The 57671-nt window shown below is 61.5% G+C and carries 51 protein-coding genes (2 of these 51 running past the window's edge); 37 read left to right on the forward strand and 14 right to left on the reverse strand.

Features of this window, described 5'->3' with window-relative positions:
• The 4 genes in view from atzD to AC245Y_RS35835 are tightly spaced (at most 1 nt apart) and all read left to right on the forward strand, a layout consistent with a single transcriptional unit that may run on beyond the window.
• On the forward strand, positions 1–408 hold the end of the coding sequence (atzD, locus tag AC245Y_RS35820) for a cyanuric acid amidohydrolase (protein WP_017997630.1). It extends 648 nt beyond the left edge of the window; the window shows 408 of its 1056 coding nt (coding positions 649–1056); the start codon falls outside the window, past its left edge; the stop codon is at positions 406–408.
• Position 409: 1 nt separating this feature from the next.
• The gene (locus AC245Y_RS35825) at positions 410–1960 is read left to right on the forward strand and encodes an ABC transporter ATP-binding protein (protein ID WP_017997629.1); all 1551 of its coding nucleotides are present in this window, start codon (positions 410–412) and stop codon (positions 1958–1960) included.
• Positions 1960–2628, forward strand: a complete 669-nt coding sequence (locus AC245Y_RS35830) for a cysteine hydrolase family protein (RefSeq protein ID WP_012760695.1) — start codon at positions 1960–1962, stop codon at positions 2626–2628. Before AC245Y_RS35825 ends, AC245Y_RS35830 begins: the two co-directional genes overlap by 1 nt.
• Positions 2621–2974, forward strand: coding sequence for a cupin domain-containing protein (locus tag AC245Y_RS35835; RefSeq protein WP_012760694.1), 354 nt, complete (start codon positions 2621–2623; stop codon positions 2972–2974). Before AC245Y_RS35830 ends, AC245Y_RS35835 begins: the two co-directional genes overlap by 8 nt.
• Before the next feature lie 51 nt (positions 2975–3025).
• Here AC245Y_RS35835 and AC245Y_RS35840 read toward each other — a convergent pair whose 3' ends face one another.
• The 4 genes from AC245Y_RS35840 to AC245Y_RS35855 form a co-directional block, all read right to left on the reverse strand.
• Positions 3026–3817, reverse strand: coding sequence for an amino acid ABC transporter ATP-binding protein (locus AC245Y_RS35840; RefSeq protein ID WP_012760693.1), 792 nt, complete (start codon positions 3815–3817; stop codon positions 3026–3028).
• Positions 3814–4482, reverse strand: coding sequence for an amino acid ABC transporter permease (locus tag AC245Y_RS35845; protein WP_012760692.1), 669 nt, complete (start codon positions 4480–4482; stop codon positions 3814–3816). Before AC245Y_RS35845 ends, AC245Y_RS35840 begins: the two co-directional genes overlap by 4 nt.
• On the reverse strand, positions 4479–5120 hold the full coding sequence (locus tag AC245Y_RS35850) for an amino acid ABC transporter permease (RefSeq protein ID WP_003555545.1): 642 nt from the start codon (positions 5118–5120) through the stop codon (positions 4479–4481). Before AC245Y_RS35850 ends, AC245Y_RS35845 begins: the two co-directional genes overlap by 4 nt.
• A gap of 98 nt (positions 5121–5218) precedes the next feature.
• Positions 5219–6046 (reverse strand): transporter substrate-binding domain-containing protein, encoded by an 828-nt coding sequence (locus AC245Y_RS35855; protein WP_003555544.1) that lies wholly within the window; start codon positions 6044–6046, stop codon positions 5219–5221.
• A 228-nt stretch (positions 6047–6274) separates the two neighbouring features.
• Between AC245Y_RS35855 and hutC the strand changes: the two genes are divergently transcribed.
• The 4 genes from hutC to AC245Y_RS35875 all read left to right on the forward strand — a co-directional run bounded on the left by hutC (position 6275) and on the right by AC245Y_RS35875 (position 9956).
• Entirely contained in the window at positions 6275–6982 is a 708-nt protein-coding gene (hutC, locus tag AC245Y_RS35860; protein WP_017997626.1) for a histidine utilization transcriptional repressor HutC, read from the forward strand.
• 30 nt (positions 6983–7012) lie between these two features.
• The gene (locus AC245Y_RS35865; RefSeq protein ID WP_003555542.1) at positions 7013–7951 is read left to right on the forward strand and encodes a LysR family transcriptional regulator; all 939 of its coding nucleotides are present in this window, start codon (positions 7013–7015) and stop codon (positions 7949–7951) included.
• A gap of 113 nt (positions 7952–8064) precedes the next feature.
• Complete coding sequence (locus AC245Y_RS35870) at positions 8065–9420, forward strand: LLM class flavin-dependent oxidoreductase (RefSeq protein WP_017997625.1); 1356 nt, start codon at positions 8065–8067, stop codon at positions 9418–9420.
• Complete coding sequence (locus tag AC245Y_RS35875; RefSeq protein WP_012760690.1) at positions 9417–9956, forward strand: flavin reductase family protein; 540 nt, start codon at positions 9417–9419, stop codon at positions 9954–9956. The genes AC245Y_RS35870 and AC245Y_RS35875 overlap by 4 nt, the downstream gene beginning before the upstream one ends.
• Here the strand turns inward: AC245Y_RS35875 and AC245Y_RS35880 are convergent.
• A complete protein-coding gene (locus tag AC245Y_RS35880; RefSeq protein WP_017997624.1) occupies positions 9933–11096 on the reverse strand; it encodes an aminotransferase in 1164 nt (387 codons plus the stop codon). The genes AC245Y_RS35875 and AC245Y_RS35880 overlap by 24 nt on opposite strands.
• Before the next feature lie 96 nt (positions 11097–11192).
• Between AC245Y_RS35880 and speB the strand changes: the two genes are divergently transcribed.
• On the forward strand, positions 11193–12248 hold the full coding sequence (gene speB, locus AC245Y_RS35885; RefSeq protein ID WP_017997623.1) for an agmatinase: 1056 nt from the start codon (positions 11193–11195) through the stop codon (positions 12246–12248).
• A gap of 190 nt (positions 12249–12438) precedes the next feature.
• On the opposite strand, the gene AC245Y_RS35890 is transcribed toward speB, so the two are convergent.
• Together AC245Y_RS35890 and AC245Y_RS35895 are read right to left on the reverse strand one after the other, a co-directional pair.
• Entirely contained in the window at positions 12439–13023 is a 585-nt protein-coding gene (locus AC245Y_RS35890) for a cysteine hydrolase family protein (protein WP_020487190.1), read from the reverse strand.
• An 80-nt stretch (positions 13024–13103) separates the two neighbouring features.
• Complete coding sequence (locus tag AC245Y_RS35895; RefSeq protein WP_017997621.1) at positions 13104–15491, reverse strand: putative bifunctional diguanylate cyclase/phosphodiesterase; 2388 nt, start codon at positions 15489–15491, stop codon at positions 13104–13106.
• A 105-nt stretch (positions 15492–15596) separates the two neighbouring features.
• Here AC245Y_RS35895 and AC245Y_RS35900 point away from each other — a divergent pair, with 105 nt between their 5' ends.
• Positions 15597–16403 (forward strand): ABC transporter substrate-binding protein, encoded by an 807-nt coding sequence (locus tag AC245Y_RS35900; protein ID WP_003555533.1) that lies wholly within the window; start codon positions 15597–15599, stop codon positions 16401–16403.
• 75 nt (positions 16404–16478) lie between these two features.
• On the opposite strand, the gene fdhA is transcribed toward AC245Y_RS35900, so the two are convergent.
• Entirely contained in the window at positions 16479–17669 is a 1191-nt protein-coding gene (gene fdhA / locus AC245Y_RS35905) for a formaldehyde dehydrogenase, glutathione-independent (RefSeq protein ID WP_003555532.1), read from the reverse strand.
• A gap of 585 nt (positions 17670–18254) precedes the next feature.
• On the reverse strand, positions 18255–19160 hold the full coding sequence (locus AC245Y_RS35910) for a DMT family transporter (protein WP_017997619.1): 906 nt from the start codon (positions 19158–19160) through the stop codon (positions 18255–18257).
• A 111-nt stretch (positions 19161–19271) separates the two neighbouring features.
• Here AC245Y_RS35910 and AC245Y_RS35915 point away from each other — a divergent pair, with 111 nt between their 5' ends.
• Positions 19272–20147, forward strand: coding sequence for a LysR substrate-binding domain-containing protein (locus AC245Y_RS35915; RefSeq protein WP_003555529.1), 876 nt, complete (start codon positions 19272–19274; stop codon positions 20145–20147).
• Here AC245Y_RS35915 and AC245Y_RS35920 read toward each other — a convergent pair.
• A complete protein-coding gene (locus AC245Y_RS35920) occupies positions 20122–21180 on the reverse strand; it encodes a GlxA family transcriptional regulator (RefSeq protein WP_080635514.1) in 1059 nt (352 codons plus the stop codon). The two genes, AC245Y_RS35915 and AC245Y_RS35920, sit on opposite strands and share 26 nt — an antisense overlap.
• A gap of 40 nt (positions 21181–21220) precedes the next feature.
• Between AC245Y_RS35920 and bcoG the strand changes: the two genes are divergently transcribed.
• The 10 genes from bcoG (at position 21221) to AC245Y_RS35970 (ending at position 34953) form a co-directional block, all read left to right on the forward strand.
• A complete protein-coding gene (bcoG, locus tag AC245Y_RS35925) occupies positions 21221–22123 on the forward strand; it encodes a 3-dehydrocarnitine:acetyl-CoA trimethylamine transferase BcoG (RefSeq protein ID WP_017997617.1) in 903 nt (300 codons plus the stop codon).
• A gap of 7 nt (positions 22124–22130) precedes the next feature.
• Positions 22131–23621, forward strand: a complete 1491-nt coding sequence (locus AC245Y_RS35930) for a carnitine 3-dehydrogenase (RefSeq protein WP_017997616.1) — start codon at positions 22131–22133, stop codon at positions 23619–23621.
• Between the two features lie 10 nt (positions 23622–23631).
• Positions 23632–24792: an acyl-CoA dehydrogenase family protein gene (locus AC245Y_RS35935; RefSeq protein ID WP_003555525.1), complete on the forward strand. Its 1161-nt coding sequence runs from the start codon at positions 23632–23634 to the stop codon at positions 24790–24792.
• A 4-nt stretch (positions 24793–24796) separates the two neighbouring features.
• On the forward strand, positions 24797–26851 hold the full coding sequence (locus AC245Y_RS35940; protein WP_017997615.1) for an acetate--CoA ligase family protein: 2055 nt from the start codon (positions 24797–24799) through the stop codon (positions 26849–26851).
• Positions 26852–26857: 6 nt separating this feature from the next.
• Positions 26858–27640, forward strand: a complete 783-nt coding sequence (locus AC245Y_RS35945; RefSeq protein ID WP_003555522.1) for a carnitinyl-CoA dehydratase — start codon at positions 26858–26860, stop codon at positions 27638–27640.
• Between the two features lie 118 nt (positions 27641–27758).
• A complete protein-coding gene (locus tag AC245Y_RS35950; protein WP_003555521.1) occupies positions 27759–29348 on the forward strand; it encodes an ABC transporter substrate-binding protein in 1590 nt (529 codons plus the stop codon).
• A 97-nt stretch (positions 29349–29445) separates the two neighbouring features.
• A complete protein-coding gene (locus AC245Y_RS35955; protein ID WP_003555520.1) occupies positions 29446–30450 on the forward strand; it encodes an ABC transporter permease in 1005 nt (334 codons plus the stop codon).
• A complete protein-coding gene (locus tag AC245Y_RS35960) occupies positions 30447–31274 on the forward strand; it encodes an ABC transporter permease (RefSeq protein ID WP_003555519.1) in 828 nt (275 codons plus the stop codon). The genes AC245Y_RS35955 and AC245Y_RS35960 overlap by 4 nt, the downstream gene beginning before the upstream one ends.
• Positions 31267–32898, forward strand: a complete 1632-nt coding sequence (locus AC245Y_RS35965) for an ABC transporter ATP-binding protein (protein WP_017997614.1) — start codon at positions 31267–31269, stop codon at positions 32896–32898. The genes AC245Y_RS35960 and AC245Y_RS35965 overlap by 8 nt, the downstream gene beginning before the upstream one ends.
• A 51-nt stretch (positions 32899–32949) precedes the next feature.
• On the forward strand, positions 32950–34953 hold the full coding sequence (locus AC245Y_RS35970; RefSeq protein ID WP_020487189.1) for a CocE/NonD family hydrolase: 2004 nt from the start codon (positions 32950–32952) through the stop codon (positions 34951–34953).
• Between the two features lie 3 nt (positions 34954–34956).
• Here AC245Y_RS35970 and AC245Y_RS35975 read toward each other — a convergent pair whose 3' ends face one another.
• Positions 34957–35868: an alpha/beta hydrolase gene (locus AC245Y_RS35975; protein WP_003555516.1), complete on the reverse strand. Its 912-nt coding sequence runs from the start codon at positions 35866–35868 to the stop codon at positions 34957–34959.
• 224 nt (positions 35869–36092) lie between these two features.
• On the opposite strand from AC245Y_RS35975, the gene AC245Y_RS35980 reads away from it, so the two are divergent.
• Together AC245Y_RS35980 and AC245Y_RS35985 are read left to right on the forward strand one after the other, a co-directional pair.
• Positions 36093–36617: an RNA polymerase sigma factor gene (locus AC245Y_RS35980; RefSeq protein ID WP_017997611.1), complete on the forward strand. Its 525-nt coding sequence runs from the start codon at positions 36093–36095 to the stop codon at positions 36615–36617.
• Positions 36614–38734 (forward strand): VWA domain-containing protein, encoded by a 2121-nt coding sequence (locus AC245Y_RS35985; RefSeq protein ID WP_017997610.1) that lies wholly within the window; start codon positions 36614–36616, stop codon positions 38732–38734. The genes AC245Y_RS35980 and AC245Y_RS35985 overlap by 4 nt, the downstream gene beginning before the upstream one ends.
• Before the next feature lie 64 nt (positions 38735–38798).
• Here the strand turns inward: AC245Y_RS35985 and AC245Y_RS35990 are convergent, their stop codons facing one another.
• A complete protein-coding gene (locus AC245Y_RS35990) occupies positions 38799–39725 on the reverse strand; it encodes an SMP-30/gluconolactonase/LRE family protein (protein ID WP_012760676.1) in 927 nt (308 codons plus the stop codon).
• 226 nt (positions 39726–39951) lie between these two features.
• Here AC245Y_RS35990 and AC245Y_RS35995 point away from each other — a divergent pair, with 226 nt between their 5' ends.
• On the forward strand, positions 39952–41028 hold the full coding sequence (locus AC245Y_RS35995; RefSeq protein WP_017997609.1) for a LacI family DNA-binding transcriptional regulator: 1077 nt from the start codon (positions 39952–39954) through the stop codon (positions 41026–41028).
• A gap of 76 nt (positions 41029–41104) precedes the next feature.
• On the opposite strand, the gene AC245Y_RS36000 is transcribed toward AC245Y_RS35995, so the two are convergent.
• Positions 41105–42136, reverse strand: a complete 1032-nt coding sequence (locus AC245Y_RS36000) for an L-idonate 5-dehydrogenase (protein ID WP_017997608.1) — start codon at positions 42134–42136, stop codon at positions 41105–41107.
• A gap of 10 nt (positions 42137–42146) precedes the next feature.
• Entirely contained in the window at positions 42147–43088 is a 942-nt protein-coding gene (locus tag AC245Y_RS36005; RefSeq protein WP_017997607.1) for a 2-hydroxyacid dehydrogenase, read from the reverse strand.
• A 135-nt stretch (positions 43089–43223) separates the two neighbouring features.
• On the opposite strand from AC245Y_RS36005, the gene AC245Y_RS36010 reads away from it, so the two are divergent.
• The 13 genes from AC245Y_RS36010 to AC245Y_RS36070 form a co-directional block, all read left to right on the forward strand.
• Positions 43224–43988 (forward strand): SDR family oxidoreductase, encoded by a 765-nt coding sequence (locus AC245Y_RS36010; protein WP_003555509.1) that lies wholly within the window; start codon positions 43224–43226, stop codon positions 43986–43988.
• Positions 43989–44001: 13 nt separating this feature from the next.
• Positions 44002–44559 (forward strand): gluconokinase, encoded by a 558-nt coding sequence (locus tag AC245Y_RS36015; RefSeq protein ID WP_017997606.1) that lies wholly within the window; start codon positions 44002–44004, stop codon positions 44557–44559.
• Positions 44549–45442 (forward strand): NAD(P)-dependent oxidoreductase, encoded by an 894-nt coding sequence (locus AC245Y_RS36020; protein ID WP_017997605.1) that lies wholly within the window; start codon positions 44549–44551, stop codon positions 45440–45442. Before AC245Y_RS36015 ends, AC245Y_RS36020 begins: the two co-directional genes overlap by 11 nt.
• A 106-nt stretch (positions 45443–45548) precedes the next feature.
• Positions 45549–47045, forward strand: coding sequence for a sugar ABC transporter ATP-binding protein (locus tag AC245Y_RS36025; protein ID WP_012760670.1), 1497 nt, complete (start codon positions 45549–45551; stop codon positions 47043–47045).
• 18 nt (positions 47046–47063) lie between these two features.
• Positions 47064–48104 (forward strand): ABC transporter permease, encoded by a 1041-nt coding sequence (locus AC245Y_RS36030; protein ID WP_003555504.1) that lies wholly within the window; start codon positions 47064–47066, stop codon positions 48102–48104.
• A gap of 51 nt (positions 48105–48155) precedes the next feature.
• Positions 48156–49253: an ABC transporter substrate-binding protein gene (locus tag AC245Y_RS36035; protein ID WP_003555503.1), complete on the forward strand. Its 1098-nt coding sequence runs from the start codon at positions 48156–48158 to the stop codon at positions 49251–49253.
• 95 nt (positions 49254–49348) lie between these two features.
• A complete protein-coding gene (locus tag AC245Y_RS36040) occupies positions 49349–49687 on the forward strand; it encodes a hypothetical protein (RefSeq protein ID WP_003555502.1) in 339 nt (112 codons plus the stop codon).
• Between the two features lie 324 nt (positions 49688–50011).
• Positions 50012–51037 carry an ABC transporter substrate-binding protein gene (locus tag AC245Y_RS36045; RefSeq protein ID WP_017997604.1) on the forward strand — a complete coding sequence of 342 codons (1026 nt, stop codon included), beginning with the start codon at positions 50012–50014 and terminating at the stop codon, positions 51035–51037.
• A 34-nt stretch (positions 51038–51071) separates the two neighbouring features.
• On the forward strand, positions 51072–51962 hold the full coding sequence (locus tag AC245Y_RS36050) for an ABC transporter permease (RefSeq protein ID WP_003555500.1): 891 nt from the start codon (positions 51072–51074) through the stop codon (positions 51960–51962).
• A complete protein-coding gene (locus AC245Y_RS36055) occupies positions 51938–52687 on the forward strand; it encodes an ABC transporter ATP-binding protein (protein ID WP_003555499.1) in 750 nt (249 codons plus the stop codon). The genes AC245Y_RS36050 and AC245Y_RS36055 overlap by 25 nt, the downstream gene beginning before the upstream one ends.
• A 35-nt stretch (positions 52688–52722) precedes the next feature.
• A complete protein-coding gene (locus AC245Y_RS36060; protein ID WP_012760666.1) occupies positions 52723–54096 on the forward strand; it encodes an LLM class flavin-dependent oxidoreductase in 1374 nt (457 codons plus the stop codon).
• Between the two features lie 62 nt (positions 54097–54158).
• Positions 54159–55229, forward strand: a complete 1071-nt coding sequence (locus AC245Y_RS36065; RefSeq protein WP_017997603.1) for an LLM class flavin-dependent oxidoreductase — start codon at positions 54159–54161, stop codon at positions 55227–55229.
• A 525-nt stretch (positions 55230–55754) separates the two neighbouring features.
• A protein-coding gene (locus tag AC245Y_RS36070; RefSeq protein ID WP_017997602.1) for a HAMP domain-containing methyl-accepting chemotaxis protein crosses the window boundary here: on the forward strand, positions 55755–57671 show its 5' portion. Its footprint extends 45 nt past the window's final position; 1917 of the gene's 1962 nt are visible here — the first part of the coding sequence; the start codon lies at positions 55755–55757; the stop codon falls past the right edge of the window.

The raw sequence follows: 57671 nt of genomic DNA on the forward strand, positions 1-57671 counted from the left end.
TCCCGCTGCGCCTCAACCTCGTCCGGGGGCGAACTCACCGATCACGAAATCATCGTCCTCGGCATGAGCGCAAAATGGTCCGGTCCGCTGTCGATCGACCGCGCGGTCATGCTGGATGCGATCGACGCGCATTCCGTCAGGAAAGCCCGCGAACGCCTGCCGGAAAACAGCCGGCTGGCGGCGGTTCTCGCCAAGGCCGAGCCGGACCCGTCCGGCAGGATCGACGGCAGGCGCCACACGATGCTCGATGACTCGGATATTGCAGGCACCCGCCATGCCCGTGCCTTCGTCGGCGGCGTTCTCGCCGGCATCTTCGGCATTACCGATCTCTATGTGTCCGGCGGCGCCGAACACCAGGGTCCGCCCGGCGGCGGTCCCGTCGCCATCATCGTCGAAAAGGAGCAATGAAGTGAGCACAGTCCGCCACACGCCCCTTCCGCAAGCCGGCAAGGCCGTCGGCATCGAGACGCTCGATATGACCATGCGTTTCGGCAGCTTCACCGCGCTCGACAACGTCTCGATCGCCGTTCCGGCCGGCTCTTTTCACGCGCTTCTCGGCGAAAACGGCGCCGGCAAGTCGACGCTCGTCAAATGCATCATGGGCTTCTATCACGCCACGTCAGGCTCGTTGTCGGTCGACGGCCGCGAGGTGGCGGTCGCCTCACCCAAGGATGCCGCGACCTATGGGCTCGGCATGGTCTACCAGCATTTCACACTGGTTCCCTCTCTGACCGGTGCGGAAAACCTGGTCATCAGCCGCACCGAAGTGCCCGCGGTGATCAACTGGCCCAGGGAGCGCAAGGATCTGGCGGCTTTCATGGAGCGCATGCCGTTCACGATCCCGCTCGACAGGCCGGTGAGCGAGCTTGCCGCCGGCGAAAAACAGAAGCTCGAAATCGTCAAGCAGCTCTATCTCGGCCGTTCCTTCCTCGTCCTCGACGAGCCGACCTCGGTGCTGACGCCGGCCGAAGCCGATGAGATGCTCGGCATCGTCCGCGGGATGACCGAGCGCGGCGAGCTCACCGTGCTGATGATCTCCCACAAGTTCCACGAGGTGACGAAGTTCGCTGATGCCGTCTCGATCCTGCGGCGCGGCAAGCTGGTCGGCACCGGCAAGGTCGGCGAGCTCTCCACCGCCGAGATGGCGGCGATGATGATCGGCGACGTCAAGCTCGCCGAGCTCGACAGCCGTCTGCCGGTGGCGGAAGCGGCCAAATCCGTGCTCACTGTGACCCAGGTGAAAGCTCCGGATCGCTCCGGCCTGAAGACGATCGAGATCGACGCGCTGACGGTCCGCTCCGGTGAGATCGTCGGCATCGCCGGCATATCCGGCAACGGCCAGAAGGAGCTGACGGAAATTCTGGCCGGCCAGCGCCCGACCGATAGCGGCCAGGTCATGGTCAATGGCGAGACTTACGGCGCCACCCGTGAGGAGACCCGCAAGAACAGGGTGCGTTTCATCCCCGAAGAGCCGTTGCAGAATGCCTGTGCGCCCAAGATGACCGTGAGCGAGAACCTTGCGTTCCGCACCTTCGATTTGAAGCTGGACGGCAAGGACGCGATCTGGCTGAACAAGGGCAGCATGAAGAAGCGTGCCTCGGCGCTGATCTCCGACTTCAAGGTCAAGACGGCCTCTTCCTCCTCGCCGATCGCAGCGCTCTCGGGCGGCAACGTGCAGCGGGCGGTGCTCGCCCGCGAACTGACCGGCGATGTCGATCTGCTGATAGTCTCCAACCCCTGTTTCGGCCTCGATTTCTCGGCCGTTGCCGAAATCCGCGCCCGGATCATGAAGGCCCGCAATTTGGGAGCCGCCGTGCTGCTGCTTTCGGAAGACCTCGACGAACTGCTCGAGATGTCCGACCGCATCATGGTCATTTCGGAAGGCAAGCTGGTTTACGAGACACCGGCGCGTTCGGCCGATATCGGCGTGATCGGCGCCCACATGGCGGGGCATCATTGATGATGGGGATCAAGGCAGAACCCTTCGCCTTTCCGGTGAAACACGATGAGCTCGCCCTCATCGTCATCGACATGCAGCGCGATTTCGCCGAGCCGGGCGGATTCGGCGCCAGCCTCGGCAACGATGTCAGCCGCATCACCAGGATCGTGCCCGATGTCAAACGCCTCATCCAGGGCTTCCGCAATGCCGGCCTGCCTGTGATCCATACGATGGAGTGCCACCGGCCTGATCTCTCCGACCTGCCACCGGCCAAACGCGACCGCGGCAATCCTGCGCTCAGGATCGGCGACGAAGGCCCGATGGGCCGCATCCTGATCTCGGGCGAACCCGGCACGGCAATTCTTCCGGAGCTCGCTCCGGTGAAGGGCGAAGTCGTCATCGAAAAACCCGGCAAGGGCGCCTTCTACGCGACCGACCTCGGCACCGTGTTGCAGCAGAAGGGCATACGTCAGCTCGTCTTTGCCGGTGTCACCACCGAAGTCTGCGTGCAGACGACGATGCGCGAAGCAAACGACCGCGGCTATGAATGCCTGCTCGCCGAGGAGGCCACGGAAAGCTATTTCCCCGAATTCAAAGCCGCCGCCATCGCCATGATCCGCGCCCAGGGCGCGATCGTCGGCTGGACCGCCCATATCGACGACATTCTGGAAAGCATCGCCCATGCCTGAAACGACCCGCGAACGCCTGACCTCAGGCGGCTGGAAGGAGTTGGAATTCGGCCCTTTCCGCGATGCTGTCACCATTCACTGGATCCGCCCCTTCGAGGGCGATCAGCCGGGCGTGGCGCTGCTGAAATATGAGCCCGGCGCTTCGGTTCCCCGCCATCGCCACGAGGGGCTCGAGACCATCCTGGTGCTCGATGGCGTTCAATCCGACGAGACGGGCGATTACATCAGCGGCAGTTATATCGTCAATGCACCGGGCAGCGAACATTCGGTCTGGAGCGAGACCGGCTGTGTCGTGCTCATCCAGTGGGACCGGCCCGTCAAAATATTCGAAGACGACACTGCCTGAACCCGACGCCGGCCTTGAAGGTCTGCCCGACGATCCGAAAGGACATGAACGTCACAGCAGCATCGAGGCGCCGCGATCGATATAGGTATCCAGAAATTGCTCGAGGCGGGGATTTCTCGGCCGTTTGAAGACGTCCTGCGGCGGGCCGGTGAACAGCACCTTGCCGTGATCGAGAAAGATGATCTGCTGGCCGACCGTCGCGGCAAATCCGATCTCGTGGGAGACGACGACCATCGTCATGCCCTCGGCGGCGAGATCGCGCATGACGTTGAGCACCTCGCCGGTCAGCTCGGGATCAAGTGACGAGGTCGGCTCGTCAAACAGCATGATCTTCGGGTTGAGGGCTAGCGCCCGGGCGATGGCGACGCGCTGCTGTTGCCCTCCCGAGAGCTGCGACGGATAGTGCCCTGCCCTGCCCTCGAGGCCGACCTTGACGAGCTGGGCCATTGCCCGCTCCTCAGCATCCTTGCGGCTCATCTTGTGAACGGACTTCAGCGCCTCGCTGACATTGCCGAGCGCGGTCATATGCGGCCAGAGATTGAACTGCTGAAAAACCATGCCGATCTGGGATCGGATCCGCCGGTTCGCCGCCGCCGGCACCCGCTCCCGGACGCCCTTGGCGTTTTCCGCAAAGCCAAGCACCTCGCCGTTGACGGCAATCGTACCCTTCGTCGATTCCTCGAGAAACGCCATGCAGCGCAGCAGCGTACTCTTGCCGGATCCGGATGGGCCGATGACGCAGGAAACCTGTCCCTGAACGATGTCGAGGTCGATGCCCTGCAGCACGGTGGAACCGCCAAAGGTCTTGACGAGATTTTTGACTGCGATCGCAGGAATGCTCATATGTTGAAAAACCTGAATCTTGAGAGTTTCGTTTCGGCGAGGTGACCGAGCCAGCCGGTGATTTCCACCAGCGCCCAATAAAAAAGGGCAAGCACGAAGAGCGCCTCGACGAAAGCATATTGCTGCGAACCGATCGCACTCAACGTCGCCGTCAACTCCGGCACGGTGATGATGGACAGCACGGCCGTCTCCTTCATCAGGATGATCGTCATGTTGACCGAAGGCGGCAACACCAGCATGGTCATCTCCGGCAGCAATATGCGTCGGACGATCTGCCCTTGTGTCAGGCCAACGCACAGGCCGGCCTCGATATGTCCCTTCGGGACGGCGGCAAAGCCCGAACGGAAAATCTCGCTGAAATAAGCCGCGCCGTAGATGGAAAGGCCGATGACGCCGGCCGGGATCGGATCGAGTGACAATCCGACGAAGGGGCCGCCGTAGTAGACGAGGAATATCTGAATCAAGAAGGGCGTGCCGCGCAGCACTGCGATGACAACGCCGAATGCCTTGTCCGGGACAACGCCGCCAAAACGCCTGGCAACGGCAACAAGGAAGCCGAGCGCGGCAGCGGCCGGCGTGGTGACGATCCAGATGACGATGGTGAGCCATGCGCCGCTGAGGATTTCCGGAAAATTGTTGAAAATCACATTGATGTCGAAGGTCATCGCGGCACTCCCGGCAGGGAGCGTTCGATCAGGCCGCCCGCAAGGGCGACGATCCAATTGATGATGAAATAGATTAGACCGGCGGAAGCGAAAATCTCAAGCGGCAGGAAGGTGCTGCCGGCAAGATCCTGGGCCATGCGCGTCAGCTCGATGACGCCGACGACCGAGACCAGCGAAGACGCTTTCAGGATAAGGATCGCTTCGTTGACGAGTGCTGGAAAGGTCAGGCGCAGGGCGATCGGGGCCTTGATACGACGGAAGATCTGAACGGGACTCATGCCAACCATTTCGGCAGATTCGACCAGGCCCATGGGAACGCTGGCAAAACCGCCGCGCAGATTTTCAGCCTGGTAGGCTGCCGTACACAGCGACAGACCAACGATGGCCGCAACGATGCTCGGCACGTTGATGTCGATCGCCGGCAGCAGGTTATAGATCAGCAACAGCTGCACCAGCAGCGGCACTCCGCGAAAAAAACTGATGAAAATCTTCGCCGGCAGCACCAAAAGCCGTTGCTGCGAAAGCAACATGGCGGAAATAACGATCGCGATCGCAAAGCCGATCAGGATAGAAACCACGCTGATCGTCACCGTGTAGATCGAGGCTTGCAGAAGCAGTTCGAAAAGCTTGATGGACATGGGCGATGTTTGCCTGGGCGCTGCGGCCGTGAACTCTGATGCCACGGCAGATTGCGCCCCGACCACTGGCGGGGCGCGTTCGTTTCACCGGCGGCAAATCAGAATGCCGGGTCCTTGACAGCATCAGGCGTATCGAAAGATGCACCAAACCACTTCTTCTGCAGCTCTGCCATGCGCCCGTCTGCCTTGATCTTGAGCATCGCGGCGTCGATCGCATCCATCAGGGGCGCATGGTCGGCATCCTTGAGACCGATGAAGCCGAAATAGGACTTCTTGCCGAATGGCGGCAGGACGACTTCGAAGGTGCCCTTTCGCTGGCTGGCGACGAAGGCGATATTCGGCAGCGAATTGGCGACGCCGGCAATACGGCCGGCGGCGAGGTCGGCGTAGGATTCGGTAAAGGCGGGATATTCGCGCACGTCGACCTTGGTCGGCAGCGTGGCGGAGAATTCCTTCAGCTGGTCGAGCTGCGCAGTTGCCTTGCCGACACCGATCGTCTTGCCGGCAATATCTTCCGGCTTGCTGATCGTCGTGTCGCCAGCCTTCTTCAGAATGGCAATCGTTGCTTCGGCGATCGGCGGCGTGAAGCGATAGCGCTCCATGCGCTTCTTGGTGATCGTTGCAGGACCTGCGACGACATCGAACTTGCCGGCCTCGAGCGCCGGGAAGACGCCGTCCCAGGGAAGGGCGACCCACTCGATCTTGACGCCGAGTTCCTTGCCGATCTCGGCAAAGAGGTCGACGTTCAAGCCCGTGTGTTCGCCGGCATCGATATAGTCGAACGGTGCGAAAGCCGTTTCGGTGCCGACCTTGAGGGTGCCGGCTGCCTTGACGGCTGCCAGCGTGTCGGCGGCATGGGCGGAAACGGCTGCTCCGAGCAGGAACGCGGCGCCGACCAGACCCTTCAGCAGTGAATGTGCCTTCATGATCATCTCTCCAGTTTTTATTCCCCCGGCGGAGGAGTTTTTGTTCCCGACTTCGATTTCCTCTGCGCGGATTTCTATGCTCCGCTTTTGACTATACAAATAGATATAGGCTGGCCTAGAGTGTCAATGTAAAAGACGAGGAACGCAAAATTTGTGCCGGGTGGCGTCGATCTCGCTGGCATGACCGTTCCCGTATTTATGGTCGCTGACGCCGGATGAGGTGCGGGCTTGGTGTCGATTTATCAACGTATTTTCACCGATGTCGAGACGAAGATCATCAGCGGCGATTGGCGGCCCGGTGACCGTATTCCCGTCGAACACGAACTCGCGGCGGAATATCGGTGCTCGCGGATGACCGTCAGCAAGGCGCTGTCGGCGCTTGCCGAGCGCGGCATGATTGTCAGACGGCGCAAGACAGGTTCGTTTGTCGCATCGCCCCAGATCGACCGCACGGTGATGGATATCCAGGATATCAGCACCGAAGCGGAACTGGCCGGGCACGAACACCGCTTCGAAATCCTCGCCCGCAAGATCGAGCGCCTTGGAGAGGCGGAGGCGCAGCAGCTGTCGGAACCTGCCGATGCAGAAGTCCTCAGGCTCCAATGCCTGCATATCGTCGATGGCAGGCCGAATGCCATCGAGCGGCGGATCATCATGCTCGATGCTGTCCCACGGGCGAGAGAGGAGAGCTTTGCTTCAACTCCGCCCGGCAAATGGCTGCTTGACGAGGTTCCCTGGTCCAAGGCCAAACATGTCATTCGCGCCGTTTCGGCCGACACCACGACGGCGCGGATCCTGCAGACGGAACGCGGCGAGGCCTGCCTTAGCCTCATCCGCCAGACCTGGCAGAACGGTCGTACGGTGACCTATGTCGAGTTCACCCATCCAGGCGACCGGTTCCAGTTTGCGGGGACGTTTCATCCGGCAGCAAATTGAGCTCGACGCCAATCACGAGAGGTTCTGCAAGTGACCGATGAGCGCCTCAAGGCGATCCCGCTGAAAAGTTTGCAGGCGTTCGAGGCGGTGGGGCGCTGCGGCGGCGTGACGGCAGCGGCGCTGGAGCTCAGGGTTTCGCCGGGCGCCATCAGCCAGCAGATCCGCAAGATCGAAAGCTTTCTTGGAATTTCGCTTCTGGAACGCAGCGGGCGAACCGTCGAGCTGACCGCCTGGGGCCGGCTCTACCATCAGGAGATATCGAAGGGGTTCGAGCAATTTGCGCTGGCCCAGCAATTGTTGGAAAAGGCGCGCAACGAGACGGCGCTGGTGCTCAGTGCGCTTTCCTCCGTCGTCAACAAATGGATCGGCAGGCGCATCTTCGACTGGCAGGCGCTTCATCCCGAAGTTCCAGTGAGGATTATCGGACGCGACAAAGAGCCCCGGATCGGTTTCGACGATGTCGATTTCCGCGTCAGCTATGGATCGGACGTCCTCCAGCACGAACACTATACCGAACTGTTCCGCGATTGGGTGGTGCCTGCCTGCTCGCCGGCGCTGATGCAGGATCGCGCGCATGCGGCTCGCGATCTTTTCGAAAAGCCCCTCCTCCATGTCGAGTGGGAACGGCACTTCACCCCTTATCCCAGCTGGGCGGAGTTTGCCGCCAAGGCCGGTGTCCCCCTCGATGCGTCGACGCCGGGCCTTTCCTTCACTCTTTCGAGCAGCGCGATTGATGCTGCTGTCAACAAGCGCGGCGTCGTGCTCGCACAAATGTCGATGATATCAGACGAGCTTGAAGCGCAAACGCTGGTCATTCCCGTCGACCTGCGCATTGCACTGCGCGAAAGCTATTTTCTCGCCTGGGACCGTGCGGCCTTGCAGAAGCCCCACGGGCACGAATTCCGCGAGTGGCTCATTGCCATTTCCCGTCAGCAGGCCCTGGCGTCAGCGCCTAAGCCGATACTTTAGAAAAACTAAAACGGAACCTAGCTGAGCGATATTGATGAAAATTTGCGCCTGGCGATAATTTACGCAGTCGCCCTCCACCGTTGGCGGCGTGGCCGACATAGCAGGAGAGCTCGATGGCGCGAACCGACAAGATGAAACTCGGGACTTTCGTCTACACATTCGGCTTTCACCCGGCCTCCTGGCTGCATCCGGCAAGCGACGTCAATGGCGCCAACGACTTCGCCCATCTGCTCGATGTCGCCAAACGATCCGAGGCGGCCAAATTCGATTTCATGTTCATGGCGGATTCTCCTGCCGCTGCCGTCGGCGATCCGAAAGCGCTTGCCCGCATTCCAACCAAGATGAACCGTTTCGAACCGCTGTCGCTGCTTTCGGCTCTGGCGGTCACCACCAATGACCTCGGTCTCGTGGCGACGGTATCGACGAGTTATTACGAACCATACAATGTCGCGCGCTTGTTCGCCTCGATCGACCATCTGAGTAAGGGCCGTGTCTGCTGGAATGTCGTCACCTCCGACCACGACGAAACCGGCTACAATTTCAATCGTGAAGGGCTCGACCCGCATGCGTTACGCTACGAGCGTGGCAACGAGTTCGTTGATGTCGTATTCGGTCTTTGGGACAGCTTCGAGGACGGCGCACTGCTTCTCGACCGTGAAAACGGTGTCTACTACGACAAGGACAAGCACCACACGCTCAATCACAAAGGCACGCACTTCCAGGTTCGCGGACCCCTCAACATCGCGCGAACGCCCCAGGGCCGTCCTGTCATCGCCCAGGCGGGCGGTTCGGAACCCGGAATGGACATGGCGGCACGCACGGCGGAGATCGTCTTCAGCCTGGCATCGAATATCGACCGAAACCGGACCTTCTACGAAAACGTCAAGAGCCGGATGCCGGCCCATGGGCGCGATCCGGACGATCTGAAAATCATGCCGGGCATCGTGATCAACGTCGGTGAAACTGAAGCCGAGGCAAAGGCGAAGGTGGATTATCTGATCGACAAGATGCATCCGGATGTCGGCCGGCTGATGCTCTCCGAATTCCTCGAGGCGGACCTGCGCGACGTCGCACTCGACAAGCCTTTCCCCATGGATCGGCTGCCGGCGGCGCCCAAGGGATCACGCGCCTTGTTCGACGAGCTGGTCGATTTCGTCAGAAGCGGCCGCACCGTCGGCGAACTCATCCGGCACTATGCCGAGAAGCATACCGGAAATGGCATGACGGGCACGCCGGCCCAGATTGCCGACTTCATGGAGGAATGGTTCGAAACGCGCGCCGCCGACGGCTTCATCCTGATGTTTCCGACCTTGCCGTCCAGCCTCGACGACTTCGTGCGGCTTGTCCTGCCAGAGCTTCGACGCCGCGGGCTGTTCCGCGAGGAATACGAAGGCAAGACCTTGCGCGAAAACCTCGGTCTTTCAATGCCGGTAAACCGCTTTGCCAAAACAAAAGAGCCAGCCCGATGAGTGTCGAGGCTTTGATCAGCGAAGCGGACTTCAAGCTTTCGATGCGTCATCTGGCGGGTGCCGTCAGCGTGATTACGGTCGGCGACGGGCAACACCGCACCGGCTTCACGGCAACGTCGGTCTCCTCGCTATCGGCGGAGTTGCCGTCCGTCATCGTCAGCGTCAACCGAGCGTCTTCCTCATGGCCGGCGCTGCAGCGGTACGGCTGCTTCTGCGTCAACGTGCTCGCCGCCGACCAGCAACAGGTGGCGCAATCCTTTGCCGGTCTTGACGGACGAAAGGGCGCCGAACGCTACGGCGGTGCAGGATGGTATCGCCTCAAGACCGGCGCGGCCGCCCTTGAAAACGCCCTGACGGTCCTGGACTGCAAGCTCGAAACCGCTTTCCACTACAATTCCCATGCCATTTTGGTCGGACATGTTTGCGCAATGGAAATCCGGCAGGGCATAGGGCCGCTGCTCTACTGGCGCGGCGGCTATCATGAACTTCCGGCGGAGGTTGATCAAAACGGTCTAGCGAAGGCGCTCGGACAATAGCCCAATCGAGGCGACATCCGCATTGGCAAAGGCAAGTCTGAGGTAACGCTCCTGGCCCTCGCCGAAATAGGCGCCGGGCAAACAAACGATGCCGGATTCCTTGGCGAGTTTCTCGGCAACTTCGGAAGACGATCGATCGGCGTGGGGATGGCGGACAAAGGCGAAATAGGCGCCAATCGCACCGATCTCCCAATCCGGCAGCCCGGAAAAGACCAACCTCAAAGCGTCCGCCCGGCGAGCAATCTCCAGCCGGTTGCCGGCCCGCCAATCGGCAAGCGCCGGGATCGCCGATGCAACGGCGATCTGGGCCGAGCGCGGCGCGCAGATCTGCATATTGTCCATCACCTTGGCGATCTCGGCGATGAGTTTAGGCCCTGCCGTGATTGCACCCAGCCTGTGACCGGGGATGCAGAAGGATTTCGAGAAGCTGTAGAGAAGAACGAGCGTGTCTTCCCAGCCCGGCTCTGAGAGGAGTGAGTGTGGCCGTCCGTTATCCTCGCCGAGGAAATCGCGATAGGTTTCATCGAGGATCAGCCAGGCGCCGTATCTCCGGCAGAGAACGAAAAGCTCATGCAGCAGGCTCGGCGGATACACGGCCCCGGTGGGATTGTTTGGTGTGACGACGGCAAGCATCTTCGCGCCGGCCGCAAGGGCCGCCTCGGCCGAACCTGGATCGGGAAGAAAGCCGAAGGCTGGGTCGCAATCGACCAGCCGTCGACCGATCCCCAGCATCGACAGCGTCGTATCGTGATTGAAATAGAAGGGATTGGTCAGCGCGACGGTATCGCCGGCGCCGGCAAGCGCGATTGCCGAACACATGAACGCCTGATTGCAGCCGGCGGTAATGTGGATATTGCCGGCGGAAAGGTCGGCGCCGTAAAATTCGGCAACGTGAGCCGCGTAGGTCTTGCGCAATAAAGGTTCGCCCTCGATCGGCCCGTATCCTGTCATCGCCTGTTGCCCAGCCGCCTCGGCGAGAAGCCGAAGCATCTCCGGATGCGCGGGATAGCCGGGCACAGCTTGCGACAAATCGATGAGTGGCCCTTTTCCCCCCTTGTATTCGTGGCTCCAGGCGACGACGGAAGGAATGGGCGGGGCAGAGAGGCGGGCAACGAGGGAATTGGGTTTTGCAGCGATCATATCGATTTCTCTTTGATACCGATTGCTACAACGATACCAATTGTTTTCTCAACCTCTTTGTCTGACGAGACGGACCTGAAGCGGAGACGCATGCATATGGTGTGGGATAAAACGCGGCTCGAGCAACTGCGCGCAGAATTTGCAGACGCCAATGGCGGCGAGATATTCGATGAGAAGTTTCGCAAAGTAGCGGAGAAGATCATCTCCAAGAGCGGCACGAGACTGGCGCCATACGCCGGAGTGCCGACCTTCCTCAGCGCACCCTACATGCAGGTCGCGGCCGATGATCCGGATTTCGGCAATCTCCAGGTTGCGATCACCGGGATCCCCATGGATCTTGGCGTCACCAATCGTCCAGGCTCGCGTTTCGGACCGAGAGCACTTCGCGCCATCGAAAGGATCGGCCCCTACAATCATGTTCTCGCTACGGCGCCGGTCTTCGATCTTCGGGTCGCCGATATCGGCGACATATCGTTCCAAAGCCGTTACCGGCTGGAACTCAGCCACGACGACATCGAAAAGCGGATCGGCCAGATCGTCGATGCCGGCGTGGCCCCGCTTTCCGTCGGAGGCGATCATTCCATCAGCCACCCGATTTTGAAGGCCATCGGCCGGCAGCAACCGGTCGGCCTCATCCATATTGATGCCCATTGCGATACAAGCGGCGCTTTCGATCAGACGAAGTTTCATCACGGTGGGCCGTTCCGCAATGCGGTGCTTGACGGCGTGCTCGATCCGACACGGACTATCCAGATCGGCATCCGTGGTTCGGCGGAATATTTGTGGGAATTCTCCTACGCTTCGGGAATGACCGTGATCCACGCAGAGGACATCAGCGGAATGGGGATTGCGGCCGTCATTGCCAAGGCAAAATCCATCGTCGGCGACGGCCCCACCTATCTTTCCTTCGACGTCGACAGCCTCGATCCGAGCTTTGCGCCCGGCACGGGCACGCCCGAGGTCGGTGGATTGACCACGCGTGAAGTCCTTGAACTGATACGCGGACTGAAGGGGATAAATCTGGTGGGTGGTGACGTCGTCGAAGTCGCCCCGCAATATGACGCAACGACCAACACGGCGCACGCCGCAGCACAGGTGCTCTTTGAGGTCCTGAGCCTCATGGTGTTTAGTCCATCGATCGGCAGGCGCTAAGGCCGACCTCTCGGTCATCCGTGGCAACTGGCCGGATGGGCCAAGATCATATCATTCGCACCTATCAATGACGGAAGCAGGGAATCTCACGCCCATGGTCGTCGCCACCGACGCCTCCCGTCATGCAGCCACTGTCGGTGGAGGCGATGAGCAGTATTACGGCGAAGCCTTCATCGTCACGCCAAGCGTACTAGCCAACGCATCTCAAAAACTCTTCGGTATCCATGAGTTCGAGCTGCACGGAAAACCGATCGTGCAGAAGTTCCAGTGACGCGTCATGCGTATCGTCGGCGCCGCTACAGACGGCGTCGTTCAGCACGATGACACGATAGCCGAGATCGATCGCGCCGAGCGTCGTGGCAAGCACGCAGACATCCGTTTCACCGCCCGTTATCACAAGCGTATCGACCCGCTCCGACTGAAGGATCGGATGCAGGCGGCCGTCGATCCAAGGCGAATAAGTGCGTTTGTCGAAGTGCCTTGCCGGCGGAACCAACGAGGCCAGCGATGGGGCGAGATCTATGAAGCCGCGCGGAAGATGTTCGCCCGTCATCATCCACCATTTCTGGTAATAATCCCGCCATTTCCCCGGCATGTCGTCCGCACGCTCGGGTGGCAGGAAGCGGGTAAAGATCGTTCGCGACGGATGCCGCCCGGCCAGCTCTTCGATCTGGGGAGAGATCTGTACCATCCAGGGAACGTGCCACGGCGTGTCTTCGGCAAACATCCGCTGCATGTCGACGCAAAGGTGCCGCCATTCCCCGACCTCGCCCATCACATCCTCCATTCGGTCTTCGCGCGTCAACCGCGACGCGGGGCGAAAGTTCCCCTAGCCTGCGGAAGATCTGAAGCCTCTCACGCGACGGCGCCTCGGGCGGTCGTCAGTAACCCAGCGGCGCTTTCAGCTTTCCGGAAAATATCAAGCTCGCCAATAGGAACGGGTTTGGAGAAGAAGTAGCCTTGGAGGTCGGTGCAGCCGAGGGCGGCCAGAAAGTCGCGTTGATAATCGGTTTCGACCCCTTCGGCCGTCGTCGAGATACCGAGGTTACGGCTGAGCGCGACGATGGCGCCAATGATTGCCGCCCCATTGGCCTTGGTGCCGAGCTGTGAGACGAACGATCGATCGATCTTGATGCGGTCGATATCGAAGCGCAGGAGATGGCTGAGGCATGAAAAGCCAGTTCCGAAATCATCCAGCGAAACCTGGACACCCCGGCTGCGCAACGACTTCAGCACCGTATAAACGTCCGAGTTGTCCTCGATCAGTGAGGACTCGGTGAGTTCGAGCTCGAGCCGGGACGGCTGCAGACCGCTCTCCTCAAGCACGGCGAAAACTTCCTCGGCGAAATTCGGTCTTCTCAACTGGGCAGGAGACACGTTGACCGCAACAAACGTGTCCTCCGGCCATTTGCAGGCGGCTCTGCAGGCTTCGCGCAAGACCCAGAAACCGAGAGCGTCGATGAGGCCGCCCTCCTCGGCGACAGGGATGAAGCTGGCAGGCGTCAACAGCCCGCGCTGACTGTGACGCCAACGCACGAGAGCTTCCGCGCCCGACGCCGCGTATCCTGCCTCAGCGCGATGGACCGTTTGGTAATAGACCTCGAGCGATCCGAAGTCCGGCCGGTTCGAAACCGGATCGGCGTGTGGACCATCTGAGGCCATGCCTTTGGCCAGAACTTCCCGCAATTCGTTCTTGAGAATGTCGCGTGCATTTCGGCCGCCGTCCATGGACGGTGAATAGAGACGCCACTGGCCTCGGCCGCCCATCTTTGCCTCGTACAGCGCGACGTCGGCGTAGCGCATGATGTCATCGGCATTCCGCCCGGCATCCGGCACGACGGTCACGCCGATCGAGCCGCCGACGCGCGCAACCGCTTCGCCGCGCAAAAGCGGGAAGGGTTTGCCAAGTTCGGCAACGATCGCTTCGCATATTGCCGGCAAAACGTGGTCATGATCTTTGATGTCCCGGAGAAGCAGCGCAAATTCGTCGCCCCCTAGCCGGGCAAGCGTGTCGCCCGGACGAAGCAGCGAGCGGATCCGCTCGGCGGCCATCCTGATGAGTTCATCGCCGGCGGCATGGCCGAATGTGTCGTTCACCGCTTTGAAGCGATCGAGGTCGAGAAGTGCGACCGCCGAGCGCTCGGTCGAATTCTGCGTCTCGGCCAGGCACTCGTCGAACCTCATAGCGAACAAAGCGCGGTTGGGAAGATCGGTGAGCACATCATGCAAGGCAAGCTGCCTTGCATGCAGCTCGCTTTTCTTCAACTCGCCGAGACTCCTTCGCAGGCGCACCAGCAAGACCGAGAACAGGATCGCGATCACCAAGGCGGCAATCGAAAGCGCCGGCATCAATCGACCGATCACCCTCGAACCTGGAAGATCCGGCCGCCATACGATAAAGCCGATCGGTTCGCCGTTTGCCGTGGCGTCAATCTGGAACGCAACCTCATTTTCGTCCGCATCGGCAGTGCGCGCGAAGCGGGCGCCGTTAAGGCCCTGTTGCCGGCTCAATTCGTCCAGCGCCGCACCATCGATAAAGCGCACGACGATCAGGAATTGCCGCATCGGCTGGCGCTGTCCCCCGGCAGCCTCGTTAATGGCGACGACTCCGACGATGGTCGGCCGGCCCTCGAGCCGCATCAGATTGGCCAGAGCACGGTTGGAATGGGCGGCGCTCGCAAGGCGGGCTTCCATTGAGGATGGCGTTCTTTCGTTCAAAGCCGTGCTTCGCCTGACCCCAAAGCGGGCATCCTGAAGGAGAGGCAAAAAGAGAGGCCTCATCCAGCGGTACCGCTTCTCCGTTTGGGCGTCCGCCAGCATGAGCAGTTGCGCCTTTTCATCGACAACAAAGGCCTGGTCGTAGCCGAACGCCGACATAGCCGTCTGGCCGATCGCACTCCCGGCTGCTGCCGTCAAAACGGCATCGAGGCCGGAGGAGCCTTCGGTCGAAAGGGCGGCAGGATAGACACGTGCGAGGTAGCCATTGCCGAACTGGCCGATAACATGCGCGACTTGATCGACCTGTTCGCGCAGGCGGGCATTCACAAGCTGACGCTGTCGATCGAGGGCTGCGGCATCGCTTTCGGTTCCTGCCCAGAGCGCCGAGAGTACGACAAGCCCGATCGCTCCGAGCCCGCTGACGGCAATAAGGAACAGAATTCTCCCGGAGGCGATCCAGGATTGCTGAAACGTATTGGAGCTGGAAGGAAGAACGATCTGCAAGCCTAGACCCCTGAACACCACGACACGGGCGCATTCGTCGACGCTAACAAAGAAGCGTTCACGTAGAATTAAAAGCTGTGGCCCACTATGGCGCGAGATCGACTATGCCCCAAGGAGCTCCCGACGATGTTGCGCATATCCATTCAGACCATATTGCGCGGAACGCTGATGGCGGGCGGGATCGGTGTCTTGTTAGCGGCGGCCGCGCCGCTCGAGGTGGCTGCGCAGGATCGCATGCCAATGAGAATTGCCGTCGAAGGTGCATTTCCGCCCTTCAACTATCTCGATTCAAACAACAAGCTTCAAGGCTTCGATATCGATATTGCCAATGCGCTGTGCGAGGTCGGCAAGTTTGAATGCCAATTTATCATCGAGAAGTGGGACGACATCATCCCCGATCTCGTTGCCGACAAATACGACGCGATCATCTCATCCATGTCGATGAGCCTTGAGCGACGTCAAAAGGTTGCCTTCACTGAAAAATACTACAACAGCCCGTCGGTGTTCATCGCCCGGAAGGATTCGTCGATCAGCGATGTCAGCCCCGCCGCCCTCAGCGACAAAATTCTTGGGGTGACGTCGTCGACAGCGCAGGAATCCTATGCCAACCATCTTTATCCGGCAATGAAAAAGACGGTGTTTCGGTCTTCGCCGGAATTGTACAAGGGTCTGGCGGATGGGAGCGTCGACATTATCCTCGAGGATAAACTGGCCATCTATGATTGGATTGCCAACACCAAGGCTGGAAGCTGCTGCGAGTTCAAGGGGCCGGACCTGGTCGACGTCACCTATTTTGGTGAAGGCGCCGGTATAGCGCTGCGCTTGGATGACAAGGAGCGTCTGACACGTCTGAACGAAGCGTTGAAGAGCATCCAGGCGGACGGAACCTATGACATGATCAACGCCAAATATTTCCCGTTCAGCATCCAGTAGTTCGCCGTCCAATTTTTCGAGAATGCGGAATGGCCGGGTTTTCGCCCGGCCATTCCTATGTGTGCAGTAATGTCGCTATGCGGCTTTCGCCACCTCGCCATGCGGATCGAGGACATATTTCGTCGCCGCTCCCTGGTCGAAGCTCTCATATCCATTGGCGGCATCGTCGAGCGGGATGACCTTGGCGTTGACGATATCGGCAATTGGCAGTCGGTCGTGGAGGATCGCCTGCATGAGTTGACGATTGTATTTGATCACCGGAGTCTGGCCGGTGTGGAAGGACTGCGCCTTGGCCCATCCGAGGCCGAAGCGAAGCGACAAATTGCCGTGTTTGGCGGCATTGTCGACAGCACCTGGATCCTCGGTAACGTAGAGGCCGGGAATGCCGATCGAACCGGCGGCACGGGTAATCTCCATCATCTGATTGAGCACGATCGCCGGCTGTTCCCCGCCCGAGTGGCCGCGGGCCTCGAAGCCGACAGCATCGATGGCGCTGTCCACTTCGTTGGTGCCGACGACCTGCGCGATCATGTCGCCAAGACGGTCGCTCTTCGACAGGTCGATCGGTTCGAAACCGACCTTCGCCGCATGCGCCAGACGGTCTTTGTTGAAGTCACCGATCATCACGACTGCGGCGCCGAGAATGCGAGCCGAAGCGGCAGCCGCAAGGCCGACGGGGCCCGCGCCTGCGACATAGACGGTCGAGCCGACGCCAACGCCTGCCCGCACTGCGCCATGGAAGCCGGTGGGCAGGATGTCGGAGAGCATGGTGAGATCCCGGATCTTCGCCATTGCCTTGTCCCGATCGGGGATTTTCAGCAGGTTGAAATCTGCGTAGGGAATGGTGACGTAGCGTGCCTGTCCGCCGATCCAGCCGCCCATGTCGACATAACCATAAGCACCGCCGGCGCGGGCCGGGTTTACCGTCAGGCAGACACCGGTATCCTGAGACTTGCAGCAGCGGCAGCGGCCGCAAGCGACATTGAAAGGCACCGAGACGATATCGCCGATTTCGAGCATCTCGACATCGATGCCTTTCTCGATGATCTCGCCGGTGATTTCATGACCAAGGACCAGGCCCGGCATCGCCGTCGTGCGGCCGCGGACCATGTGCTGATCGGAGCCGCAGATATTGGTAGAAATCACTTTCAGAATGACGCCGTGTTCGATGCGGCGGCCGTCAGGCGCTTCCAGCTTCGGGTCGTCGATGTCGCGAACTTCGACCTTGCCCGGCCGGAGATAGACGACGCCTCTATTTTTACTCATGAATTCCTCCCACTTGTTTGAATGCCTCGATCTGCAACCAATGCAGCCGATGGCAACCTTCCCTCCGGCCTGCCTCCTCAGCAGCCCGGTGTCCACAACACGAGGATACCGCCGCATCGGGCGATATTCGGATTTTGCAAAAGGGACAGATTGAATGGAGAAGAGGAGTAAACGCCATGGCTTTCGCCTGTCGTTCCGCTCGTGATCGTCTGCCTGCAATCCGTCGATTTGCTCTGCCAAGAGCTGGTTTCCAGCTCCAGAATCTCCTTTCGATCCATCTCGATATCTTTCCGGATTTCTATCCGGCGATTTCCTTGAGGATTTCAGTTCTCCTACCGCTGCTGGGAGCGTCGGCGCGTCAGGCCGGCTTCCCAATGCCCATTTCGCCAGTTTGCGAGATAGCGCCTTGAACACCACAAACAAACCATGCCTGACGGAAAACAGCGATCAAGAAAACGACATGGGTGCAACGCAAAGACGACAGTCGGCAAAGTCGCCATAGCTCGCTGTGCAGGGGAGTAACTGATCCCGCGAATACGGCGGTTTTCCGGATCGTCCCGGAAGATTGATCGCCGCCTAAAGGCTTTAGGCGCGATGCGGTCGCCGGCTGCGGCTGACGTCGATGGCCGTGTGCCAGATCACTGCGCCGAGGATGATCGCGCCGCCGAAAAACGTGGCGACGGGCGGCTCTTCGGAAAACAGCAGCCAGACCCAGAACGGCGTGAGCACGATTTCCATTGTGCCGATCAGCGCCGCCTCCGCTGGCGGCATCCGCTTCGCCCCGGCAAGGAAGAGCACCAGTGCCAGGGAGAAATTGGTCGCGCCGAAGGCAGCAAGAACGATCCAGTTGTGCAGGTCGAGCGAGCCTACCGAACCGAACGGCGCGAAGAGTGCAAGCGTCAGGAAAGCGCTGACCACGGTCGGCGGCAGGCTCGGCACGTCGGGACTGATCCGCGGAATGATGATGACGAGCGCGAAGGACGCTGTCATGCCGAGCGCCAGCAGGTCGCCCCATCCGGTGCCGCCGCCGATCGACGAGGCGACGATGACCGCGACGCCGAGGAGCGAGATGCCGCCGGCAATCAGCGTCCGCCTGGAGACCCTCTCCCTGAGGATGACCCAGCCGAGCATGGCCGCGATAAATGGCGCGGTCGCATAGATCATCGTCACATTGGCGACGGTGGTCATGTAGAGCGCCCCGATGAAGCAGCCCTGACTGAAGGTCTGGCAGGCGATCATCGCAAGGCTGGACGGATGGAAGATGAAACGCCATTGCTGCCGTGAAATACCCCCTTCGAGGAAAAGGCAGGGGATCAGCAGGAACAGGCCACCGAACAACGATCGCCAGGCGATCGCCGTCCATACGTCGGTCGTCAGGAGTCGCGAATAGACGCCGCTCGCGCTCCAGGCAAGTGTCGCAGCAACGATGAGAAACACACCCTTCTCATGCTCGCTGCTTGCGAGGCGTCTGGCCGGATTTTTAATTGTCACGCAGATATTCTCAAAGAAGGAAGTCGAACGCGGGTCATTTGTGCGCCCAGAATTGACATCAGACAAACGAATAGTAGAGATGGCTATCATCGATTTTTTCTATGGCTGAACATGCACGAGCCGATTGAAAGCGACCTGCTGAGAACCTTTCTTGTCGTCGCCGAGACGTCGAACTTCTCCGCGGCCGCTCAGCGCATCGGGCGGACGCAGTCGGCCGTCAGCAGCCAGATCAAAAAGCTGGAGCAGACGATCGGCGAAACGCTGTTCGAGCGCGGCGCCCGCGGCGTATTACTGACGCGTCAAGGCATGCAACTCGTCCCCTATGCCCGCAGGATCATCGACCTCTTGAACGAGGCCGCCGCGACGATCCGCAGCAAGCCGCTAGATGGGCCGGTGCGCATCGGAATTCCCGAGGAATACAGCCAGACGGTACTGCCGGCGGCGCTCGCGGCTTTCGCCGTTCGCCACCCGGCCGTCGAGGTGACCGTGTCCTGCGACTATACCGTCCGTAACCTCGCCGCCCTCGAGCGGGACGAGCTTGATCTGGCCGTCGTTTTCGACTGGAGCGATGAGACGAAAGGCGAGGTCATCTGCATTGATCCCACGGTCTGGGTCACATCAATGGTCCATCGGCTGCACGACATCGATCCCCTGCCGATTGCGACCTATCGCAATTCCACCTGGTCGCGCGATTTCGCGCTCCGGTCGCTGGAGCAGATCGGCCGCAACTATCGGATCGCCTTCATCGCCGATACCGGCTCGGGGCTGAAGAATGCCGTGATTGCCGGCCTTGCCGTGACCACGCTTTCCCGCAGCAATATACCGCCCGGCTGCCGGGAGCTGACCGCCGAAGACGGTTTCCCGCCGGTCGACTCCTCCAAGGTCGTGCTCCGCCGAAGCACCTACCGTTCCAGCGAGGCCGTTCGGGAGCTTGCTGAGATGATACGGGACGCGTTCCAGCCTATACCGGCGCCTGCGATGACGTGATGCGGCGGCGCAAGCGGCGCCGGGTCTCGGACGGGCTCTCGGAAAAACTCGCCCGGTAGCTTCTCGCAAAGGCTGAGGCCGAATTGAAGCCGGTTGCCGCCGCGATGTCGGCGAAAGAGGCTGTCGTCTCGATCACCTTGCGGCGCGCCGCATTCAGGCGCAGCGCCAGATAGTGCACATGCGGCGGCGCGCCGATGCTCTGCTGGAAGAGATACTGCAGATGCCGGGCGCTGATGCCCACCCGCCGGGCCAGCCGTGTCAGGACCAGAGGCTGCTCGATATGCTCCTCCATCAGCCGTACTGCCTGGGTCACGCGGGGATCATGCATGCGCAACCCCGCCGAGGCTGCGGAAAGCTGCTCGTCCGCATGGAAGGACGGCTGCTCGTAGCGGAACAGCCGGCTGACCTCGAGCGCCAGCGAATAACCCTGCCGTTGGCGGATCACCTCCAGCATCAGGTCGACGGTCGGAAGCGAACCTGACGTCGTCAGCCGCTTGCCGTCGATGACGAAACGATCCTTGACGGCCCGCACCTCAGGATAGGCCAGCGCAAAATCCTCGTAGTCCTCCCAGTGGACGGTTGCCGGGAGCCCGTCGAGCAGGCTGGCTTCGGCTAGCAGCCAGGTGCCGGACTCGATGCCGGCAATCATCGTCCGGTAGCGGGCGGCCTGGGAGAGCTGCATCTTCAGCGCCGGCGTAGCACTTCGGCGCCAGTTGTAACTGGCAAGTACGAACAGCGGCGTATCCTCGGTCGTCGCCTTGAAAGCGCCTTGCGCGGGCACGGCAATATTGCTGGTGGTCGGGACCGGTGCTCCGTCCGGCGTCAGCAGCCGCCAGCGATAGAGCTCGCTGCCGGAAATGCGGTTGGCGCCGCGCAGCGGCTCGATCACCGAGGCGATCAGGATCAGGTTCGCGTCCGGCAGGACGAGAAGGTCGATATCGAGCCGTTCTGTGGATCGCTGCAGCAAGATCATCTCCCTAGAGTTCCGATAATGTATCGGTTGCTTCCGATATTGCAACGCATCGTCCTTCATCCTGTCGCGTAATGCCGACAAGACGAGGGAGAACAAAAACATGCCTCTTGCGATGAACCGCGATGTCTTCATTACCTGCGCCGTTACCGGCGCCGGCGACACGGTTTCCAGATCCAGCCACGTGCCGATCACTCCCAAGCAGATCGCCGATTCCGCCATCGACGCGGCAAAGGCTGGTGCTGCGGTGGTTCACTGCCACGTCCGCGACCCGGAAACGGGTGCTGCCAGCCGCCGCAACGACCTCTACAGGGAGGTCACCGACCGAATCCGCTCGGCCGATGTCGATGTCGTCCTCAATCTCACCGCCGGCATGGGCGGAGACCTGATTTTCGGGGATGTCGAAAGCCCCCTTCCCCTCAATCCTAACGGCACGGATATGGCCGGCGCCACCGAGCGCGTCAGCCATATCGCCGAATGCTTGCCTGAAATCTGCACGCTCGACTGCGGCACGATGAACTTCAACCTCGGCGACTATGTCATGACCAACACGCCGGCCATGCTGCGGGCCATGGCGAAGAAGATGACCAATCTCGGCGTGCGCCCCGAAATCGAGGCTTTCGACACCGGCCATCTCTGGTTTGCCAAGCAGCTTGCCGAGGAAGGCCTGATCGAAGACCCGGTGCTGATCCAGCTCTGCATGGGCATACCATGGGGGGCGCCCGACGATCTCAATACCTTCATGGCGATGGTCAACAACGTGCCTCAGAGCTGGACTTTTTCGGCCTTTTCGATCGGCCGCAACGCCATGGCCTATCCGGCGGCAGCCGTTCTGGCCGGCGGCAACGTGCGCGTCGGCCTGGAGGACAATCTCTTTGTCGGCAAGGGCCAACTCGCCACCAATGCTGAGCTCGTTGAAAAGGCCGTGCAAGTGGTCGAGGGCATGGGTGCCCGGATTATCGGCCCGGAAGACGTTCGCAAGAAACTCAAACTGACGAAGCGCTGAGGACGGCATGACTGGGATCAACAAGGCGGCTTGTATCGGCGGCGGCGTCATTGGCGGCGGATGGATCGCGCGTTTTCTGCTGGCCGGCATTGACGTTGATGTGTTCGATCCGCATCCGGAAGCGAGCCGCATCGTCGGCGAAGTGCTCGCTAACGCCGAAAAAGCCTATGCCATGCTGACCGGAGCACCCCTGCCGCCCCGCGGCAGGCTGACCTTCTGCGCGAAGCTCGAGGAAGCTGTCGCCGGCGCCGACTGGATTCAGGAAAGCGTGCCGGAAAGGCTCGACCTCAAGCGCCGCGTCCTGACTGAGATCGATGCTGCAGCACGCTCGGACGCCCTGATCGGCTCTTCCACCTCAGGCCTGCTGCCGACCGATCTGCAGCGCGACATGACGCATCCCGAACGCCTCTTCGTCGCCCACCCCTATAATCCCGTCTATCTGCTGCCGCTCGTCGAAATCGTCGGTGGCGAAAAAACCTCGGCGGCGACCATCCGGGCGGCGATCGAAAGACTGGCGCCGCTCGGTATGAAGGGCGTCCACATCGCCAAGGAGATCGAGGCCTTTGTCGGCGACCGGCTGCTCGAAGCGCTCTGGCGTGAGGCCTTGTGGCTGATCCATGACGATATTTGCACGGTCGAGACCCTCGACGATGTCATCCGCTACTCTTTCGGCTTGCGCTGGGCGCAGATGGGCCTTTTCCAGACCTACCGCATTGCCGGCGGCGAGGCCGGCATGCGCCACTTCCTCGCCCAGTTCGGTCCATGCCTCGCCTGGCCCTGGACCAAGCTCACCGATGTCGTCGATCTCGACGATGCGCTGATCGAAAAGATCGGCCGGCAATCCGACGAACAGGCGGCCGGCCTGTCGATCCGCGAGCTCGAACGCATCCGCGACGAAAACCTCGTCGGCATCCTGCAGGCCCTCAAGGGCGGCGATGGCGGCAAGGGCTGGGGCGCCGGCAAGCTGCTGAAGGACTTCGAGCAATCGCTCTGGGCGCAAGGCGGTAGGGCGGCCACGTCTTTCGACCCGTCGAAGCCGCTGAGGCTCGTGGAGACGAAAGTCGGCCCTGCCTGGGTCGACTATAACGGCCATATGACCGAGCACCGCTACCTGCAGGTTTTCGGCGATACATCGGACGCATTGCTGCGCCTCATCGGCGTCGATCTCGCCTATGTCGAGGCGGGGCAGAGCTATTACACGGTGGAAACCCATATCCGCCATCTCGGCGAGGCGAAACTCGGCCAGGCGATCCACTCGACCTGCCAGATCCTCTCCGTCGACGAGAAGCGGCTGCATGTCTTCCACACTCTGTACGACACGGCGACGGGCGAGGCTCTGGCAACCGCCGAACACATGTTGCTGCATGTCGACAGCAAGGCCGGCAAGGCCACACCGGCGCCGGCCGTCATTCTCGACAAGGTCAAGGCGGTTGCAGGAGCCCACGCGAATTTGGCCGTGCCTGAAGGTGCCGGCCGTCACGTCGGCCAGAGGCGGTAGGAGGATAGGCATGCATTTCGGACTGAGCGAAGAACAGGAAATGATCGTCGAGACGGTCCGCGCCTTCGTCGAAACCGAAATCTATCCGCATGAAAACGAGGTCGAGCGCAGTGGCATCGTCCCGCCGGAGCTCGGAGACGAGATCCGGCGCAAATGCATCGATCTCGGCTTTTACGCCTGCAATTTCCCGGAAGAAGTCGGCGGCGCCGGTCTCGACCATGTCACCTTCACGCTGGTCGAGCGGGAACTCGGGCGCGGCTCCCTGGGGCTGACGGTTTTCTTCGGCCGGCCGTCCGGCATCCTGATGGCCTGCGAGGGCGAGCAGCGAGAACGCTATCTCCTGCCCGCAGTGCGCGGTGAGAAGATCGATGCGCTTGCTATCACCGAGCCGGACGCCGGTTCCGATATGCGCGGCATGAAATGCGCTGCCCGCCGCGATGGCAGCGACTTCGTCCTCAACGGCACGAAACACTTCATCTCGCATGCCGACGTCGCCGATTTCGTCATCGTCTTTGCCGCAACGGGCGAGGAGGAAACGCCGAAGGGCATCAAGAAGAAGATCACCGCCTTCCTGGTGGATCGCGGCACGCCGGGATTCGAAATCCTCGGGGGCTACGATTCCGTTTCGCATCGCGGCTACCACAACTCAACGCTCAGCTTCACCGATTGCCGGATTCCGGCAAGCCAGGTACTTGGCGAGGTGCATCGCGGCTTCGAAATCGCCAATAAATGGCTCTATGGCACGCGGTTGACGGTGGCCGCCACCTGCGTCGGCCGGGCACGGCGCGTCTTCGACATGACGCTGCCTTATGCCGCCGAGCGCAAGCAGTTCGGCAAGCCGATCGGCGCCAATCAGGGCGTGTCGTTCAAGCTCGCCGATATGATTACCGAGATCGACGCGGCCGATTGGCTGACGCTCGCCGCCGCCTGGCGGCTCGATGCCGGACTCTCCGCAGACCGGCAGATCGCCTCGGCCAAGCTCTACTCCTCCGAAATGCTGGCCCGCGTGACTGACGAGGCGATCCAGATCTTCGGCGGCATGGGCCTGATGGACGATCTGCCGCTTGCCCGCTTCTGGCGCGATGCGCGCGTCGAGCGCATCTGGGACGGTACCTCTGAAATCCAGCGGCATATCATCAGCCGCGATCTGCTTAGACCCTTGGGAGCATAAGCCGATGACGCCGCGCCCGCTCGACCGCCTGCTCAGACCGCAAACGATCGCCGTCTTCGGCGGCCGCGAGGCGCGCAGGGTGATCGAGCAGTGCGACCGCATGGGTTTTGCCGGCGAGATCTGGCCCGTCCATCCAAAGCTCGACGAGGTGCTCGGGCGGCCCTGTTATCGCTCCGTCTCCGACCTGCCTTCGGCGCCGGACGCCGCCTTCGTCGGCGTCAACAGGATGCAGACCGTCGAGATCGTCCGCAGCCTTTCTGCGGCCGGTGCCGGCGGGGCGGTCTGTTATGCATCGGGTTTCAGCGAGGCGACGGGTGAACTCGGCGACGGCGCCGAGTTGCAGCAGGCCCTGCTGGAGGCAGCCGGCGACATGCCGATCCTCGGGCCGAATTGCTACGGGCTGATCAACGGTCTCGACGGTGCGCTGCTCTGGCCCGATCAGCATGGCATGCAGCGCATCGCACGTGGCGTCGCGATCCTCACGCAGTCCTCCAATATCGCCATCAACCTGACCATGCAGACCCGCGGCCTGCCGATCGCCTATGTGGTCACCGCCGGCAACCAGGCGCAGACATCGCTTGCCGATGTCGCCTGCGCATTGATCGACGACCCGCGTGTGACGGCGGTCGGCCTTCATGTCGAAGGTTTCGGCAATCTCTCTGCACTCGAACGGCTGGCCACCATGGCCCGACGGTCGAGGAAGCCGGTCGTCGTGCTGAAGGTCGGCAGGTCCGAGCAGGCAAAATGCGCGGCGGTGTCGCATACCGCCTCGCTTGCCGGCAGCGATGCGGTCGCGGATGCCGTGCTCGCCCGCCTTGGTCTTGGCCGTGTCCAGACCTTGCCGGCGTTGCTCGAAACCCTGAAGCTGCTGCATGTCGCCGGCCCGCTCGCAAGCCATTCGATCTCGTCGATGAGCTGTTCCGGGGGCGAAGCTTCGCTGATGGCGGATGCAGCCGTCGGTCGCAATGTGGAATTCCCCGCGCTGCAGCCGCAACAATTGCCCCGTCTGCGGCGCGTTCTCGGCGAGATGGTGACGCTGTCCAATCCGCTCGATTACCACACCTTCGTGTGGGGGGATCTTGCACGCCAGACCGAAGCCTTCAGCGCCATGTTCGAGGGCGGTTATGCCCTCAATCTCGTCGTCCTCGACTTTCCGCGCGATGATCGCTGCGATGCCTCCGAATGGGCGATGACGGCAGACGCGGTGATTGCGGCTGCCGCTGCAACCGGTGCGCTGGCCGGCCTTCTGGCGACCCTTCCGGAAAACATGCCGGAGCCGATCGCCGATCGGCTGATGGCAAGCGGCATCATTACCTTCTGCGGTATCGACGAAGCCATCACGGCTGCGGACGTCGCCGCCGGCATCGGCCAGGCCTGGGATCGTCCGCCGCCCCTGCCGCTGCTCGATGTGCCCTCTATCGATGGCGAGATCGAGACGCTGACGGAGGCCGATGCGAAGGCCGAGCTTGCCGCCTTCGGCCTTCCGGTTCCGCAAGGGCTGTTGGCCTCTTCTCCCGGTCAAGCGGCCGAGCAAGCTGAGCGGCTCGGCTTTCCCGTCGTGCTGAAAGCGCTCGGCATTGCCCATAAGACCGAGGCCGGGGCCGTCGCACTCAACCTAAAGAATATAAAGGCGGTGTCGAATGCGGCGGCGGCAATGCCGCCGAATGCCGGTTATCTCGTCGAGAAAATGATCGATCCGCCGGTTGCCGAGCTCATTGTCGGCGCTATCCGCGACCCTGTCTTCGGATTGTCGCTCACGCTCGGGGCGGGCGGAATCTTCGTTGAATTGCTTGAAGATTCCGTCATCCTACCCCTTCCGGCGACGAAAACCGACATTCACGCGGCAATTTCGCGCCTCAAACTTGCAAAATTGATCTATGGCTATCGCGGTCGGCCAAAAGGCGATCTTGAGGCCGCTGTCGGCGCTGTCTTAGCAACGGCAGATTATGTCGTAAAGAACGCGGCATGGCTGGAGGAACTGGACATTAATCCATTGATGGTTCTTCCCGAAGGGTGTGGCGTGGTCGTAGTCGATGCTTTGATACGGCGGAGGAGGTAGCATAGGTTGAGCGAACCCATTCGCACACGACAGGACGGCGGAGTGCTCGAAGTCGTCATCGACCGGCCGAAGGCGAATGCCATCGACCTTGCGACCAGCCGTGCTCTGGGGTTGATCTTCCGAAATTTCCGCGACGATCCGGCGCTGCGCGTCGCCATCGTCTCGGGCGCCGGCGAGAAGTTTTTCTGTGCCGGCTGGGATCTCAAGGCGGCGGCATCAGGTGATGCGGTCGACGGGGACTACGGTGTGGGCGGCTTCGGCGGGCTGCAGGAACTGCGCGACCTCAACAAGCCGGTCATTTGTGCGGTCAACGGTATCTGTTGCGGCGGCGGTCTGGAGATCGCGCTTTCTGCCGACCTGATCCTCGCCGCCGAACATGCGACCTTCGCCCTGCCGGAAATCCGCTCCGGCACGGTTGCCGATGCGGCTTCGATCAAGCTGCCGAAACGCATCCCCTACCACATCGCCATGGACATGCTTTTGACCGGTCGTTGGCTCGACGTTCACGAGGCGCATCGCTGGGGTTTTGTCAACGAGGTCCTGCCGGCCGAGCGGCTGATGGAGAGAGCATGGGAGCTTGCCCGGCTGCTTGAGAGCGGGCCGTCGCTCGTCCATGCGGCCATCAAGGAAATCGTCCGCGAAGCGGAGGGTTCGACGTTCCAGACTGCCATGAACAAGATCACCAAACGGCAGTTTGCGACGGTCGACAGGCTCTATTCGAGCGAGGACCAATTAGAAGGCGCACGGGCCTTCGCCGAGAAGCGAAGCCCCATTTGGAAAGGAAAATGACCAGGCGGCGGCAACCGCACTGTTTTCCCGCATGATGCGGGCACCGGAGGTGGAGAGGAAACCGTCTGCGGACCTGCCCGGAAGTTCTGTCAACGCACCATAAAGAAGGAACTGGGGAATGAACGACTACACGAAGTATCTCGCAAGCCGTGTCACCGCCGGCGGGCTCAGCCGCCGCGAATTCATGGGACGCGCCATGGCCGCGGGCATCACACTTGCCGTCGCCGACAAGCTCTTCACCGAAAGTGCGCAAGCTGCCGAACCGAAGCGCGGCGGTCACTTGAAGCTCGGCCTCGAAGGCGGTGCCGCTACCGATTCCAACGACCCGGCGAAGTTCCTGTCGCAGGTCATGTTCTGCATCGGCCGCTGCTGGGGCGACATGCTGGTCGAGTCTGATCCGCTGACCGGTGCCGCCGTGCCGGCGCTCGCCGAATCCTGGGAACCGTCGAAGGACGCGGCGACCTGGACCTTCAAGATCCGCAAGGGCGTCAAGTTTCACGATGGCAAGGAACTGACGATCGATGACGTTGTTGCGACGCTGAAGCGCCACACCGACGCCAAGTCGGAATCCGGCGCGCTCGGTGTTCTCGGCTCGATCAAGGAGATCAAGGCCGACGGCGGCAATCTCGTGCTGACGCTCAGCGAAGGCAATGCCGACATGCCGCTGCTGCTGTCGGACTACCATCTGGTCATCCAGCCGAACGGCGGCGTCGACGATCCTCTCGCCTCGATCGGCACCGGCCCCTACAAGATGACAAGCTTCGAGCCCGGCGTCCGCGCCACCTTCGAAAGGAACAAAGACGACTGGCGCACCGACCGCGGTTACGTCGATTCGATCGAAATCATCGGCATGAACGATGCGACCGCCCGCATCGCGGCCCTGTCGTCCGGCCAGGTGCACTACATCAACCGGGTCGACCCGAAGACCGTCAACCTTTTGAAACGCGCACCCAACGTCGAGATTCTCTCGACCGCCGGCCGTGGCCATTACGTCTTCATCATGCATTGTGACAAGGCGCCGTTCGACAACAACGACCTGCGTCTGGCCCTCAAATATGCCATGGACCGTGAGGCCATGGTGCAGAAGATCCTCGGCGGTTACGGCAAGGTCGGCAACGACTTCCCGATCAACAGCACCTATGCGCTGTTTCCCGAGGGCATCGAGCAGCGCGTTTACGATCCTGACAAGGCTGCCTTCCACTATAAGAAGTCAGGTCATAGCGGCTCGGTCCTCCTGCGCACCTCCGAAGTCGCCTTCCCCGGCGGTGTCGACGCAGCCGTCCTCTATCAGGAAAGCTGCAAGAAGGCCGGCATCGAGATCGAGGTCAAGCGCGAACCGGGCGACGGCTACTGGACCAACGTCTGGAACGTCCAGCCCTTCTCGACCTCCTATTGGGGTGGCCGCCCGACGCAGGACCAGATGTATTCCACCGCCTATCTCTCGACGGCGGATTGGAACGACACCCGTTTCAAGCGTCCTGACTTCGATAAGCTGCTGCTGCAGGCCCGTTCCGAACTTGATGAAGCCAAGCGCAAGGACATGTATCGCACCATGGCGATGACGGTGCGCGACGAGGGCGGGGTGATCTTGCCGATGTTCAACGATTTCGTGAACGCTTCCACCAAGCAGGTGAAGGGTTATGTCCACGACATCGGCAACGACATGTCGAACGGCTACGTCGCGACCCGCGTCTGGCTGGACGCTTGATGGCAAGGGGACGTTTGCCCCTCTGATCTCCAACGAAGCCGGGACCGTGGGATGAAACCCCGCGGTCCTCCCGACGTTTTAGCGCGAGGTCCTCGCCATGACCAATCCTGCCCCAAGCATCTTGCCCGGCCTCGGGTTCCGGCAGCGTTTTCCGCTGCTTGCCCTCATCCTCGAGCGCTTCGTGCTCAGCCTGGTCCTGCTTTTTGCCGTCTCCATCCTGATCTTCGGCGGCCTGGAAGCTCTGCCAGGCGATTTTGCCACAACCTATCTCGGCCAGTCGGCGACGCCGCAGGCCGTTGCCAATATTCGCCAGGATCTCGGGCTGAACCGTCCGGTGACGACGCGCTACGTTGAGTGGCTCGGCAACGCCGTTCAGGGTGACTTCGGCACCTCCTGGGCCAGCAAGAATTCGGTGAGCGAACAGATCGGCAAACGCCTCGGCAATTCGCTTTTCCTCGCGGGTTTCGCAGCGGTGATATCAGTGCCGCTCGCCGTCGGCCTCGGCATGCTGTCGGTGCACTTCCGCAACCGCCTGCCGGATAAGATCATCAACATCATCTCGCTTGCGGCGATCTCACTGCCGGAATTCTTTATCGGCTACCTGCTCATCCTGCTCTTCGCGGTGAACCTTGGCATGGCGACCTTTCCAGCGACCGTCTATGACAGCATGGGCTTCGTCGAGCGGTTGAAGGCGATCGCGCTGCCGACGGCGACCCTCGTGCTCGTCGTGCTCGCGCATATGATGCGCATGACACGGGCGGCTATCCTCTCCGTCATGTCGTCGGCCTATATGGAGACCGCCGAGCTGAAGGGCCTCAGCGCCTTCCGCTCGATCGTCAAACATGCCGCCCCCAATGCGCTGGCGCCGATCATCAATGTCATCGCGCTGAACCTTGCCTATCTCGTGGTCGGCGTCGTCGTTGTCGAAGTGGTCTTCGTCTATCCAGGCATGGGACAATATATGGTCGATGCGGTCACCGTGCGCGACATGCCCGTCGTGCAGGCCTGCGGCCTGATCTTCGCGGCTGTCTATATCTTCCTCAACATGACGGCCGATATTCTCGCGATTATCGCCAATCCCCGGCTGAGGCATCCGCGATGAGATTGCGAGATATCCCCATCACCGCCTGGATCGGCATGGCCGGTATCGCCATCGCTTTCATCTTCGCGCTCTTCGCTCCCTGGCTCGCCCCCTATGGCGAGACGCAGGTCGTCGGCGACGTCTGGCAGTTGCCTGATAACCAGTATATTTTCGGTCTCGACAATCTCGGCCGCGACATCTTCTCGCGGTTGATCTACGGCGCGCGCACGACGCTGACGGTCGCATCCGCCGCCACCGTCATCTCCTTCTCGCTGGGCATTATCCTGAGCTTCACCGCGGCCGTCTCGCGCGGCATTATCGACACGGTCTTTTCGCGCTTCAACGATCTGATGATGTCGATCCCGACGCTGATCTTCGCGCTCGTCGTTCTTGCGGTGCTGCCGCAAAACATCGTCGTGTTGATCCTTGTCATGGCGATCCTCGATTCCACCCGCGTCTATCGTCTCGGCCGCGCCGTCGCGCTCGATGTCGCGGTGATGGAATTCGTCGAGGCGGCAACACTGCGCGGCGAAGGCAAACTTTGGATCATCTTCCGCGAAATCCTGCCGAACACGCTGTCGCCGCTGCTGGCCGAATTCGGCCTGCGCTTCGCCTTCTCGATCCTGTTCCTCTCGACGCTTTCCTTCCTCGGCCTCGGCATTCAGCCGCCTGCGGCCGATTGGGGCGGCATGGTCAAGGACAACAAGGACGGCATCATCTTCGGTATCTCGGCAGCGCTGGTGCCGGGCACGGCGATCGCGACACTTGCCGTCTGCGTCAACCTCGTGGTCGACTGGCTCCTGAAACGCACATCCAGCCTCAAGGGAGGGCGCGGCGATGCCTGAGCTTCTTTCCGTTCGTAATCTGAAGATCGAAGCAACCAGCTACCCGCCGGGCGAACCGCCGAAGCGAGTGACGATCGTAGACGGGGTTTCCTTCGATCTGCAGAAGGGCAAGGTTCTCGGCCTGATCGGGGAATCGGGCGCCGGCAAGTCGACGATCGGCCTTTCGGCGCTTGCCTATGGCCGGGGCGGCGCCGAAATCACCGGTGGCGAGGTGCGGCTCGACGGCGCTGATATCCTGGTGCTCGGCAAGGACGGCATCCGGAAAATCCGCGGCGCACGGGTCTGCTACGTTGCGCAATCGGCCGCCGCCGCCTTCAATCCGGCCCACAGGCTCGGCGATCAGGTGATCGAAGCCTCGGTCAAACATGGATTGATGACGAAAGACGAGGCGCGCAAACGGGCGCTTTATCTGTTCGGGGTTCTCGGCCTGCCCAATCCGGAAACCTTCGGCGAGCGCTTTCCCCACCAGGTCTCCGGCGGCCAGCTGCAGCGGGCGATGACGGCGATGGCGCTCTGCTCCAATCCCGAACTCATCGTCTTCGACGAGCCGACGACGGCGCTTGACGTCACCACGCAGATCGACGTGCTGGCGGCGATCAAGCATGCCATCGAGGAAACGCACACGGCCGCCCTCTACATCACCCATGACCTTGCCGTCGTCGCCCAGATTTCGGACGACATCATGGTCCTGCGTTATGGCAAGCAGGTAGAATATGGCAGTGTCCAGCAGATCATCGAGGCGCCGCGGGAGGACTATACGCGCGCCCTCGTCAATGTCAGGCAGGCCTATCGCGAGGAAGCCGCCGACCAGTCTGCAGCACTTCTCAAGGTCGAAAATGTCAGCGCCGAATATTCCAACGGCTTCAAGGTGCTGCACGATGTCTCGCTGCACGTGCCGAAGGGGCAGACGCTCGCGGTCGTTGGTGAATCCGGTTCGGGCAAATCGACGCTAGCGCGCGTCATCACTGGCCTGTTGCCGCCGAGCAGCGGGCGCGTCGTCTTTGACGGCAAGCCGCTGATGCCTGATCTCAAGAGCCGGCCGAACGACGATTTGAGGCGCATCCAGTTGATCTACCAGATGGCCGATACGGCGATGAACCCGCGACAGACGGTGCGCGACATCATCGGCCGCCCGCTGACCTTCTACTATGGCCTTCGGGGTGCTGAGAAGACGGCAAGGGTGAAGGAACTGCTCCAGCAGATCGAAATGGGCAAGGGCTTCGTCGACCGCTACCCGGCCGAACTATCCGGCGGCCAGAAGCAGCGCGTGGCGATCGCGAGAGCGCTGGCCGCCAAGCCCGAACTCATCCTCTGCGACGAGCCGACCTCGGCGCTTGATCCGCTGGTGGCGGAGGGCATCCTCAAGCTGCTTCTGCGCCTGCAGGAAGAAGAGCAGCTGTCCTACGTCTTCATCACCCATGACATCGCGATCGTCCGGGCGATCGCCGACAGCGTGGCGGTGATGCATCGTGGTAAGCTGGTGCGGTTCGGTCCGAAATCGACAGCACTGTCGCCGCCCTTCGACGACTATACCGATCTGCTGTTGAAATCCGTGCCGGAAATGGAAATCGGCTGGCTGGAACGGGTGCTTGCCACGCGTCGCATGGAGAGCGCCGGCAACTGACCTGACGAGGGCAGAACCTTCGTCTTACGGAATATGCATCAAGGAATGAGCATGACCTCGCGCGGCTTCACCACCATCGAGAATGAATGGATTACGCTGGAGGATGGGACGCGGCTTGCCGCGCGCATCTGGATGCCGAATGGCGCGGAAACAGATCCCGTTCCCGCCGTCTTCGAATTCCTGCCCTATCGCAAACGGGACGGAACCAGCCTCAGGGACGAGTCGACCTATCCGGTATTCGCGGCCGCAGGCATTGCCGGCGTGCGCGTTGATATCCGCGGATCCGGAGAATCCGACGGCGTCATCGACGGCGAATATACCGAAAGCGAGCTTGCCAATGCCTGCGAGCTGATCGCCTGGATTGCCGCGCAGCCATGGTCGAACGGCTCGGTCGGCATGATGGGCATCTCCTGGGGCGGCTTCAACAGCCTGCAGATCGCAGCATTGCGCCCGCCCGCGCTGAAGGCCGTCATATCGATCGCCTCGACCGTCGACCGTTACAATGACGACATCCACTACAAGAACGGCTGCCATCTGTCCGCTCAGCTCTCATGGGCGGCGACGATGCTCGGCTACCAGTCGCGGCCGCCCGACCCTGCGCTTGTCGGCGAGCGCTGGAAGGAAATGTGGCTGGAACGCCTGGCGGGCGAACCCTTCTTCATGGAGGAGTGGCTGGCCCATCAGCGGCGCGACGATTTCTGGCGTCACGGCTCGATCTCAGAGGATTTTTCGAGCGTGGAAATCCCGACGCTGGTGATCGCCGGCTGGGCGGATGGCTATCGCAATACGCCGCTGATGGCGGTCGAAGGCCTGGGCAAAAAAGCGAAGGCGCTGATCGGCCCCTGGGTCCACAAATATCCGCACTTCGCCTGGCCGAAGCCGCGCACGGATTTCCATGGCGAAGCGATCGCCTGGTGGAACAGATGGCTGCGGGGCGAGGATAACGGCATCGACGGCTTGCCGCAGGCTCGCGCCTATATTCTCGATGCCATCAGCCCTGCCCCTCGACGTGACAGCGATCCGGGTTTCTGGGTCGCCAAGGACGTCTGGTCGCCGCCACAGATGCAGTGCTTCTATGTCGAGCAGTTCGGCAAGCTGACCGAAGGCATGCCGATCCCGCATGCGCCCGAACATCCCGTTTATCTCCGCTCTCCGCTCGACACCGGGACCGCATCGGGTGAATATTTCACGCTGAAACCCGACGCCGAAATGGCGATTGATCAACGCTTAGACGATGCCGGCTCGCTGGTCTTCGATACGATGCCGCTTGCTGGCGATCACGACTATCTCGGCCGGCCTGTGCTCACGCTTGCGCTGCGGTCGCAGGCGGCAAGCGGAAATCTCTGCGCCCGGCTCATCGATGTCCATCCGGATGGCACGGCGACGCGTGTCGCCTTCGGCGTCGTCAATCTTACCCACCGGGACGGCAATGCAGATCCCAAGCCGCTGATCCCAGGTGAGACGGTGTCGATCCGGCTCGTGCTCGATGCCTGCGGTTATCGCTTCCGCAAGGGGCATCGCATCCGCCTTTCGCTCTCCACCGCCTATTGGCCGATGATCCTGCCGCCGCCTGATGCCGAAGGCATCGAGGTCGATATCGCGGCACTCGGCCTCGGGCTGCCGATGCTCGGGGAGCACCAGCGGATCGACATCAAGGAACCAGCCAATCCCGATCCGCTGCCGAAATACATCGAGCACGCGGCCGCCGTAACGAAGCGGCAGGTCGTCCGCGATCTCTCGGTCAACAGGACCGAGTATCACATCCACGAGGATACCGGGCTCACCGAGCACCCTGAGACAGGCCTCTCGACCCGGCAATTGCGCGAGGAACTCTGGTCGATTTCACCCGATAATCCGCTGTCGATGACCGGGACCTCGACCTGGACCTGCGACATGCGCCGCCCCGGCTGGTTCGTGCGGACAGTGGCGACCGGGCGTGTTGCCTGCACCCGGACCGACTGGATCATCAGTGCTGTCGTCACCGCCTTCGAGGACGACGTGCAGATCTTCGAAAAGGTCTTTGCCGAAAAGCGGATCGCGCGCGACCTGATGTGATCGTCAGGCGATCGCCAAACGCCGAACGGCCTCGCAGACGGCACGGAAGCCGTCGCGGGCGCCGTCGCTCATGTGGCGGGCGCGCAGCCACGCGTGCACCATTTGCGGCTCCTCTCGGAACCAGACTTCGACGCCCTCCGCGGTGAGCCGGGCGGCATAGTGCCGGCCGTCGTCCCGAAGCGGATCGAAATGCGCGACCGTGATGAAGGCCGGCGGCAGCCCGGCAAGCGAAGCTGCCTGCAGGGGCTCGGCGATCTCATTGCCTGCCGGCGCCTGCAGGATTTCGCGATAATAGCCGACATCCGCCGTCGTCAGGCCCGGCGCCGCGGCCATTTCGACGTAAGAGCCTGCGGCAAGGTCACCGCCAAGCGCCGGATAGATCAGAACTTGGCCGACGACTCCGGACAGGCCCTCGTCGCGCGCCCGCAATGCAAGGCCCGCCGCCAGATTGGCCCCGGCACTGTCGCCGATCAGCACGACCTTGCTGTTGGCGGAAAGCAGATGCTTCAACACGGTAAAGCCGTCATCCGTCTGCGCCGGCCAGCGATATTCAGGGGCCAGCCGGTAATCGACCGAAACAAGTTCCGCGCCGGCAAAATCGGCAATCTCGGCGCAGATGGCATGATGGCTCTCGAGCGAACCGACAACAAAGCCGCCGCCATGAAGATAGAGCAGAATGGTGCGGGTGCTGATTTTCCGCGGGCGGTAGCGCCGGATCGGTATGCGCTGGAGCATGCCGTCCGCAAAGATCATCTCCGGGGGCAGCGGGCGGTCGAAACGAGCGCAGAGCGTGTCGTACCAATGTCGCTGCTGTTCGATCGATGCTAGAACGGCGTCTGGCGGATAGAAGGAATCGCAAATCGCCAGAAACTGCAGGATGCCCCTTTCGGTGGGGGCAGGTGGTTGAGCGGACATGAAGGTCCTTTCGCGATTTGGGACATGACAGATCATGTCCCTGGCCGACTCTGTCCTCATCATGCGCCTCTGTGACGCGGACGATCTGTCTGGCCGCGACCCATGGATGTCGCGGCTTTCAAAATTCGCGATAATTTTTTCATCGCCGACCCAAGGAAAGTCATCCGAGAAGCGTCTCAATCTCGAAATAGCATCTTGCTGGATAGCATGGGGTAGGTGCGGAATTGGACGCGGAGCTCATAGAACGAGCGCAGGGCGGTGACCGGGAGGCCTTCGGGCAACTGGTGTCGCGCCATTATGAATTCGTCCATGCGACGGCATGGCGTTGGTCGGGCAGTTCCACCGACGCCGACGACATTGCCCAGGAGGTCTGCGTCAAGCTCGGTGCGGCCATCCGCAGCTTTCGCGGCGCCAGCCGCTTCAGGACATGGCTCTATACGCTGACGCTCAACGCCGCCCGCGACCATAGACGCAAGCTTGCACGAGAGGAGCAGACATTCCGCGCCTACGCCGCCGAACCGCAGCAGGATGCGCCGGCCGGAAATGACGATGAGCTATCGAGCGAATTATGGGCAGCCGTGCGCGCCTTGCCGGACAGGCAATGCGACGCAGTGCTGCTCGTCTACGGCGAAGGTCTCAGCCATTCGGCTGCCGCCGATGTCATGGGCTGCTCGGAGGCGACTGTGTCCTGGCAGGTTCATGAAGCGCGCAAGAGGCTGAAGGCCGTGCTCGGCAAGGAAGAGGTATGACCGTGGACAAGGAACTCGAAAAACTCTCCCGCCTGACACCGCCGACAGCAACGCCGGAGGCGCGTACTCGTGCACTTGCTGCCGCGATGCAGGCCTTCGACACCGCGGAAAATAATGCAACGGCGGCCCAAGGAAATGCGAAAGGCTGGCGTCAAAGCTCCATCATCAACTGGATATGGAGCCCTGCCATGAACAAGAAATTCCTCGCCGGTTCAGCCCTTGCGACGCTGCTGGTCATTCCCGCCGCCGGTTATCTCGCGATCGAGCTGACCCGTAACGGATTGCCGATCGTCGACCAGACCGAGATTGCCGGCAATCTTTCGAAAAGTGAGGCGTCGAAACAACCGGCTGCAACCACCGGTCAGCCGGTTGCGGTCGCGCCGCAAATACCGGCCGGGAACGTCAGCCTGGCTGAGCAATCTGTTGCTGTCGCGCAAGCGCTGCAGGACAAGGAGGCGCCGGCCCTCGCGAAACCCGATGCGTCGCAGACATCCGAATACGATGCCAACGCCGCCCTCACGAACAAGCCGGAGGGTTCTGCCGCGGCACTCGGGGCTACCAAACGCGCTGCGCCGGCCGCTCCCGGCATCGTCCCCCAGCGGCAGTTTGCCGAACCGATGGCCGCCATCGCCCCCTCGCCTGTTCCGCCTGCGGAGGGGCGCATGCAGATGCAGCTCGATCCCAATCGCGAGCGGTTTGCCAATGCGGCGGCAAATCCGATCAAGAGCGTCGCGACGGATCCGGTTTCGACATTCTCCGCCGATGTCGACAGCGCGTCCTATGCCTTCGTCCGCCGGTCGTTGACGGGCGGGGCAATGCCCGATCCACTATCGGTTCGCGTCGAGGAGATGATCAATTATTTCCCCTATGACTGGCCGGGTCCTGACAATGCCGACCAGCCTTTCAAGGCGACGGTGACTGTCATGCCGACCCCGTGGAACCGCGACACGGAATTGATGCATGTGGCGATCAAGGGTTATGATATTGCGCCGGCGACCACGCCGCGTGCCAATCTGGTTTTCCTGATCGACGTGTCGGGCTCGATGGACGAGCCGGACAAACTGCCGCTGCTGAAGAGCGCCTTCCGGCTCATGGTCAACAGGCTGAAGGCTGACGATACCGTGTCGATCGTCACCTATGCCGGTAATGCCGGCACGGTGCTGGCGCCGACACGCGTGGCGGAGAAATCGAAGATCCTGTCGGCGATCGACAGGCTGGAGCCCGGAGGCTCGACCGGCGGGGCCGAAGGCATCGAGGCGGCCTACGACCTTGCCAAGCAGGGCTTCGTCAAGGACGGCGTCAACCGGGTTATGCTGGCGACCGATGGCGACTTCAATGTCGGTCCGTCGAGCGATGGGGATTTGAAGCGCATCATTGAAGAGAAGCGCAAAGACGGCATCTTCCTCACCGTTCTCGGCTTCGGACGGGGCAATCTCAACGATTCCCTGATGCAGACGCTCGCCCAGAACGGCAATGGCAGTGCTGCCTATATCGATACCTTGGCCGAGGCGCAGAAGACGCTGGTCGAAGAGGCCGGATCGACGCTGTTTCCGATCGCCAGCGACGTCAAATTCCAGGTCGAGTTCAACCCGGAACGGATCGCCGAATACCGGCTGATCGGTTACGAGACGCGGGCGCTGAACCGCGAGGATTTCAACAATGACCGCGTCGATGCCGGCGATATCGGCTCCGGCCACAGCGTCACGGCGATTTACGAGATTACGCCGAAGGGAAGCCCCGCGGTGATGAATGACGACCTGCGGTACGGCGCAGCCGATAAGGTGCCGGCCGAGGCCTCCGACAGCGCCCATCACGGCGAGCTTGCCTTCGTCAAGATGCGCTACAAGCGGCCGGGCGAGGACAAGAGCGCCCTCATCACCACGCCTGTCAACGACGGCAACGCGGTCGCCACCGTCGATGCCGCGCCGCAGGATGTCCGTTTCTCGGTGGCAGTCGCAGCCTTCGGCCAGAAACTCAGCCATGTCGCGGCCGTCGACACCTATTCCTATCAGGCGATCGCCGATCTCGCCGCGGCATCGCGAGGCACGGATGCCTTCGGTTACAGGTCGGATTTCCTCGGTCTGGTTCGGCTGGCGGACGGCCTCAGTCAACGGTGAGGCAAGAGGCACAAAACTGTACCAAACAAGAGGCCGTCCCAAAAGGGCGGCCTCTGCTCAGTGATCATCCCAGTCTCGTTCCGTTGGCGGTGAGATAAACAGCATAAAGAGACGTGCTTGCAGTGATGAAGAGGCGGTTCAGTTTCTCGCCGCCGAAAGTCACGTTGGAGACGCCTTCAGGAATATGGATCTTGCCGATCAACGTCCCATCCGGATCGTAAGCGTGCACACCATCGCCGGCGCTCGTCCATATCCTGCCCTTGCGATCGACACGAAAACCATCGAACAGACCTGCACTACATTCTGCGAAAACGCCGAGATCGGTCAGCCTCCCCTCATTCGAGACCGCGAGCTTTCTGATATGACGCGGACCGCCGGGCAGATGCGTTGCTCCGGTGTCGGCAACGTAAAGCAACGTCTCGTCGGGGGAAAAGGCCAGTCCGTTCGGCTTGACGAAATCGGAGGTCACCTGATCGGTGGTACCTGTTGCCGGATCATGCCGGTAGACGTGGCATCCACCGATTTCCTCTGCGCCGTAGTCGCCCTCATAATCGTGGAGGATGCCGTAGCTCGGGTCGGTGAACCAGACGGTCCCATCGGACTTGACGGTGACGTCGTTTGGAGAATTGAGCCGCTTGCCTGCAATTCGATCGGCCAGAAGGGTGACCCTGCCGTCGAAATCCGTGCGCGTGACACGGCGCGTCAGATGCTCGCAGGTAATCAGCCGACCCTGATTGTCGACAGTGTTGCCATTCGAATTGTTGCTGGGCGAGCGGAAGACCGACGTCTGCCCGCTGGCGTCGTCGTAGCGCATCATTCGGTTGTTGGGGATATCCGAGAAAACCAGATACCGCCCGGCGGCAAACCAGGCCGGTCCCTCCAGCCAGCGGCCGCCGGTCCAAAGACGCTCGACGCGGGTGTGCCCGACGAAGCAGCTTTCGAAACGCGGGTCGAGAACCTCAAACCCCGTACCGTCAATTTGCCCGAACATGATACTCCTCCATTGCGCTCAGATTGTTATCGATATCATCATGTCGTGTTTTGACGGCTTCGTACAGACGCCGATCTGCCGGCCCTTGCCAAAATTCCCAAGGAAGCTTGCTTTCTGGGCGTTGGAATGGTGTGTTTTTGCAGTAATATCGATTGTACGATGATAACGATAACTTTATCGTCTCTTGAACTACCCAGTTCGGAAGCTTGTTTGAAAGCGGAGACCAGTGAAAAACGAGGATGAGCCGAAAGTCAAACGTCTCAAGCCGGGAGACGCTCAAAAGCTGACGATGGCGGAGGTCGCCAAATATGTCGGCGTTTCTGCCATGACCGTTTCGCGTGCCTTTCGCCAGGACGCGAGCGTTTCCGAGGAGACCCGAAAGCGCATCATGGAGGCGGTCGACGCACTCGGTTATGTGCTCGACCTGTCTGCCGGCAGTCTTTCGTCAAGGCGAAGCGGCTTCATCGCTGCCCTGGTGCCCTCAATCAACAATTCGAATTTTTCCGACACCGCGCGGGGCATGACCGATGCACTGGAAAATACCGGCCTTCAGCTCCTCCTCGGCTATACCGACTATTCGGCGGAGAAAGAGGAAGAACTGATCGAGGCTATGCTGCGCCGCCGGCCGGAAGGCATCATCCTGACCGGTGGCTCGCACACGGCGCGCGCGCGGCGCATGCTGGCAAAAGCCGGCATTCCCGTTGTCGAGACCTGGGAGCTTCCGGAAGATCCGATCAATCAGGTTGTCGGGTTTTCCAACAGCGAGGCGATGGCCCTGTTGGTGCGGACGCTTGCCAGTCAGGGATATCGGAAGTTCGGCTATATCGGTGGAACGACGGCGCGCGATACGCGCGGCAGCCAGCGGCGAAGCGGTTTCCAGAGAACAGTCGAAGAACTGGGCCTCGGACCGGGACGAATGATTTCCTTCGGCGTGCCGCCCATCACCATGGAGCAGGGCGGCCAGGCGATCGTCAGCCTGCTGGAACGCTGGCCGGACACGGAAGTGGTTCTCTGTGTCTCCGACCTTTCCGCCTTTGGCGCCATCATGGAATGCACGCGCAGGGGAATGAAGGTTCCAAGGGACATCGCCATTGCCGGTTTCGGCGACTATGAGATCTCGTCCATCTGTCATCCGCGCATCACCACCATCAATGTGGATTGTTATGGCATCGGCCGTCAGGCCGCCGCCCGCCTGCTGGATACCCTCCATACCGGCGAGGCGACCGGCGATGAGATCACGTTGACCGGCTACAAGGTTGTCTTGCGCGAAAGCACGGACCGCAACGGCGCACCGACAGCTTGAGTACTGCGGCGCGGCGCGTCTTTTCGGATGCGCGGCGCTGTAACACTTTGAATGGCTGCAAGGATCATGCAGTCGGTCAGAAGGCGATCTGGACTTTCATGGACTTGCTGCGATCGCCGGCCAATTCGAAGGCGGCGACGGCCTCTTCAATCTTAAAGACACCTGTCAGCAGCGGCTTCAGATCGACGCGACGCGCGTTGATCAGTTCGACGGCGAGCGCAAATTCCTCGTGAAAACGGAATGTGCCGCGCATCTCGATTTCCTTCGCAACGATCATATTCTGCGGAATGGAAACATCGCCGCCAAGGCCGAGCTGCACGAGAACAGCGCGAGGCTTAAGCGTTTCTAGGCCCGAGCGCACCGCCCGCTCATTTCCCGACGCTTCGAACATGACATCGAAATATCCCTTTTCGGCACTGTAGGCCGCGAGGTCGGAAGCATGCGTGGCAACATTGATCGTTCGGTCGGCGCCGCTGGTGCGCGCAATCGCCAGAACGCTGTCGGTCACGTCGGTCGCGACGATCTCACGGGCGCCGAGGACGCGCGCCGCGACGATCGCCAACATCCCAATGGGGCCGCAACCGGTGACCAGCACCCGTTTGCCTAGCAGCGACCCGGCGCGGTTTGCCGCATGCAGCGTCACCGCAAAGGGTTCGGCAAAGGCGGCCTCGTGAATGGAAATGCCGTCCGCGACCTTGTGGCACTGCCAACGCTCCGCCACCAGCCGCTGGCGAAAGCCGCCCTGAATGTGCGGCATCGGCATGGCACTGCCGTAGAACCGCATGTTGAGACAATGGTTTTGCTGCCCCTTCAGGCAATATTGGCAATGGTTGCACGGCCGGCTCGGTGAAACCGCGACACGGTCTCCGACGGCAAGATCGGCGACGCCGGAACCCAGCGCCTTGACCGTGCCGGCGATCTCATGGCCAAGGATCATCGGTTCGCGCAGGCGAACGGTGCCGAAACCGCCGTGATTGTAATAATGCAGGTCGGAACCGCAGATGCCGCCGGCTTCGATGGCAATCTCCACCTGCCCGGCGCCCGCAACCTCCGGCTCGCGCTCTTCGATCCTCAGATCCTTGGCGGCATGAATGACGATGGCTTTCATATCGGGGTCCTCACACGACGGGAGTTGGAAGAGCGCTACCGGCAAAATGCGCAGCGAGATTGTCTCTGACGAGTTTGCCCATGGCCTTGCGGGTTTCGACAGTGCCAGAGCCGTGATGGGGCTGCAACACGACGTTTTGGAGGGTCAGGAAACGTGCATCGATCTTGGGTTCGTTCAGGAAGACATCAAGGCCCGCAGCCTGAATGGTGCGGTCTTGAAGGGCTGCGATCAGCGCCTCTTCGTCTACGGTCGTTCCGCGCGAAACATTGATCAAGATGCCGTTCGGACCGAGCGCTTTGAGCACCTCCGCATTGATGATCTTCATGGTCGCCTCCCCGCCGGGAACGATGACGATCAGAAAGTCGGCCCAGTCGGCAAGCGCGACAAGGTCGGGCTCGTAGGCGTAAGCAACATCCTGGTGATCATGGCGGGCGAAATAGGAGATGTCGCAGCCGAACGCGGCAGCCCTCCTGGCGATCGCCTTGCCGATCCGCCCCATGCCGGCGATCCCGACCTTCTTGCCCGAGACGCGCGTCACCAGCGGCATCGCGACGCTGCCCCACTGGCCGGAGCGGACCAAAACATCGGCCTGCGGGATCTGCCTTGCCGTGGCAAGCAGCAGTCCGATGGCGATATCGGCGACATCTTCGGTCAGCACATCAGGGGTGTTGGTGACGCGAATGCCGTTGGCGCGGGCATAGGACAGGTCGATGGCGTCGGTGCCGACGCCGTAACAGGAGACAATTTCCAGTTTCGGCAATTGCGCCATCAGCTCTGCGGACGCTCCGAGTTCGCCCCGGGTCGCTATGGCGCGGATATCCTTGCCGACCCTGGAGATCAGCTCGTGCCGATCTGCCGCTTCCCACAGGCGATGGATGCGGTAGTTCGCCTCGAGATCCACCATGTCCCATTCCGGATAAGCTCCGGTCATCAAGATTTCTACCTTAGGCATTCCGTTTCCATCCCGCATTTTGACAGTTGATTATGTTATCGATAACATATAATTCGGAAAAGCGATGTCAAGTGAGTTTCACCGTCAGCGGCAGTTGAAGCCGTCGCCCGCGGCGAAACCGGAGGAGTTATTTGCATGAAGAACCTGTTCGATCTTACCGGACGGCGTGCCTTGATCACCGGCTCGAGCCAGGGGATCGGCTATGCGCTGGCCGAAGGCCTGGCGCAGTATGGCGCCGAAGTCATCATCAACGGCCGCACGCCCGAAAGCGTCAACCGCGCGGTCGAGAGCCTCAAGGAGGAAGGCCTGTCTGCCCATGCGGCGATCTTCGACGTCACCAGCAAGGACGCTGCCAAAGCGGGTATCGACGCAATCGAAGCCGATATCGGGCCGCTCGACATCCTGATCAACAATGCCGGCATGCAGTTTCGCACGCCGCTGGAAGACTTCCCGGCGGACAAATGGGAACTGCTGCTGACCACCAATATTTCGAGCGTATTTTATGTCGGCCAGGCGGCGGCCAAACCCATGATCGCCCGCGGACAGGGCAAGATCATCAACATCGCCTCCGTGCAAAGCGAACTGGCGCGCCCCGGCATTGCTCCCTATACGGCGACCAAGGGCGCAGTGCGCAATCTGACCCGCGGCATGTGCGCCGACTGGGCCAAGTACGGCCTGCAGATCAACGCGATTGCGCCGGGCTATTTCAAGACGCCGCTCAATCAGGCGCTTGTCGACAATCCCGAGTTCTCGTCCTGGCTTGAGAAGCGAACGCCGGCCGGACGCTGGGGCAATGTCGATGAACTGGTCGGCGCCGCCGTTTTCCTGTCGGGCCGCGGATCGTCCTTCATCAACGGGCACACGCTCTATGTCGACGGCGGTATCACGACCTGCCTCTGATAGAGACGAGACCATGGATTTCGACAAAAAGGCGCCACCTCTGGCCGTCGTCGTCATGGGCGTCAGCGGCTGCGGAAAATCTTCGGTTGGCGAGCATCTCGCCGCTCGAAACGGCATGCTGTTTCTGGAGGGCGACCAACTCCACCCCGCTGGCAATGTCGAGAAGATGGCGCAGGGCATACCGCTGACCGACGACGACCGCCTGCCCTGGCTCGACCGGATCGGCGAGGAAATAAGGACCGCGCAACACGCATCGCAAGGGCTGGTGATTTCCTGTTCGGCGCTGAAGAAAAGCTATCGGGACAGGTTGAGGCAAGCGGGGGACGGGCATCTCGCCTTTGTTTTCCTGGAGGGATCCCGCGATCTGCTGCTGTCGCGGATGCAGGCCCGTCAGGGCCATTTCATGCCCGCGACTTTGCTCGACAGCCAGTTGCAGACGCTAGAGCCGCCGACCGGTGAAGCTAATGTCGTGACGGTGGCGATCGATAACGCGTTGGATGATATCGTGGCACTGGCTTGCAAGGGACTGAGCGGCATGGCCGTCAAGGGAGGAGATTATCATGCAGGATGACTACAGAGCAGATGTCGCCGTCATCGGTGCCGGCATCATGGGAACGGCGATCGTCACCCGATTGATCGAAACCGGGCATAAGGTCTCCGTCTTCGACCTGGACACCGAAAAAGTTGCGGCTTTAGAGGCCAAGGGCGCACGCGCGGCCGGCTCCGTGGAGGAAGCGGTCTCATGGTCGGCGTTTTGCGTGCTCAGCCTCAATCACGCAAACATCGTCCGCGCTGTCGTCTTCGGCGAAAAGGGCGTTGCGGCGGCGGCGAATGCTGACAAGGTGCTGATCGATATGTCCTCGATCGATCCGGCCGACACGGCCGACATGGCGATGCGGCTGCGTCGGGAAACCGGCATGGCGTGGGTGGATTGCCCGCTCTCCGGCGGCGTGCCCGGTGCGCTGAGCGGACGCCTGACGATCATGGCGGGCGGCAGTGCTGAGGATTTCGAACGGGCGCGCGTAGTGATGCGGCATCTTGCCGCCAATTACACGCTGATGGGTGTATCCGGCGCAGGGCAGACCACGAAGCTGATCAATCAGCTGTTTTGCGCCGTGCTGTTTCAGGCCGTCGCGGAGGCGGTCAAGCTCGCTGAAGCCGGCGGCGTCGATCCGGCCGCCATTCCGGCCGCCCTTGCCGGCGGCAGGGCGGATAGCCGCATATTGCAGGAATTCATGGCGAAATTCGCCGCCCGGGATTTCTCGCCGACAGGCAGAATCGACAACATGTTGAAGGACCTGGATTCGCTTCAAGCCTTTGCGCTGAAGACGAAGACGCCACTGCCGATGACTGGCTCGGTGGTCGAGATTCACCGTCTGCTCTGCGCTGCCGGGCTTGGGCCAAAAGACTCGGCCGAGATGATGCGCCTTCTCGACGGATTCCAAACCGACTGACGCCAATCTCCAGTTAAATTCGGGATCGCCATCTTTCCGCTTGACCACGCATAAATGTTATCGATAACATACATCCATGAAAACCGCAGCTTTGGGAGGAGCCACAGTGGAAGCCAAGAGACTGCTGGAATTCCAGTCGATCACCAAGAGCTTCGGCGGCACGCAGGCGCTGCGCGACGTCTCGATCGACCTGCGCGAAGGAGAAATCCTCGCGCTGCTGGGAGAAAACGGCGCCGGCAAATCGACGCTCATCAAGACACTTGCGGGCATCTACAGGCCCGATAGCGGCGACATCCTGTTTCGCGGCCAGAGCTACCATCATCGTCCCCCGAAGCCGAACGAACGGCAGCCGGTTGCCTTCATCCACCAGGATCTCGGTTTGATCGAGTGGATGACGGTCGGCGAGAACATGGGCCTGTCGCAGGGCTTCTCGATGCGTCGCGGCCTGATCGATTGGAACAGGACGCAGGCGCGCGCCAACGAAGCCTTGAAACTGGTCGGTTGCGACTTTGACCCCACGACGCGCGTCTCGGCATTGTCGCGCACCGAAAAGTCGCTTGTCGCCATCGCCCGTGCACTTGCCGTCGAAGCCGACGTGCTGGTGCTCGACGAGCCGACGGCGAGCCTTCCCGCCGATGAAGTCGATCGGCTGTTCAATGCGATCCGTCCGTTGAAGGATCGTGGCGTCGGGATGATCTACGTTTCCCACAGGCTGGACGAAATCTTCCGGATTGCCGATCGGGTCGCGGTTCTGCGCGACGGATGCATGGTGGGACAGAAGCCCGTCAGCGAGACCACCCCCGAGGAGCTGGTGACGATGATCATCGGCCGCAGCGGCGACAGCCTCTTTTCCAAGACGGCGATCACGCCCGGCAAGGCGATCGTTGAGGTCCGCGATCTCGTCTGCGCCGGCACAGGCCCGATATCCTTCGATATCCGCGAGGGCGAGCTTCTGGGACTGGCTGGATTGCGTGGCGCCGGTCAGGAACGGATCGGCCGCGCCCTGTTTGGTTGCGAGCCCTTCAACGGCTCGGTTCTTCTGCATGACGAGGCCCCCGACCTTTCCAGTCCACGAGGGGCAATGGCGTCGGGCATCGGCTTGATTGCCCGTGACCGGACGGAGGAATCCGTGGCGCTCTCGCTGTCCATTCGGGAAAATACCTACCTCAATCCGGGAGCCGTCGGGCGTGGGCTTTTGTCCTTCCTGTCGCCGCGCGGCGAAGCCGATCTTGCTCATAAGATCGGCCATTCCGTCGGCCTGCGGCCCAACGACCCGGATCTGCCGGTGGAGGCCCTGTCGGGCGGCAACCAGCAGAAAGTGGTCGTCGGCCGCTGGCTGGCGACCGGCCGCAAGCTGCTGGTCGCCGAAGATCCGACCGCCGGCGTCGACATTGGGGCGCGTGCGGAGATCTACCGTCTGATCACCCAGGCGCTCGAGGCCGGTCTCGCGGTTGTCGTGGTATCGACGGACTTCGAGGAAATCGCCCATATCTGCCACCGCGCGCTGGTCTTTTCGCGCGGGAAAATCGTCAGTGAACTGACTGGAAGCGCTCTGACGACGGAGGCGGTCATCACGGCCGCATCCGCATCGGAAGCCGCTTGAGCCATCGGGAGAACAGCCATGCAATCCATTGAATCCACGGCCCTGGAGCCGACCAAGAGCGAAATGGCCGGTCTGTCCACAGGACAGAAGATCGGACGCCTGATCCCGGTTTACGGGCTGGTGATCCTGACCGTCGGCCTGATCGTGATCTTCTCGATCCTTCTGCCGGATACTTTCCCGACCGTGTTGAATGTCCGCTCGATCGTGTCCGACAAGGCTATCATCGCGCTTCTGTCGCTGGCTGCGATGATCCCGATGGCATCGGGTCGCATCGATCTGACCGTCGGCTATGGCATCGTGCTTTGGCACATTCTCGCCATCAGCCTGCAGACGGCCTACGGTCTGCCCTGGCCGGTCGCGGTCGTCATCGTGCTCGCACTCGGTGTTCTGACCGGCTGCATCAACGGCCTGCTGGTCGAGGTTGCGAAGATCGACAGCTTCATCGCGACGCTCGGCACCGGAACGGTCCTATACGCGCTTGCGCTCTGGCACACCGGCGGCCGACAGGTGGTCGGCGTCCTGCCTGATGGTTTCTATGCGCTGAACGGCACCATGCTGTTTGGCCTGCCGATCACTGGCTTCTACGTGCTGCTGATCGCCATCTGCATGTGGATCGTGCTCGAATACCTGCCGATCGGCCGCTATCTCTACGCCATCGGCGCCAATCCGAAGGCTGCAGCCCTCAATGGCATTCCGGTCCGCAAATTCGTGATCGGCGCATTCGTCACCTCGGGGCTGCTCGCGGCCCTGACCGGGGTCCTGCTCGCCTCGAAGCTGCGCATCGGCCAGGCGAGCGTCGGCCTCGAATATCTCCTGCCGGCGCTTGTCGGCGCGTTCCTCGGATCGACGACGATCAAGCCGGGACGGGTGAACGTCTGGGGCACCTTGATCGGCGTCATCATCCTGGCCGTTGGAATATCAGGAATTCAGCAATTCGGCGGGTCGTTCTTCGTCGAACCGCTGTTCAACGGCGTGACCCTGCTGATTGCCATCGGCATCGCAGGCTACGCCCAGCGCAAGCGCGGAGCTGTGAGGAGGATCACACCCGCATCCAAATGAGGATGCCGGCTTATCCCGGCATTTCATAACAAACAAAATGGAGGAGTGAACATGAAGCGCAGAACATTATTGCAGGCAACGGTCGCAACCGTCGCCGTTATGCTCAGCATGCCGGCATGGGCCGATTCAATGGCCGATGCCAAGGCCGTGGTTGAAAAGTATGCTTCCAAGGTGAGCGCCTGGGACGGCCCGACGAGCGGCCCCAAGGGCGCTGCCGGAAAGAACATCGTCATTCTTGCCGGCGATATGAAAAACGGTGGCATCCTCGGCGTGGTCAATGGCGTTCAGGAAGCGGCAGGCGCGCTCGGCTGGACGGTAAAGGCGCTTGACGGCGCCGGCTCGATCGGCGGGCGGACCGCGGCTTTCGGCCAGGCCATGGCGCTGAAGCCAGATGGCATCATCATCAACGGCTTTGACGCGGTCGAGCAGAAGCCGGCGATGGAAGCAGCCAAGGCTGCCGGCATTCCGATGGTTTCCTGGCACGCTGCCTCGGCGGTCGGTCCGGTTCCCGAAGTCGGTGTCTTCGCAAACGTGACTACCGATGCGATGGAAGTATCGAAGTCCGCGGCGGATTGGGCCTTTGCCGATGCCGCCGGCAAGCCGGGCGTCATCATCTTTACCGACTCCACCTATGCGATCGCGATTGCCAAGGCCGATCGCATGAAGAAGGAAATCGAAGATCTCGGCGGCACGGTGCTCGAATATGTCGACACGCCGATCGCCGAAACCTCGCAGCGCATGCCGCAGCTGACCACGTCGCTTCTACAGAAGTATGGCGCGAAGTGGACGCATTCGCTGGCGATCAACGACCTCTATTACGACTTCATGGGACCGTCGCTCGCCTCGGCCGGCATTGCAGGCGATGGAAAACCGGTGAACGTTGCAGCCGGCGACGGGTCGGAAAGCGCCTATCAGCGTATCCGCGCCAAGCAATTCCAAGCCGTCACGGTCGCCGAGCCGCTCAACCTCCAGGGCTGGCAGCTCGTCGACGAATTGAACCGCGCCTTTGCGAAAGCGCCATGGTCCGGCTACGTGTCGCCACTCCATGTGGTGACCAGCCAGAACGTCGAGTTTGACGGTGGGCCGAAGAACAGCTTCGATCCCGACAACGGCTATCGCGATCAATACAAGAAAATCTGGGGCAAATAACCCTTCCAATCGGGGCGTATCGATCGATACGCCCCGACCTCACGATAACACGCCAACATCGATCCAGCTCCGGCGAGTTTTGGAAAAGAGAACCTATGATCATTCGTTATGCTTTGTTTGAAGGCGAAATCCATCCCGGTAAAGAACGGGAATTCCGCGAATTCGTGCGGCAGCGGCTCGTCCCTCTCTGGACGAAATTTCCAGGCGCCGAGGAAATCCGGGTGCTGGACGGGATGGAGCGCGACGAAGGCGCCCCGATCTATGCCATGGCGCTCGCCATTCGGTATCCCGATATGGACACGGTGAACGCGGCACTTCTCTCCGATGTGCGGTCGCAGAGCCGTGAGGTCACCGGCGAACTCCTGCAGCTCTTTACTGGCAAGGTGCATCATCACGTCTTCTCGGCCAACGAATACGCGCCGCATAGCGCCTGACACAGGCGATCCCGACGTCCGCGACGGCTTGGCGTCTGAACGGCGGTCACTGCGGTTTGCTGCCAAGCCTTTATCAAGAGCAGGGTTAAACAAGGCCCCGTAAAGCGCCGTGGACGAACGTCCCAGGCGCTTTTTTCACGCCTGGATACATCGACCCTCGTGCCGACGCGCCGGACGCGGTGGTTTCGGTTTCCCGCCTTTTGAGCACAATTTTTCACCAGCGCCACTTTCATTAAACTAAATAATCTATCGATTTAGTAGATTACATTCCATCTTACCGTGCATCGCTCCTGCAATCAGCAATCGGAAACGGGAAGATCGACGATGACATTGGCAAAGACATTCAAAATTGCGTTGTTCAGTCTGCTTGGTCTCACTGCCATTCACGGTCCGGCGGCAGCCGAGGCAGACGCTCCCCTGCTTCCCAAAGTGCCGCCGGGCACAGTGCTGACGATCGGCGATCCGGTCACGCAGAAAGCGCTCGAAGTGTCGGGCCTCGGCAAGGAGCTCAGTTTCGAGGTCAAATGGGCCAATATCAGCGGCGGGCCGCAGACGTCGGAAGCTTTCCGCGCCCATGCACTCGACGTCGGGTCGGTGGCCGAGATCCCTTCGATCTTCGCCAACTGGAACAATCTGCCCGTCCGCAACATCGCCTATCGCGAACGCCGTGACCCGATCGCCAATCCCATCTACCGCTTCGGCATCGCGCCAGGCGCGGCCGTGAAGACGCTCGCGGACTTCCGCGGCAAGCGCATCGCCTTCAGCCCGGGTCAGGCACAGGGCACGCTCGTTCTCCGCGCCCTCCGTGCCGCAGGCTTGAAGAGCGGCGACGTCACTCTGGTGGAACTGCCGAGTACCAGTGACGTCTACCCGAAGGCACTGGCGAGCAAGCAGGTCGACATCGCACCGCTCGGCGGCGTCTACATCAGGCGCTACATCACCCAATACGGACCCGATGGCGCGACCCTCGTGGAACATGGCCTGCGGGATGATCCGAGCCATCTTTATGCGCCGCAATGGGTTCTGGATGATCCCGCCAAGGCGGCAGCTCTCGCCGAATACGTCGGCCTGTGGGCACGCGCCACCGAATGGGTGAACCGGAACCCGGACCTCTGGATCAAGGAATATTACGTCGGTCAGCAGGGGTTGAGCCAGGAGGACGGGGAATATCTCGTCAAGTTGACCGGCGAACAGGTCGTTCCCAGCGATTGGAGCGAAGTGAAGAAGCGCCACCAGGAAACCATCGATCTACTGGCAGACGAGCTCGGCAACAAGCCCCTCAATGTGGAGCAGATTTTCGACAATCGCTTCGAAAAGCTCGGCGCCGCGGCCTTGGCCAAGAGCCAGTAACGCTCGACACCCCTTCGGAGAGGAGATTTGAAGCATGGCAACCACTTGGGATGCAGATGAGGCGAAACTGTCGCGGTCGTCCGGCGGTAGAATTGTGCGGGCAGGTTCTCGCCTGGTAAAACCGGCTGGCTCCGTTGGCCCGCGAGCCAGGCGCAGGTTAGGCCCCGGACCGGCGATCCCTTTCGGACTGCAGATCGGGCCGGCATTACTCGTCTTGACCTGGGTCGTCGGCTCGGCGCTCGGATGGATCGACCCGCGTATCCTGTCGGCGCCGTGGACGGTGGCCGAGGCTTTCGTAAGGCTCATTGAGCAGGGTCGCCTGCAGGATAACTTCGTGACGTCGGCGACACGCGCCCTGCTCGGCCTTAGCATCGGTTTGCTGATCGGCACGATCCTGGCGTTGATCGCCGGCCTTTCCCGGATCGGCGAAGCCCTGATCGACGGGCCGGTGCAGATCAAGCGCGCGATACCGACGCTGGCCCTGATCCCTTTGTTGATCCTGTGGTTCGGCATCGGCGAGAGCATGAAGGTTACGACCATCGCGCTTGCCGTGATCGTGCCGATTTATATCCACACCCACAACGCGCTCCGCAGCATCGACAGCCGTTATGTCGAGCTGGCCGAAACCCTGCGGATGGGCCAGAAGGACTTCATCCTTCAGGTCGTGCTGCCGGGTGCTTTGCCGGGTTTCCTTCTGGGTCTGCGGTTTGCCGTCACCCTCTGCTGGGTTTCTCTCGTCGTGGTCGAGCAGATCAACGCCACCAGCGGGCTCGGTTACATGATCGATCTTGCCCGAAATTACGGGCAGACCGATGTCATTCTCGTCGGCCTGGTGGTCTATGTGCTGCTCGGTCTCGTCTCGGACGGTCTCGTCCGCCTGCTTGAACGGAGGGCACTCTCATGGCGCCGCACCCTGGCAAACTGAAGCCCGCAAACAAAGCCGTCCACGTGCGAGACCTCGCACGGCGGTTTGCGACGAAGACGATCCTCGACGGCGTCGACCTCGATATCGAGGAAGGCGAATTCGTTGCCCTGCTTGGCCGCAGCGGCTCCGGCAAAAGCACGTTCCTCAGGGCTCTTGCCGGTCTCGATCATGGTGTCGAGGGAACCGGCACCCTCGAGACGCCGGAGAGCCTTTCGGTGGTTTTCCAGGACGCCCGCCTGCTGCCGTGGCGCACCGTCATCCAGAACGTCACGCTCGGCTTGACCGGCGCCTCCGGCCAGGAAGCCGGACGGAAGGCTTTGGCGGAGGTAGGACTTGCAGGCCGGGAAACGGCGTGGCCGAACCAGCTTTCGGGTGGTGAGCAGCAGAGGGTCGCGCTTGCCCGTTCGCTGGTGCGCGAACCGGCCCTGCTTCTCGCCGATGAGCCGTTCGGCGCGCTCGACGCGCTGACTAGGCTGAAAATGCACGATCTGCTGCGGGAGTTGTGCGCAAGACATCGTCCTGCCGTGCTGCTCGTCACCCACGACGTCGATGAGGCGATTTCGCTGGCCGACCGGATACTGGTTCTCGACGAAGGGCGCCTCATCGAGGATCTCAAGATCGATCTGCCGACGCCGCGTGATCACGGCGATCCGCGCTTTGCTCAAACCCGCATCCATCTCCTCAGCCGGCTCGGGGTCGAGCTTCCGGGCCGCAAGGCCGCCTGACATCAGCAACAGTTCAATTTGATGAGGATAAGCCAATGAGCATATCGAAACGGCAAATGCGGCTTGGCGCATTCATCATGGCGACCGGCCATCATATCGCCGCCTGGCGCCATCCGGAGGCACAGGCCGATGCCGGCCTCAATATCGATCACTACCGCGAGCTCGCCCAGACCGCCGAACGCGGCAAATTCGATCTCGTCTTCGTCGCCGACAGTCCGGCTGGATGGGACCGCGCCAAGGATCCCGAAGCGCTTCGTCGCACCGCCCAGGGCGCGCATTTCGAGCCGCTGACCCTCTGGGCGGCCCTCTCCCAGGTGACCAAACATATCGGCTTCGTCGCCACGGCATCGACGACCTACGAGGACCCCTACCTTCTCGCCCGCAGGTTCGCGTCGCTGGACTATATTTCCAAGGGTCGCGCCGCCTGGAACGTCGTCACGACGGGTGCGGATGTTTCGAAGAATTTTTCAATCGCGGGCCATCCTGCCCATGCCGATCGTTATGAGCGGGCCGAGGAATTCGTCGATCTGGTGAAGGGCCTGTGGGATTCTTATGAGGACGATGCCTTTATCCGCGACAAGGAAAGCGGGGTCTATCTCGATCCTGACAAGGTGCATCTCGTCGATCACAAGGGCAAGTTCTTCTCGGTGGCCGGTCCGCTCAACGTCGGCCGCCCGGTGCAGGGCTATCCTGTCATCGTGCAGGCCGGCGCATCGGAACCGGGGCGCGAACTTGCCGCCCGCACCGCCGAGATGATCTTTACTGCCAACCAGACCTTCGAGGATGCGCAAGAATTCTATTCCGACGTCAAAGGGCGGCTCGCCCGCTACGGACGCCGGCCGGACGAACTGCTGATCAGTCCCGGCATATTCCCGGTGCTCGGCGGCACGGAAGCGGAAGCCCGGGCGAATTACGACCATCTCCAATCGCTGGTTCATCCCTCCATCGCCTGGAATATCCTTGCGCGCCACTACAAGGGCGTCGATCTTTCCGGCTACTCGCTGGACGATCCCGCCCCTCCCCTGCCTGATAATACCGAACTCAACAAAAGCCGCCTCAAGCTGGTTTCCGATCTGGTATCGCGCAACAATCTGACGCTGCGCCAGTTCTATCTGGCGGTCGCCACCGCTCGTGGCCACCGGACGGTGGTTGGAACACCCGAGCAGATCGCCGATGCGATGCAAAGCTGGTTCGAGAACGGTGCTGCCGACGCCTTCAACATCATGCCGCCGATCCTGCCCACCGCTTTGACCGATTTCGTCGATCAGGTCGTCCCGATCCTGCGCAAGCGCGGCCTGTTCCGGCACGAATACGAAGGCACGACGCTGCGGGAAAACCTTGGCCTTCAACGCCCGCCAAATGGCTTTGTGGTTCAGGCGGGGCAGCAGCAGGCGCAGGCAGCCGTATGATCTCTAGAGGGGCCTTCCTCCCCCTCGTTTTGTTCCAATCACACACAGAACCGCAGCATCGCATGAGCAATAATTCCGAATTTCTTTGGTATATTCCGAACGACGTCAAAGCCGGTCATCGCGGTGATTCCGCCGTCGAGAACCACAACAGCCTGGATACGCTGACCAGCCAAGCAAGGGCGCTGGAAGAGCATGGCTGGAAGGGCGCGCTCATCGGCACCGGTTGGGGCCGCCCCGACACGTTCACCGTTGCGGCCTCGCTCGCCGCCCGGACCACCACCTTCGAGCCGCTCATTGCGATCCGCCCAGGCTATTGGCGACCGGCGAACTTCGCTTCCGCAGCGGCGACGCTGGACCATCTGACTGGCGGCCGCGTGCGGATCAACATCGTGTCTGGCAAGGACAACCTGGCTGCCTACGGCGACAGCGAGGGTGATCAGGCACACCGTTATGCCAGGACCAAGGAGTTCATGCGGCTGGTCCGCAGATTATGGACCGAAGAAAACGTCACATCCGCGGGCGAGAACTTCCGCGTCGCTGAATCCACCGTGGTGCCACGCATCCAGGTTCGCGACGACCGTCGGCACCCCAAATTCTATTTTGGCGGCGCTTCGGAGGCGGCCGAGCGGGTGGCCGCCACCGAGGCCGATGTCCAGCTCTTCTGGGGCGAGCCGCTCGAGGGTGTCCGCGAACGGATCGCGCGGCTCAAGGCGTTGAGCGGGGAGCTGGACCGCGACCTCCCGCCGCTGGAGTTCGGCCTGCGGATCACGACGCTGGTCCGCGACACCACGGAACAGGCATGGACTGACGCCGAGGCGAAGGTCGCCGAGATGGCGAGAAGCAAGGGCAGCGGCTGGCACGATCACCAGCGGGTGCTCGCCGTCGGCCAGCAGCGGCTGCTCGATCTGCACGAGCGCGGCGACGTCCTCGACGACAACCTCTATACCGCGCCGGGCAAATTCGGCGGCGGCGGAGCCGGCACCACCTGGCTGGTCGGGTCGGCGGAAGACGTCGCCCGCTCGCTGCGCAAATACCAGGATCTCGGCATCACCCACTTCGTGCTGTCCGACACGCCCTATCTCTCCGAAATCAAGCGGCAGGGCGATCAGCTGCTTCCGCTGCTACGTAGCTGAGGCGGGAGCACCAGAGCTGCGGCACCGCAGCTGCAATTCATGCCAACTGCCGAGACCTTTCGGCAAATCACTAGCCGATGCCAGAACGGCGTCGGCTAGTCGCAGGCAAGCCGCAGCGCCTTGTGATGCAGGGGAGTCCGAGGATTTCGCAACCACCGGGAGAGCGCTCCTCAAATAGTCCATCCGAAAAACGCAAATGCTATCCAGATATGGCGATATAGCATGCTCCGTCGGGTCCGTTTACACTCTCTAAAATATATTCCGCTAATTTTTTGGATATCGGGACGACGTTCTTTGAGGTTCGTCAGCTCCGCCATGATGGCGGGTCAGGCGCCCGAATTTCGCATGAAATCGGCTTTTATTGCTTTGACGGATGTCCCGTATCTCAAGCGCGATTCCGGGCACCGAGGTGCCTGTCGGATGCACTCGGAGACACCGAGGCTCTGCATTCGAACGAGATATGACAAGCAATCCTGGCTGCCGAGACATCCTTCCAACAAACCTCACCGCGAGGGGAGAGTGCATATGAAGAATATCATGAGTTTCGGGGTTGTGGCGCGCTTGGCGCTTGGCTTCAGCGTTCTCCTTTTGCTGATGGTCGGCTTGACCATCTATTCGACGGAAAAAGTTGCGCAGATCAACGATAAGCTTGGAACCATCAACGACGTCAACAGCGTGAAGCAGCGGTTTGCCATCAACTATCGCGGCAGCGTGCATGACCGGGCGATCGCTATTCGCGACGTCACTCTGGTGACGTCTGACGATGAACGGAAGACCGCCGAGGCATTGATCGAAAAGCTGGCAGCGTCTTACGCCGAGAATGAAAAGCGCATGGCGGATATGGTTGCTTCTCCGGCCGGCGCGACGGAACAGGAAAAGACCATTCTCGGTGAGATTGCAGACATCCAGGCGAAGACCAATCCTTTGGTCGCCCAGATCATTGCGCTGCAGGAGAAAGGCGACGGCGAGGCCGCTCGCAAGATCCTGCTCGAACAGGCCCGGCCGGCCTTCGTTGCCTGGCTTGGCGCCATCAACAAATTCATCGACTACCAGGAAGCGCTGAACAAATCGATTGGCGGCGAGGTTCGCAGCACGGCAAGCGGCTTCAAGCCATTGGCCCTGACCGCGCTTGGCATTGCGGCTGTTCTTTCACTGGTTGCCGCCGCCGTGACCGCACGCACGATCGTCGGCCCGCTGGCAAAACTTCAGCTTTCGCTGAAAGCGATGGCCGACGGCAATCTTAACGGCGATCGTCGCCTCGAAGCGCGCGGCGACGAGATCGGCAAGCTTGCGCGGGCGGTAGCGGGGCTGCGCGACGCAATTTCGGCAAAGGCCGAACGGGAAGCCGACGCCGAGGCGAAGCGAGCCGTGTCGGAGCGGCATCGGCTCGAGCAGGATGCCGATGAACGCCGTACGCTCGCCGAGCAGACGGACAAGGCTGTCGGCCAGCTTGGCGACGCGCTGCAGGCGCTGGCTGATGGCGACCTTACACAGCAGATCGGCACTCCGTTCATTCCGTCCCTGGAAAAGCTCAGAGCCGACTTCAATTCCGCGGTCGAAAAGCTCCGTGCCGCCATGCAGAAGGTTGCTCAGAACGCCAGCGCCATCGCGGGCGGTGCACAGGAGATCCGCTCTGCCTCGGACGATCTCGCCAAGCGGACCGAACAGCAGGCAGCCTCGGTCGAGGAAACCGCCGCTGCTCTGGAAGAGATTACGACCACCGTTGCCGACTCGAGCAACAAGGCTCAGGAAGCCGGCCAGCTCGTTCGCAAAACCAAGGACAGCGCGGAGCGCTCTGGCAGCGTCGTTCGGGATGCGGTCGACGCCATGGGCAAGATCGAATCCTCCGCCACCGAAATCGGCAGCATCATCGGCGTTATCGATGAAATCGCGTTCCAGACCAATCTGCTGGCGCTGAATGCCGGCGTCGAAGCCGCCCGTGCCGGTGACGCAGGCAAGGGCTTTGCCGTCGTGGCTCAGGAAGTGCGTGAATTGGCGCAACGTTCTGCCAAGGCGGCAAAAGAAATCAAGGAACTGATCAACGCTTCGAATGGCCACGTCAAAAGCGGCGTTGCCCTGGTTGGCGAGACCGGAAAGGCGCTGAAGGAGATTGCCGAGCAGGTACAGCAGGTCGACGGCAATGTGGGCGCCATCGTCGGCGCCTCGCAAGAGCAGGCGACCGGGCTGAAAGAGATCAATACCGCCGTCAACAGGATGGATCAGGGCACACAGCAGAACGCCGCCATGGTGGAAGAAGCCACAGCGGCGGCTCATAACCTTGCCAAGGAAGCCGACGCGCTGTTCCAGCTGCTGGGCCAGTTCAACATTGGCGGAGCGGTGGCACCGAAACGCGTATCGCCGCCCGCTGCCGCAGCGCCTCGCGCCCAACCGGCGCCCTCGCCCGCGCGTCAGATGATTGCCAAAGTGGGCAAGTCGTTCCAG

The organism is Rhizobium sp. SRDI943, assembly GCF_057653695.1.

Coding starts and splice junctions, on each gene's coding strand:
- AC245Y_RS35830 (WP_012760695.1), top strand. CDS start 1,960: ATGATGGGGATCAAGGCAGAACCCTTCGCCTTTCCGGTGAAACACGAT.
- AC245Y_RS35835 (WP_012760694.1), top strand. CDS start 2,621: ATGCCTGAAACGACCCGCGAACGCCTGACCTCAGGCGGCTGGAAGGAG.
- AC245Y_RS35840 (WP_012760693.1), bottom strand. CDS start 3,817: ATGAGCATTCCTGCGATCGCAGTCAAAAATCTCGTCAAGACCTTTGGC.
- AC245Y_RS35845 (WP_012760692.1), bottom strand. CDS start 4,482: ATGACCTTCGACATCAATGTGATTTTCAACAATTTTCCGGAAATCCTC.
- AC245Y_RS35850 (WP_003555545.1), bottom strand. CDS start 5,120: ATGTCCATCAAGCTTTTCGAACTGCTTCTGCAAGCCTCGATCTACACG.
- AC245Y_RS35855 (WP_003555544.1), bottom strand. CDS start 6,046: ATGAAGGCACATTCACTGCTGAAGGGTCTGGTCGGCGCCGCGTTCCTG.
- AC245Y_RS35870 (WP_017997625.1), top strand. CDS start 8,065: ATGGCGCGAACCGACAAGATGAAACTCGGGACTTTCGTCTACACATTC.
- AC245Y_RS35875 (WP_012760690.1), top strand. CDS start 9,417: ATGAGTGTCGAGGCTTTGATCAGCGAAGCGGACTTCAAGCTTTCGATG.
- AC245Y_RS35880 (WP_017997624.1), bottom strand. CDS start 11,096: ATGATCGCTGCAAAACCCAATTCCCTCGTTGCCCGCCTCTCTGCCCCG.
- speB (WP_017997623.1), top strand. CDS start 11,193: ATGGTGTGGGATAAAACGCGGCTCGAGCAACTGCGCGCAGAATTTGCA.
- AC245Y_RS35890 (WP_020487190.1), bottom strand. CDS start 13,023: ATGGGCGAGGTCGGGGAATGGCGGCACCTTTGCGTCGACATGCAGCGG.
- AC245Y_RS35900 (WP_003555533.1), top strand. CDS start 15,597: ATGTTGCGCATATCCATTCAGACCATATTGCGCGGAACGCTGATGGCG.
- fdhA (WP_003555532.1), bottom strand. CDS start 17,669: ATGAGTAAAAATAGAGGCGTCGTCTATCTCCGGCCGGGCAAGGTCGAA.
- AC245Y_RS35915 (WP_003555529.1), top strand. CDS start 19,272: ATGCACGAGCCGATTGAAAGCGACCTGCTGAGAACCTTTCTTGTCGTC.
- AC245Y_RS35920 (WP_080635514.1), bottom strand. CDS start 21,180: ATGAAGGACGATGCGTTGCAATATCGGAAGCAACCGATACATTATCGG.
- bcoG (WP_017997617.1), top strand. CDS start 21,221: ATGCCTCTTGCGATGAACCGCGATGTCTTCATTACCTGCGCCGTTACC.
- AC245Y_RS35930 (WP_017997616.1), top strand. CDS start 22,131: ATGACTGGGATCAACAAGGCGGCTTGTATCGGCGGCGGCGTCATTGGC.
- AC245Y_RS35935 (WP_003555525.1), top strand. CDS start 23,632: ATGCATTTCGGACTGAGCGAAGAACAGGAAATGATCGTCGAGACGGTC.
- AC245Y_RS35940 (WP_017997615.1), top strand. CDS start 24,797: ATGACGCCGCGCCCGCTCGACCGCCTGCTCAGACCGCAAACGATCGCC.
- AC245Y_RS35950 (WP_003555521.1), top strand. CDS start 27,759: ATGAACGACTACACGAAGTATCTCGCAAGCCGTGTCACCGCCGGCGGG.
- AC245Y_RS35955 (WP_003555520.1), top strand. CDS start 29,446: ATGACCAATCCTGCCCCAAGCATCTTGCCCGGCCTCGGGTTCCGGCAG.
- AC245Y_RS35960 (WP_003555519.1), top strand. CDS start 30,447: ATGAGATTGCGAGATATCCCCATCACCGCCTGGATCGGCATGGCCGGT.
- AC245Y_RS35965 (WP_017997614.1), top strand. CDS start 31,267: ATGCCTGAGCTTCTTTCCGTTCGTAATCTGAAGATCGAAGCAACCAGC.
- AC245Y_RS35970 (WP_020487189.1), top strand. CDS start 32,950: ATGACCTCGCGCGGCTTCACCACCATCGAGAATGAATGGATTACGCTG.
- AC245Y_RS35975 (WP_003555516.1), bottom strand. CDS start 35,868: ATGTCCGCTCAACCACCTGCCCCCACCGAAAGGGGCATCCTGCAGTTT.
- AC245Y_RS35985 (WP_017997610.1), top strand. CDS start 36,614: ATGACCGTGGACAAGGAACTCGAAAAACTCTCCCGCCTGACACCGCCG.
- AC245Y_RS35990 (WP_012760676.1), bottom strand. CDS start 39,725: ATGTTCGGGCAAATTGACGGTACGGGGTTTGAGGTTCTCGACCCGCGT.
- AC245Y_RS36000 (WP_017997608.1), bottom strand. CDS start 42,136: ATGAAAGCCATCGTCATTCATGCCGCCAAGGATCTGAGGATCGAAGAG.
- AC245Y_RS36005 (WP_017997607.1), bottom strand. CDS start 43,088: ATGCCTAAGGTAGAAATCTTGATGACCGGAGCTTATCCGGAATGGGAC.
- AC245Y_RS36010 (WP_003555509.1), top strand. CDS start 43,224: ATGAAGAACCTGTTCGATCTTACCGGACGGCGTGCCTTGATCACCGGC.
- AC245Y_RS36015 (WP_017997606.1), top strand. CDS start 44,002: ATGGATTTCGACAAAAAGGCGCCACCTCTGGCCGTCGTCGTCATGGGC.
- AC245Y_RS36020 (WP_017997605.1), top strand. CDS start 44,549: ATGCAGGATGACTACAGAGCAGATGTCGCCGTCATCGGTGCCGGCATC.
- AC245Y_RS36030 (WP_003555504.1), top strand. CDS start 47,064: ATGCAATCCATTGAATCCACGGCCCTGGAGCCGACCAAGAGCGAAATG.
- AC245Y_RS36035 (WP_003555503.1), top strand. CDS start 48,156: ATGAAGCGCAGAACATTATTGCAGGCAACGGTCGCAACCGTCGCCGTT.
- AC245Y_RS36040 (WP_003555502.1), top strand. CDS start 49,349: ATGATCATTCGTTATGCTTTGTTTGAAGGCGAAATCCATCCCGGTAAA.
- AC245Y_RS36045 (WP_017997604.1), top strand. CDS start 50,012: ATGACATTGGCAAAGACATTCAAAATTGCGTTGTTCAGTCTGCTTGGT.
- AC245Y_RS36050 (WP_003555500.1), top strand. CDS start 51,072: ATGGCAACCACTTGGGATGCAGATGAGGCGAAACTGTCGCGGTCGTCC.
- AC245Y_RS36055 (WP_003555499.1), top strand. CDS start 51,938: ATGGCGCCGCACCCTGGCAAACTGAAGCCCGCAAACAAAGCCGTCCAC.
- AC245Y_RS36060 (WP_012760666.1), top strand. CDS start 52,723: ATGAGCATATCGAAACGGCAAATGCGGCTTGGCGCATTCATCATGGCG.
- AC245Y_RS36065 (WP_017997603.1), top strand. CDS start 54,159: ATGAGCAATAATTCCGAATTTCTTTGGTATATTCCGAACGACGTCAAA.